48 protein-coding genes and 1 other RNA gene (1 of these 49 running past the window's edge) are annotated in these 57,671 nt (G+C 46.5%); 25 read left to right on the forward strand and 24 right to left on the reverse strand.

The window, feature by feature from the left end; all coding sequences use genetic code 11:
• Nucleotides 1-385 precede the first annotated feature (385 nt).
• Nucleotides 386-1,438: a trypsin-like peptidase domain-containing protein gene (locus tag VNM22_08345; GenBank protein ID HWP47154.1), complete on the forward strand. Its 1,053-nt coding sequence runs from the start codon at nt 386-388 to the stop codon at nt 1,436-1,438.
• A 42-nt stretch (nt 1,439-1,480) separates the two neighbouring features.
• Here VNM22_08345 and VNM22_08350 read toward each other — a convergent pair whose 3' ends face one another.
• The 5 genes from VNM22_08350 to VNM22_08370 all read right to left on the reverse strand — a co-directional run bounded on the left by VNM22_08350 (nt 1,481) and on the right by VNM22_08370 (nt 7,973).
• The gene (locus VNM22_08350; protein ID HWP47155.1) at nt 1,481-2,941 is read right to left on the reverse strand and encodes an oligosaccharide flippase family protein; all 1,461 of its coding nucleotides are present in this window, start codon (nt 2,939-2,941) and stop codon (nt 1,481-1,483) included.
• 98 nt (nt 2,942-3,039) lie between these two features.
• The gene (locus VNM22_08355) at nt 3,040-4,356 is read right to left on the reverse strand and encodes a Glu/Leu/Phe/Val dehydrogenase dimerization domain-containing protein (protein HWP47156.1); all 1,317 of its coding nucleotides are present in this window, start codon (nt 4,354-4,356) and stop codon (nt 3,040-3,042) included.
• Entirely contained in the window at nt 4,353-5,246 is an 894-nt protein-coding gene (locus VNM22_08360) for a class I SAM-dependent methyltransferase (protein HWP47157.1), read from the reverse strand. Before VNM22_08360 ends, VNM22_08355 begins: the two co-directional genes overlap by 4 nt.
• Nucleotides 5,243-6,598 (reverse strand): hypothetical protein, encoded by a 1,356-nt coding sequence (locus VNM22_08365; GenBank protein ID HWP47158.1) that lies wholly within the window; start codon nt 6,596-6,598, stop codon nt 5,243-5,245. The genes VNM22_08360 and VNM22_08365 overlap by 4 nt, the downstream gene beginning before the upstream one ends.
• Complete coding sequence (locus tag VNM22_08370; GenBank protein ID HWP47159.1) at nt 6,573-7,973, reverse strand: hypothetical protein; 1,401 nt, start codon at nt 7,971-7,973, stop codon at nt 6,573-6,575. Before VNM22_08370 ends, VNM22_08365 begins: the two co-directional genes overlap by 26 nt.
• Before the next feature lie 1,144 nt (nt 7,974-9,117).
• On the opposite strand from VNM22_08370, the gene VNM22_08375 reads away from it, so the two are divergent.
• Nucleotides 9,118-10,068 carry a glycosyltransferase gene (locus VNM22_08375; protein ID HWP47160.1) on the forward strand — a complete coding sequence of 317 codons (951 nt, stop codon included), beginning with the start codon at nt 9,118-9,120 and terminating at the stop codon, nt 10,066-10,068.
• A 135-nt stretch (nt 10,069-10,203) separates the two neighbouring features.
• Here VNM22_08375 and VNM22_08380 read toward each other — a convergent pair whose 3' ends face one another.
• From VNM22_08380 to VNM22_08420, 9 genes are all read right to left on the reverse strand, one after another.
• Nucleotides 10,204-11,133 carry a glycosyltransferase gene (locus VNM22_08380; GenBank protein ID HWP47161.1) on the reverse strand — a complete coding sequence of 310 codons (930 nt, stop codon included), beginning with the start codon at nt 11,131-11,133 and terminating at the stop codon, nt 10,204-10,206.
• Between the two features lie 416 nt (nt 11,134-11,549).
• Nucleotides 11,550-13,187 (reverse strand): glycosyltransferase family 39 protein, encoded by a 1,638-nt coding sequence (locus VNM22_08385; protein ID HWP47162.1) that lies wholly within the window; start codon nt 13,185-13,187, stop codon nt 11,550-11,552.
• 319 nt (nt 13,188-13,506) lie between these two features.
• Nucleotides 13,507-15,381: an NAD(P)/FAD-dependent oxidoreductase gene (locus VNM22_08390; protein ID HWP47163.1), complete on the reverse strand. Its 1,875-nt coding sequence runs from the start codon at nt 15,379-15,381 to the stop codon at nt 13,507-13,509.
• 430 nt (nt 15,382-15,811) lie between these two features.
• On the reverse strand, nt 15,812-16,702 hold the full coding sequence (locus tag VNM22_08395; protein ID HWP47164.1) for a DMT family transporter: 891 nt from the start codon (nt 16,700-16,702) through the stop codon (nt 15,812-15,814).
• Between the two features lie 66 nt (nt 16,703-16,768).
• Nucleotides 16,769-17,473 carry an ABC transporter ATP-binding protein gene (locus tag VNM22_08400; protein HWP47165.1) on the reverse strand — a complete coding sequence of 235 codons (705 nt, stop codon included), beginning with the start codon at nt 17,471-17,473 and terminating at the stop codon, nt 16,769-16,771.
• A gap of 15 nt (nt 17,474-17,488) precedes the next feature.
• Nucleotides 17,489-18,205 carry an ABC transporter ATP-binding protein gene (locus VNM22_08405; protein HWP47166.1) on the reverse strand — a complete coding sequence of 239 codons (717 nt, stop codon included), beginning with the start codon at nt 18,203-18,205 and terminating at the stop codon, nt 17,489-17,491.
• Nucleotides 18,202-19,155, reverse strand: a complete 954-nt coding sequence (locus VNM22_08410) for a branched-chain amino acid ABC transporter permease (protein HWP47167.1) — start codon at nt 19,153-19,155, stop codon at nt 18,202-18,204. Before VNM22_08410 ends, VNM22_08405 begins: the two co-directional genes overlap by 4 nt.
• 3 nt (nt 19,156-19,158) lie before the next feature.
• On the reverse strand, nt 19,159-20,019 hold the full coding sequence (locus VNM22_08415) for a branched-chain amino acid ABC transporter permease (protein HWP47168.1): 861 nt from the start codon (nt 20,017-20,019) through the stop codon (nt 19,159-19,161).
• Nucleotides 20,020-20,106: 87 nt separating this feature from the next.
• Nucleotides 20,107-22,659 carry an alginate lyase family protein gene (locus VNM22_08420; GenBank protein HWP47169.1) on the reverse strand — a complete coding sequence of 851 codons (2,553 nt, stop codon included), beginning with the start codon at nt 22,657-22,659 and terminating at the stop codon, nt 20,107-20,109.
• A gap of 161 nt (nt 22,660-22,820) precedes the next feature.
• On the opposite strand from VNM22_08420, the gene VNM22_08425 reads away from it, so the two are divergent.
• Nucleotides 22,821-23,525 carry a HEAT repeat domain-containing protein gene (locus tag VNM22_08425; GenBank protein HWP47170.1) on the forward strand — a complete coding sequence of 235 codons (705 nt, stop codon included), beginning with the start codon at nt 22,821-22,823 and terminating at the stop codon, nt 23,523-23,525.
• Nucleotides 23,526-23,683: 158 nt separating this feature from the next.
• Here the strand turns inward: VNM22_08425 and VNM22_08430 are convergent, their stop codons facing one another.
• Both VNM22_08430 and rnpB read right to left on the reverse strand, forming a co-directional pair.
• Entirely contained in the window at nt 23,684-24,304 is a 621-nt protein-coding gene (locus VNM22_08430; GenBank protein HWP47171.1) for an outer membrane beta-barrel protein, read from the reverse strand.
• A gap of 95 nt (nt 24,305-24,399) precedes the next feature.
• Nucleotides 24,400-24,833, reverse strand: an RNA gene (gene rnpB, locus VNM22_08435) — RNase P RNA component class A.
• Nucleotides 24,834-25,082: 249 nt separating this feature from the next.
• On the opposite strand from rnpB, the gene VNM22_08440 reads away from it, so the two are divergent.
• On the forward strand, nt 25,083-26,918 hold the full coding sequence (locus VNM22_08440; protein HWP47172.1) for a DUF5939 domain-containing protein: 1,836 nt from the start codon (nt 25,083-25,085) through the stop codon (nt 26,916-26,918).
• Between the two features lie 408 nt (nt 26,919-27,326).
• Nucleotides 27,327-27,494: a DUF1328 domain-containing protein gene (locus tag VNM22_08445; GenBank protein ID HWP47173.1), complete on the forward strand. Its 168-nt coding sequence runs from the start codon at nt 27,327-27,329 to the stop codon at nt 27,492-27,494.
• Between the two features lie 345 nt (nt 27,495-27,839).
• Here the strand turns inward: VNM22_08445 and VNM22_08450 are convergent, their stop codons facing one another.
• Entirely contained in the window at nt 27,840-28,442 is a 603-nt protein-coding gene (locus VNM22_08450; protein ID HWP47174.1) for a hypothetical protein, read from the reverse strand.
• 283 nt (nt 28,443-28,725) lie between these two features.
• Here VNM22_08450 and VNM22_08455 point away from each other — a divergent pair, with 283 nt between their 5' ends.
• From VNM22_08455 to VNM22_08485, 7 genes are all read left to right on the forward strand, one after another.
• Complete coding sequence (locus VNM22_08455; GenBank protein ID HWP47175.1) at nt 28,726-29,100, forward strand: hypothetical protein; 375 nt, start codon at nt 28,726-28,728, stop codon at nt 29,098-29,100.
• A 265-nt stretch (nt 29,101-29,365) separates the two neighbouring features.
• Nucleotides 29,366-30,232 (forward strand): RNA polymerase sigma factor RpoD/SigA, encoded by an 867-nt coding sequence (locus VNM22_08460; GenBank protein HWP47176.1) that lies wholly within the window; start codon nt 29,366-29,368, stop codon nt 30,230-30,232.
• 119 nt (nt 30,233-30,351) lie between these two features.
• Entirely contained in the window at nt 30,352-30,954 is a 603-nt protein-coding gene (locus VNM22_08465) for a hypothetical protein (protein ID HWP47177.1), read from the forward strand.
• Between the two features lie 73 nt (nt 30,955-31,027).
• Complete coding sequence (locus tag VNM22_08470) at nt 31,028-32,083, forward strand: aminoglycoside phosphotransferase family protein (protein HWP47178.1); 1,056 nt, start codon at nt 31,028-31,030, stop codon at nt 32,081-32,083.
• A 66-nt stretch (nt 32,084-32,149) separates the two neighbouring features.
• Nucleotides 32,150-32,980, forward strand: coding sequence for a hypothetical protein (locus VNM22_08475; GenBank protein ID HWP47179.1), 831 nt, complete (start codon nt 32,150-32,152; stop codon nt 32,978-32,980).
• Between the two features lie 162 nt (nt 32,981-33,142).
• Nucleotides 33,143-34,885: a DNA polymerase gene (locus VNM22_08480; protein HWP47180.1), complete on the forward strand. Its 1,743-nt coding sequence runs from the start codon at nt 33,143-33,145 to the stop codon at nt 34,883-34,885.
• Nucleotides 34,873-35,856, forward strand: coding sequence for an acetyl-CoA carboxylase carboxyltransferase subunit alpha (locus VNM22_08485; protein HWP47181.1), 984 nt, complete (start codon nt 34,873-34,875; stop codon nt 35,854-35,856). Before VNM22_08480 ends, VNM22_08485 begins: the two co-directional genes overlap by 13 nt.
• A gap of 537 nt (nt 35,857-36,393) precedes the next feature.
• On the opposite strand, the gene VNM22_08490 is transcribed toward VNM22_08485, so the two are convergent.
• The 4 genes from VNM22_08490 to rpiB all read right to left on the reverse strand — a co-directional run bounded on the left by VNM22_08490 (nt 36,394) and on the right by rpiB (nt 41,278).
• Nucleotides 36,394-38,139 carry a bifunctional transaldolase/phosoglucose isomerase gene (locus tag VNM22_08490; protein HWP47182.1) on the reverse strand — a complete coding sequence of 582 codons (1,746 nt, stop codon included), beginning with the start codon at nt 38,137-38,139 and terminating at the stop codon, nt 36,394-36,396.
• Nucleotides 38,140-38,176: 37 nt separating this feature from the next.
• Entirely contained in the window at nt 38,177-39,598 is a 1,422-nt protein-coding gene (gene fumC, locus VNM22_08495) for a class II fumarate hydratase (GenBank protein ID HWP47183.1), read from the reverse strand.
• A 221-nt stretch (nt 39,599-39,819) separates the two neighbouring features.
• Complete coding sequence (gene glk / locus VNM22_08500; protein ID HWP47184.1) at nt 39,820-40,806, reverse strand: glucokinase; 987 nt, start codon at nt 40,804-40,806, stop codon at nt 39,820-39,822.
• 7 nt (nt 40,807-40,813) lie between these two features.
• Nucleotides 40,814-41,278, reverse strand: a complete 465-nt coding sequence (gene rpiB / locus VNM22_08505; protein HWP47185.1) for a ribose 5-phosphate isomerase B — start codon at nt 41,276-41,278, stop codon at nt 40,814-40,816.
• Between the two features lie 264 nt (nt 41,279-41,542).
• Here rpiB and VNM22_08510 point away from each other — a divergent pair, with 264 nt between their 5' ends.
• From VNM22_08510 to VNM22_08540, 7 genes are all read left to right on the forward strand, one after another.
• Complete coding sequence (locus VNM22_08510) at nt 41,543-42,034, forward strand: Hsp20/alpha crystallin family protein (protein ID HWP47186.1); 492 nt, start codon at nt 41,543-41,545, stop codon at nt 42,032-42,034.
• A gap of 418 nt (nt 42,035-42,452) precedes the next feature.
• A complete protein-coding gene (locus VNM22_08515) occupies nt 42,453-43,892 on the forward strand; it encodes a DegQ family serine endoprotease (GenBank protein HWP47187.1) in 1,440 nt (479 codons plus the stop codon).
• Nucleotides 43,893-44,179: 287 nt separating this feature from the next.
• A complete protein-coding gene (arsN2, locus tag VNM22_08520) occupies nt 44,180-44,668 on the forward strand; it encodes an arsenic resistance N-acetyltransferase ArsN2 (GenBank protein HWP47188.1) in 489 nt (162 codons plus the stop codon).
• 38 nt (nt 44,669-44,706) lie between these two features.
• On the forward strand, nt 44,707-45,111 hold the full coding sequence (locus VNM22_08525) for an ester cyclase (GenBank protein ID HWP47189.1): 405 nt from the start codon (nt 44,707-44,709) through the stop codon (nt 45,109-45,111).
• Between the two features lie 184 nt (nt 45,112-45,295).
• Nucleotides 45,296-45,589 (forward strand): PGPGW domain-containing protein, encoded by a 294-nt coding sequence (locus VNM22_08530; protein ID HWP47190.1) that lies wholly within the window; start codon nt 45,296-45,298, stop codon nt 45,587-45,589.
• The gene (gene uvrC / locus VNM22_08535) at nt 45,567-47,480 is read left to right on the forward strand and encodes an excinuclease ABC subunit UvrC (protein HWP47191.1); all 1,914 of its coding nucleotides are present in this window, start codon (nt 45,567-45,569) and stop codon (nt 47,478-47,480) included. The genes VNM22_08530 and uvrC overlap by 23 nt, the downstream gene beginning before the upstream one ends.
• 13 nt (nt 47,481-47,493) lie before the next feature.
• Nucleotides 47,494-47,820: a hypothetical protein gene (locus VNM22_08540; protein HWP47192.1), complete on the forward strand. Its 327-nt coding sequence runs from the start codon at nt 47,494-47,496 to the stop codon at nt 47,818-47,820.
• A gap of 48 nt (nt 47,821-47,868) precedes the next feature.
• Here the strand turns inward: VNM22_08540 and VNM22_08545 are convergent, their stop codons facing one another.
• Together VNM22_08545 and argS are read right to left on the reverse strand one after the other, a co-directional pair.
• Nucleotides 47,869-48,693 (reverse strand): SPOR domain-containing protein, encoded by an 825-nt coding sequence (locus VNM22_08545; GenBank protein ID HWP47193.1) that lies wholly within the window; start codon nt 48,691-48,693, stop codon nt 47,869-47,871.
• A gap of 86 nt (nt 48,694-48,779) precedes the next feature.
• A complete protein-coding gene (gene argS, locus VNM22_08550) occupies nt 48,780-50,465 on the reverse strand; it encodes an arginine--tRNA ligase (protein ID HWP47194.1) in 1,686 nt (561 codons plus the stop codon).
• A gap of 331 nt (nt 50,466-50,796) precedes the next feature.
• Between argS and VNM22_08555 the strand changes: the two genes are divergently transcribed.
• The 4 genes from VNM22_08555 to msrB all read left to right on the forward strand — a co-directional run bounded on the left by VNM22_08555 (nt 50,797) and on the right by msrB (nt 54,167).
• The gene (locus tag VNM22_08555) at nt 50,797-51,075 is read left to right on the forward strand and encodes a hypothetical protein (GenBank protein HWP47195.1); all 279 of its coding nucleotides are present in this window, start codon (nt 50,797-50,799) and stop codon (nt 51,073-51,075) included.
• Nucleotides 51,076-51,267: 192 nt separating this feature from the next.
• A complete protein-coding gene (locus VNM22_08560) occupies nt 51,268-53,271 on the forward strand; it encodes a cation:proton antiporter (protein HWP47196.1) in 2,004 nt (667 codons plus the stop codon).
• Nucleotide 53,272: 1 nt separating this feature from the next.
• The gene (locus tag VNM22_08565; protein HWP47197.1) at nt 53,273-53,440 is read left to right on the forward strand and encodes a hypothetical protein; all 168 of its coding nucleotides are present in this window, start codon (nt 53,273-53,275) and stop codon (nt 53,438-53,440) included.
• Between the two features lie 220 nt (nt 53,441-53,660).
• On the forward strand, nt 53,661-54,167 hold the full coding sequence (msrB, locus tag VNM22_08570; GenBank protein HWP47198.1) for a peptide-methionine (R)-S-oxide reductase MsrB: 507 nt from the start codon (nt 53,661-53,663) through the stop codon (nt 54,165-54,167).
• A 197-nt stretch (nt 54,168-54,364) separates the two neighbouring features.
• Here msrB and VNM22_08575 read toward each other — a convergent pair whose 3' ends face one another.
• Complete coding sequence (locus VNM22_08575) at nt 54,365-54,859, reverse strand: YbaK/EbsC family protein (protein HWP47199.1); 495 nt, start codon at nt 54,857-54,859, stop codon at nt 54,365-54,367.
• A 289-nt stretch (nt 54,860-55,148) separates the two neighbouring features.
• Between VNM22_08575 and VNM22_08580 the strand changes: the two genes are divergently transcribed.
• Nucleotides 55,149-55,811, forward strand: coding sequence for a ThuA domain-containing protein (locus VNM22_08580; protein ID HWP47200.1), 663 nt, complete (start codon nt 55,149-55,151; stop codon nt 55,809-55,811).
• A 35-nt stretch (nt 55,812-55,846) separates the two neighbouring features.
• On the forward strand, nt 55,847-57,671 hold the 5' portion of the coding sequence (locus VNM22_08585; GenBank protein HWP47201.1) for a hydantoinase/oxoprolinase family protein. The gene runs 242 nt beyond the window's last position; the window shows 1,825 of its 2,067 coding nt (coding positions 1-1,825); its start codon is at nt 55,847-55,849; its stop codon lies beyond the right edge, outside the window.

A 57,671-nucleotide genomic window follows, 5' to 3' on the forward strand; every position in this document is an offset into this window, starting at 1 on the left:
AAATCGTAAAAAAATCTGACATTTAAGAGGTAGAATTTATCCCTTAGGAGGGGAGGAATAGGGATTAAAATCCAGAGAAAATAACCGGTTAAGAGAAAATTGCTTAAAATAACAGATTGTAAAATTTTCCGTCACTTTGTACGGAAGAAGGTTTACAGGTTCTTCCAGACCTCCCTTCTCTAAGGTTAGAAACTTACCTTCCCATTTAAGTTTTTAAGGGGGAGCGGACCCGGCGGGGAAAGGGCTTTTATCGCTTTCCCTTGGCAAGAGAGGTGGTTTGTGTTATATTGATATATAACACAATAAAACTAATGTTTAAGACAGAGGTTCTAAGTTTGACGTTCTAACGGCTTCACGTTTTAACGAGGACTTAGAGCTTTGAGTTATGGACTCCTACGCGTATCTTTTTACTTCGGGTAACGGGGAATATTCCCAAGGCAGTGTGGGGACTAAAGAGGAAGCCGAATTCGATGAGGATCTGTTGGATGCCTATTCCCATGCTGTGATCAAGGTAGCCGAGAAACTAAGCCCGGTGGTTGTGAATATCGATGTGACAGTGGAGCGAAAAGGGCGAACCCAGCAAGGTTATCTGGTACCTTTTCAGGCCAGGGGAAGCGGATCCGGGATCATCCTGACTCCAGATGGCTTTATTTTAACCAACAGCCATGTGATTCATGAGGCGAAGAAAATTGAAGTAACGTTGAATGATGGCCGCAAGTATGTGGCCCGGGTCATTGGAGAAGATCCTCAAACGGATCTGGCCGTTATACGCATCGATGATGCTTTCGGTCTTCCCATGGCCGAGTTAGGAGATTCTAAAAAGCTGAAGGTAGGGCAGTTGGTCATTGCTATCGGAAACCCCTATGGTTTTCAGTGTACCGTTACGGCAGGGGTGATTAGTGCTTTAGGACGCTCTTTAAGAACCCAAAGTGGGCGACTTATTGAAGATATCATCCAGACCGATGCCGCCCTCAATCCTGGGAGTTCTGGGGGGGCATTGGTAGATTCCAGGGGTCGGGTCATCGGGGTTAATACCGCCGTTATCATGCCTGCTCAGGGAATTTGCTTTGCCATTCCCATCAATACGGCTAAACATGTGGCGGCCTTACTTATTACCTCAGGAAAGGTGACCCGAGGTTATCTGGGTATTGCAGGGCAATTACGACCTTTACATCGGAGCTGGATACGGACTTTTCATTTGCCCAACGAAACGGGGGTTCTGGTCCTGTCTGTAAATCCAGGAAGCCCCGCCGAACAGGCCGGACTCCGAGAGGGGGATATTATTATCGCTTTAGGAGATATGCCTGTGAGTGGAGTAGATGATATTCACCGTTTCCTGACCGAACATCCAGTCCGGGTGGCCTATCCGATTACTGTTCTCCGGAATCTGGAAAAATTAACCCTTCAGGTTATTCCCATCGAATATGACGGGAAGTAGAAGAAGTTCTTAAATCGGGGCGGATCAGATCTTGAGGGAAGGCTAACTCGGCAGGATTTGCCGATAGAGGAATGCGCGGGCCCAGGCAATCTCTTTGGCACTGAATTCACCCAGTGCTAAAAAAGCCAGGGGAATAAGGAATCCAATAATGGGTAATTTTATTAAAAGCAACAGATTGGGAACAGGCCAGAGAACAGCCAGCAGGTAAGCAAGTCCGCAAACCAGGATGCTTCGCCACAGGGTTCCTGCCGGGGGGAGGATCTGCCAGATATAATAGACGGTTAATACGGCCATCCCCGCGCCCAGGCTGGCCACCAGGGCTGTAACCAGGGAGGCCCCCAGAGCCCCTAACCTGGGAATTAACACCAGATGACCCACGATGGCTAAAAGCGGCAGAGGTCCGGTCAGTGCAAAGGCCCAGGTAGATCTATTAACAGAAATCAGAATGGAGGTGGCCACCGATACCAGGACTAAAATCATGGAACCGAAGTTTAACAGCGCCAAGAGAGGTGCCGCAGGCAAAAAGGTAGGCCCAAAAACCAACTGGACAATATCCGGAGCGGCCCCGGCAACCATGGCCGTAAAGGGTAATAGCCCAATAACCAAACGCATGGCATCACGACCCAACTCCTTAGCCTGATAACTGTTTCCGGTACGTAGCAGACGGCTTAAGGTGGAGAGGAGAAGGGGAGAAAAGGATAGGGCAAAAGTACCTGGAATTACAGCTAAATTTTGTGCTACATTGTAGATCCCTGTTTGTTCTGTAGTAGCTCCCAATCCTTTCAAAATAAAGAGATCTAGCCGGTTATAGAGACTTACACTCAGGGCCGATAGGAACAACGGAATGGCATTTTCCCAAAATTTCCAGGTGGGAAGGTTAGAACGGCCAAACAGGGAAGGTCGAAGATAGAAGTAGCCGATAAGGAATTCCACCAGGGAGGCTCCCATACTGCCTAGAATGGCACCGGGTATGGAAAAGCCTAACTCGACCAGGAGAACGATCAACAAGAGTCTCGCGATATAACGACCTGCACTGATGAGGGCCCGTTGCCTGAAGCTACCCAGACCGATCAGGATATTTCGGTAGGCGTAGGTAATACTGAAGAGCGGAATATCTAAGGCAAACAACCGGATATAAGCAGCAAGTATGGGTTCATGAAGGAGTCGGGCAATGAAAGTACTTAGAAGCCATAACAGGGCAACTATTCCTGTACTTACCAAAAGGTGAAGCCGAATCAGGCTGGCTCCAACAGGTCGCCAATCCTCGGCTTCACTGATATACTTAATGGTGGGACGTGAAAAAAGCGAGGCAATGCCCCATTCAATCCAGGCAATTAAGGTTGCAACCAGGGCATACAAACCATACCCCGAGGACCCCAGCCGATGCGTGAGGAAAACGGTGGTTATCAGGCCCGTTGGTAAAAATAGAGCTTCTGCCAGGAAAACCCGTAGGGTTCCATCAAATATATGACGACGGCTTACTTGGGAAGACGAGGAATCCATTTAATGGCGAACAACCGATAGTAAGGAATAAGATACCCTGGATAATTAATTAGCTTATAGACGGTGGATTGTCAACAACCAACTTGTATCTTCCTATTTTATTGGAGCTTAGCCGCAAAGTAGCGGGAGGCTAATCCCTTTACCCAAAATCCGGGTATGAGGCCCCGCCGGTATAGGACCAGACCTCTTTGGAAGAGTCCTCCCAGGAAGCCGGATTGTTCAGTTTGTCGTTTGATTTTTAAGAATCGTTGCATAGCCTCTTGTTGGGCGATGAGGCTGATCAACGCCCCTCGTTTCTCGGCACTCTGGATCAACGCAGCGATCCGGGGGGCCAGTTTTTCTTCAATTAACTGCTGTATGGTCTTCGAATCCAATCCCGCAAAGGTCATCGTTCCTCCTAATACCCCCCCGGAGTTAGTGACAAAATCAGGCAGGCAAAGAATTCCTCGATTTTGCAAGATTTGTTCGGCTTCCAATGTAACCGGATAATTGGCCCCTGGACTGATGATACCAGCCTGGACCTGTTTGGCATTTCCTGTATGGATACTTTCACTGGTGGCACAAGGGCAGAGAAGATCTACCGGGAGGGTCAGCAAGTCCTCCTTGGGTATAAGTTCGGCTTCTTTATAGACATGTACCAGTTCACTTCCGACCTGTTGGGACAACCTCAAGAGTTCTTTAACGGGTAGACCTTGAGGATGGTAAAGGGCTCCTTGTGAGGTGGAGATGGCCACCATACGGGCCTCTCGTTCTACCAGACCCTGGGCAACGGCTGCCCCGACCTTTCCAAAACCCTGAAGGGCAACCCGAAGTCCGGCCAATTTAAGTTTCCTATGTTGGACGGCAACCTGAGCTCCTGTAATGACTGTCAGCCCGGTGTAAAATCCGGCCAGAAGACGAGAGGGTTCTCTCCGACTTCGCTGGACTCCTACAAAGGTCAACATATCCTCGATTTCAGAATTACCGGTGCCGAGATCATGGGCCGGTTGATAACATCCACTTTGTAAGAGGGGGGCCAGGGTAACTGCAAATCGTCGTAGCAGAGCCTGCCGTTGTTGGGGAGGAGCCTCCGGATCCCCAATAATCCCTGCTTTTGCCCCTCCTCCCGGAAGACCTAAGAACCCAAACTTGAGGGTCATTCGACGGGCTAATATCCTGAGTTCAGCGAGGGAAACATCGGGAGCTATTCGGATTCCCCCATGGGAACGCCCATTGATCATAGTATCAACCACAAGCCAACCCAGGGACATCCCTGTCTCGTCAGTTGCTTCACAACTAAAGGAATCGTATCCTAAAGATGGAACCCCTGATAAAGCCAGATCCTCATAGGAGGATCCGGTGAAGCTCCGGGTTGTATTGCTTCCTGGGGTAGTCTGCCAGGACTCGTCGAGTTTATTTTCTGTTTGATAAGTCATGTTTGCACTCCTTCCTCGGCATAAGATCTCGAGGTACTTTGCATTGCCTCGTCCAATAGAAAAGTTCGTTTCTCAGCAAGACGTGCTTGTTTCTCGGCACGAAGAGCGAGATAGTAACCGGTTTGATACCGGATCGACCAACGTTCCAAACTCTCAAAGCTATCCAATATACGCTCCATGGGGGCTTCTAAAACTTTCCAGCCCAGGCGCTCCAGGAGGGTCAGTAACCAAATGGCCGGGGCCCGGGGGACATGGGAAACTGCCGTGACATGGGTTACAATTAATCCTAAGGCTTCGAGTTGGTGACGGGCTTCTATGAGGTTGTACGTCGCACCTACATAGTAGGGTACAAGGTGCAAACGATTCAACCAGGTAAAAGGCAGGTGATTACGCAACCAGACAATGGGATTGTGGGGATTGTCCAGGGTGATTATTAAAATTCCTCCGGGAGCCAGTATACGGACTAACTCGGCCAGGCTTTTAGCTATATCTGCCTTATCCGGAAAGTGGTCCAGTGAGGATCCGGCCAGGATGTACTTTACGGTTTCTGATTTTAAAGGAATCTGACGTAAATCTCCCACCACGAAAAGGGATCCGCCATCTTTTCCTAAAAGTCGATGCCGGGCAGCCTGAACGATCGCCGAAGAGTGATCGAGACCAACGCTACCCGGTCCCAAATCGGGCAAGAGGTGATGATCACTCACCGCCTCTTCAAACAGATCTGTTTTCAGACCACGCCCCGGGTTACCAATCGGTAACCAATCTTGAAGGAGGCGTTTATAAACCCGCCGCATATAAGCCCGCCATATTTCTATGGGGGAACTACAACGGATTTCTTCCAGGACTTCGTCCCAGTAAATTTGTGTGGTATAATGGTTTTGTTGAATCATTTTTTCACCTTCGCCCCTTCCGGATACGCCATCACCCTCAAAAATTTACCCTGGGGGGTTAGAGGAATATGTTCGACAAACTCAACCGTCACCTGGGTATCCGTACCCAAGACAGAGCGAGCCCGTTCCAACAACTGATTTTGTAATGCCTTTCGATCTGTGCTGGAGAAAGGTACGATCTGCCATTGGATTTGACCGGGTGCAGGTTGAATAACTCGAGATTGTAGGGTGGATTTTAATTCATGTTTGAATAAAGCTTCTAGCATCAGAAAGGAGAGCTCTCGACCATTGGGAAGACGGATGACGTCGGTACAACGCCCGCTCAACTGTTCCAATAGAGGTAAGGATCTACCACATGGACAGGGTTTCTGTGCCAGGATACCTTGATCGCCCTGGCGGTAATTAAGCAGGACCATTCCGAGATTGCGTAGATTGGAAATAACCACCTCACCTGGCTCACCTGGGGGGACGGTCCTTCCCTTTTCATCAACCAATCGTACCGCACAGAGATCTATATTTAGATGAAAACCCTGGCGATATTCGCACTGGAATCCAATTCGTCCGGCTTCTGCAGATAGGTAAGCCGAATAGACCAGACAACCAAACGTTTTTTCAATCAGATCCCGTCCGCCGGGAGAAAGGAGATCCCCCCCATACATCCAAACCCGAGGTAGAGCAATACGCCATTGGCGGTCGGATAGAAATCGAAAAAACTGATCCGCATAAGACCCATAGGAGAATACTACCTGGGGCCGAAAGGTGTTAATCTTCTCAACCACAGCTTCAAAGGGTTCCTCTATGGAAATAAATTGACGATGAGCCAGGCCTCGGGGTGCTAGAGTTTGTGAGCTCCAGAAAGCGCGGATCTTTAAGGTCAATGAGGTAGGGGGAAAGATATAAAGTTGACGTTGTCCATAACTCTGTCCTATCAGATGGTTTAATATACCACGATCTCTTTCGGCATAGGCAAGCTCACGTAAAATAGAAGCGTTATCCCAATAAATGGTACGCTGAGCCCGGGACTGGGATCCACTGCTATACCAAACCTGTCGAGATCCTTCGTCATAGCACGTCGAAGTAAACCGGTCCAGATTGTTTCGTAGGATGAAACTATCGATCAGAGGAAGTTGGGTCAGGTCATCGACGGTTTGGAAATCCTCTGGGCGTAGCCCTCGTTCGTCCATAGCCCTACGATAAAACGGCACCGTACGATAGGCATGTCGGATTATCGAGTGTATACGATGACACTGAAGCCGTTCAATCCATTCCACAGGCCAGAAAGGCAACCTGCGCTCGATACAAGAAAGGGTACCTACATATCCGCTATTAAGAAATCGCTTCATCCAACTCATAGGGTTGGTAACTCCTTATTCCATCAAAAATTGTTTCTCCTTGAGGTTTCTGGCGTAACGAAAGGACAGTACGAACTTTACCTCCAGGTGTTCGTGGAATTTGATCGGTAAAGGTCAGGTTGATGGTGATATCTTCCCCGAGGATACGGTTTAGGTTATGGGTAATGCGTTGAGCCATGGCCTGTCTATTACAGGTTCCAGAAGCTACCAGTGCAATGCGGAAATGGGTACCGCTCTCTTGAACGATCTGGTATTGCCAGAGTTCCTCTTCAACCAGGAAAACGTCCTTTACCCGCATGGGATGTATAAGTCGACCGGAAGTTAATTGAATCCAATCGTCGGAGCGAGCCTGGGGGAGTGAGAGCCTGGGTAATGAACGCCCACAAGGACATGGGCCGGGTAATATACAGGCGATATCACCCAGTCGGTAATTCAGGAGTACCGTCGCCCGATTGACCAGGTTTGAGAGGATCACATCCCCGCTTTCACCATCCGGTAGGGTTTCACCCTTCTCGTTGACAATACGAACCGGATATAGATCGATATTGAGATGCAAACCCATATTGTAGAAGCACTCAAAGCCAATCTTGAATGCTTCGGTAGCCTGATAGGTGCTGAGTAAAGGAAGACCAAAGGTTTCGGTAATCAAACGCCGAACAGGGTTAGAGAGACCATCTGAGCTGTAGGTGACGATTTTAGGACGATGAAAAGGGACTCCTGTGGTATAAAGATACGGGAAGAGAACTTCAAGATAAGATCCGTAGCTGTGAAGTACGTCTGGTTTAAATTCGTTGATTAAGGGAACATTTTTTTCCGGTGGATCTAGCGGCAGATACTGTCGTTGAATGCGGATGCCTTTAGGGAGAAAACCGTGTTTTTGACAAAATTTATGTACCTCTTTGGCTACCCCGGAGGACGTGGCAATGCTGGTCTCGCGGTATCCCAGCGAACGCCCCACCAGTTTCACAATCATCGATCGCTCACGTTCACCGTGTGCAGCGTTCTGAAAAAGTGAAGTCGCATCATGGTAAACGGTCCCATGGGTATGGGTACTCCTTCCGGTTCGCAACTTCAGGTAATAATCCCGGGGTTGGGCAGTAGAGACCAGATCCTCGGGGTTCTGTTGTAAATGCTTACGTTCCAGTATCGGCAGTCGTGAGAGATCCTCAGCGGTTCGAAAATCGCCTGGGCTTAAGCCCAGGTTATCCATCACCCTTCGATAATAGGGTACCCTGTGATAAGCATAGGCTATCATGCTTTGTACGCGCCGTGCCTGGGCACGTTGGATAACCTCCAAGGGTTCAAAGGGGAACCGGGTCTGGCCTCGCAGATGATAAGCCAGATAAATACTCCATTTTAAACGACTCCACCACATGGGATTTCCTCCTGGATCCTGTCTCCTCTTCCAGAAGATTTTCTACGGCATATCCCAAAAACTGATTCCATAAGTATTTTGTTTACTTAGTCTTGCTTAACTTTTAAACGGCCCCTCACCCCCGGCCCCTCTCCTATAGCGTGGGAGAGGGGCGTTGGGAAGTGAAAGCCGTACTATGAGACTGAAATTAAGTAAACAGTGTAGTAAGTCGGTTTTGATGTTTTTGAATAATCCTTCGTCTTCTCCGAAGAGGAGCCGGTACACTTTGCCCGGCCTTGGACCCTAAATAAGATAGAAGTGTTTTTTTACTATCTAAAAGTACTAATAGATAATTTTTAAGCAATATATATACCTAAATAAGTATATCTATACGTTTATAGGTATAATTTAACTATAAATTGAATTAAAATTATTTCAATAGGTAATATGAGGAAAATAAAAAAATTTAAAGGAGAGGACTTTGTTTACTTAGTTTTGCTTAACCTTTAAATGGTCCTCACCCTCTGGCCCCTCTCCCACGCCACAGGAGAGGAGAGTTGGGGCATGGAGTCAAAAGTAAGTAAACAGGGTAGAAGTACCTCATCGAACCATGTCGGCAGGAGGAAGGGAAAGGGATTTTTAGATCTGATCTCTGTTTTTTACCTGGACAAAGAGTAAAAACATATAAATTAAATATATCTCTTACTGGGATTCTTTAATCTGGGCCGGTTCCGGATCGAAGGGGATCGGGGATAAAAAGGGTAAATATTTACGGGCCGTGAACTTATTTAGATTGAATAGAGAAGAACCGACGAGAGTGAAGAAGGAAGCCGGTTCAAGGGATCCTGTTGGGGAAGAGCTTTTATTTTGAGGGAGGTCCTCTACGCATCACGTTAAGGATTAGATGTGGAGTCCAGACACCCCCCTGGTCCCTATAGGCACCAGGTTAAGGCGCCTCCATCCGGTCCCTCCTCCGTTTCACAGAGGAGGGGACTTCACTTCAAAGTTCCTTCCCCTGCAAAGCGGGGGAAGGTTAGGAAGCGGGTGCCCCCATGGATCTTACTCTTATCCTGGTGCCTAGAGAGATGATCTCAGTTTTTGGATGCGTAGGTTGGCAGGGTTAGTTCTTACCTCTCCGATTCCATTTCAAGGGAAGGAGGTATAGATGAACAGATTGGAAAAAGAAAATACAACTCCGGATATTTCCATTTGTATTGCCACCTTTCGTCGACCGCAGGGTCTGACCCGACTACTCGATAGTTTACAGCGACTCTCGGGTACAAAGGATTTCACCTTGGAAATCATCGTGATCGATAACGATGCTGCAGAGACGGCCCGGCCTGTTGTGGAGGAACTGAAGAGTAGGTATACCTGCCTGAGATACGGGGTTGAGCCAAGACAGAATATCTCCCACGCCCGGAACCGGGCTGTAGAGCAGGCCCGAGGGACCTGGATTGCTTTTATTGATGATGATGAAGTAGCCGGAGAAAACTGGCTTGCGGAATATTGGCAGATGATCCGTAAAATCCCCGGAGACGGTTATTTCGGTCCTGTACTACCCCGGCTGGAGAAAGCTGGTCCTTCCTGGCTAGACCCGGAGGTTTTTTTTAGCAGACCCCGCTATCCCAGCGGTACCAGGTTAAAGTTTTATCAAACCCGTACGGGTAATGCTTTCATCCGCCGTTCCCTTTTTAATCGACATAAGTTTGATCCCTTTTACGGTCTTACGGGGGGTGGAGACACCGAACTTTTCTCACGGATGATGGAGAGTGGGGCAAAATTTTTTTGGTGTGATACAGCCCAGGTGTTTGAATATATTCCTTCACATCGTTTAACCTTCAAATGGCTCCTGCAGCGTGCCTTTCGCAAGGGTGTGGCTTATACTTACCTGCAGAGACGACGATCCCCACGCTACTCCCGACAGATGATTGAGCTCCTGAAGGCCCTGGCAGGTATTTTTGTTTTTGCCTCTATTCTGCCGCTGGAAGTATTTCGCGGCCGTACTGCTATCCTCAAGGGGCTCTTACGCCTTTGTGTTCAAGTCGGGCATCTATGGGCCTTCTTGAACCTGACCTACGAAGAATACAAAGTCGAAGGGATGATACCCGGAAATTAAAAAAATTCCCACCCTCTCCCGAATTGGCCGTCCGAAAAATCTACTCAACCTGGGGAGATATCCGGGCTGGGAACCTTTACCAGAGACGACCTGGGCCTCTAAGTGGATCATCCCGGAGATCTTCTATTTTTTAGCCTACCCTCCTTCCGTTGTCATCTTCCGTTTCTTATGCCAATTCCTTCTTAATTTTCTAAGTCGTAAAATCATCCCCCTTTGCTTAAAATTCTGGATAAGGTTTCTACTGCCCAAGACCCAGTATCCAAAACCAACAACCAGGAGACCGAGAAGGACCATGGCTTTCAACCACGAATAGTCTCGATTTCGTACGGTTCTCCAAAAGACTAGAAACCTCTCCCTCTGGGTCAAGGGTCTGGCAGCTACAATCTTACGGTATTTTTGACTGCTCTTTCCGTAAATAAAAACTTTCTGGAAATGTTTACCGACCCCATCGATTTCCAGGTGCCGTACCCGAATTTGGGGAGAATAATGAACCACTTCGCAAGAATACTTGGCCATACATTGGTGAATGAAAATGGTATCAGATCCTCGGATCCTTTCGACAAATGGCCCTATTTCGGCAAATAGTTCCTTTCGAATGGCCATATTTCCTGCATAGCCGTAATAGAGTTCTTTTATTTTACTGGTGAAGACATAGTGGTCTTTTTCATTCTCATAGTCGGCCAGCAGGGAGAGTAAAAAAGAGTCTCTGGCAAATCGGAGACTTCCTATGACGATGCCAACCTCGGGATGGGCCATGGCCTCCTTTATTCCCTGTAACCAGTCCTTGAAGGGGACACAATCGGAGTCGGTAAAGGCAATAATCTTACCCTTTGCCTCCCGGACCCCTCGGTTACGGGCTGCGTAAGCCCCTCGCCTTCCTTCCGAGATCAGCCTGACCCGGGGATATCGTTTCACAATCCTGACTGAGGCGTCGGTGGAATTATTATCAACCATGACAATCTCATACCGTTCCCGGGGATAGTCCTGGGAAAGTAATCCTTCAATACACTCCATAAGATATCGCTCCGAATTGTGGAAGGGTACAACAATGGAAACGTCTATCATAACTATCCTCTTGTGGATATCGGAGAAAAAATTCTCAAACCCTGGCCTTTACACCCACCCGGTAAATGGATTTCAGAATTTTCTACTCCTCAAGTTTTTCCCGGATGCCCTCCTCCAGCTTTTACCTGGTATTGGCTTTAACCAGAATCACAGGGTTTTATTTTTGACCCAAAACCTATAAGAATAGTTTTTATAGATCTAAATTAACTTTATCTAACTAATAAAAATCTAAACTAGTCCAAGAATATTAGTTACCTTTACAAGGTATAAACTTACATAATTTAATTAAAGATATTTACAATTCTTTTTTATTAAGAAGTAGGTTTTCTTACAGATTCAGGTTTTATAATCCTATTTTTTCTCGTCTTCTCCTCCCAACAGATCGGAGGCTCTTCCCCGTCGGACTAAAGCAGGCCCTAAGGGGGATGGAATAAATCATCAAACTGAATTTTAATGGAGTCCCCCATAAGGGGAATATTCATCGTGAGGATTCTTCCCCTGACCGGAGGAACATAGTCTTTGTACTCATAAATGGCCAGCGTAACCCCCTGGAGCGTAGAACGGTTAGAAGAGATGGGGATTCTTTTACGTAACACAAATTTATCCGTTTTAACTTCTTCCCTTAGCCATTCTAAGGGGGAGGATTTAAACGGTTTATCCTCCATGACCACATACCCTACGCCAAAATTCCGAAGGATCTCATAGATCTGATCTCGACGGGTAATCCGTTCTTCAACAATGTAATCCATCCGGGAAGTGACCAGCATCTTATCGGCCCGAAGCACAATCAAATCTCGATAGGGGTCGTGTTTTCTGGTGAAAAATACAAAGTAGCCGGAATCTATATCGGCGCTGAATAAAATGCTTTCTCCCTTTCTATTCTCGGTTACATACTGGGCTGCTGATTCGTACCCTTCGGCATATTCAGGTTGGGATAGAAAAGCAAGGTATGTTTGATAGGCCACAGTGAAAATAAGAAGGGAGGAAAGAAGAATTTTCCAGGAACGATAGGGAAAAAGATGAACGGAGGTGGCCGCAAAAAGACAAAAAGCCGGAATCCAATAAATGCTATAGCGAGCCTCCCTGGCCCCGGTACAGGTAATTTCTACGTAAAAGATCCCGATCCACAGTAAAAATAAGATGGCCCGTTTATCCCTTCGGTATAAGGATCCGCCCAGAGAAACCAGACTAAGGATCAAAACCGGTAAAGTCAGTTGCTCTTGCCAGAGAGCCCGGGGATAATACAGGATAGGGGATAATCCGACTCTGGAAGATAGAGACTTCTGGGCTACCCAGGAGATATTGGTCTGGGAAAATTTAAGGGTTAAGGGAATAAGGGGAAGAAGAAGCAAAAAAGTAAGAATGACGGCCAGAATGACTTCTTTTGCCAGGAGCTTCCGAACCCCCCGGGTCAAAAGGAGATAAAGCAAGAAGATGGGAAGCATGAAGATGGCCAGATGTTTGGCGTAGACGCTTAATGAGAAGCTTATCGCAAAGGCATAGGCATATTTGCTTTTATCTGTTTGAACAAATCTATAAAAGAAATACGCGGTGACCAGGATAAGAGCTAGAGTGGGAATCTCAGATAGAACAACTCTAGAGAAGCCGACGATAAAAGGAGTGGTTGCAAATAAGGCAGACGAAAACAAAGCAATCTTTTCATCGTAGAGGGTTTTTATTAAGAAAAACCAGGCGATAACCGCCCCCAACATAAAGAAGACAATGGCCCACCTTGCGGAAAAGACGGAAACTCCTAAAACTGTATAAAAAGGAACTTCGGCCACACTTAAGAGGAGGGGATGATGTCCCAGGGAAAGGGCCGGGTACCTTGCATAGTATTGGTAGGTATACGCCATGGCATGGGTAAGGGGGAGATCCTTTAGGAGATCATAAAAGTAAACCCCGTTCATGAGATACCGGGGCATATCTCCTTGGAGAGAGACAATCTCCTCGTGGGTTATCCCTTTTGTTGCCAGCAGAAGCACCAGACTACCCAGGAGAAGGAGATATAGAATTGATTGAACCGAACGGTGATAAGAATTCCCTAATTCCATAGAAAAGTCCTACCCAACTTCCTTATATTATTTATAAAATATTACCCCGGTAATTGTAAAGGTAGCCCCATGTAGGGTCCCTCCTTGCTGGGCAACCTCACCGCTATGGGGGACAGTCCTGAGCCCCTACCAGACTGCATCCGGGCCAGGACCTCCGCAGAGGAATCTTGACGATATCCTTGTACGGGCGCAAGGCTTTGCGCCCTTACGGTCTCTTCTCATAGGGACTTTCAGGGATAGATTTTTTCTAACCTGACCCCCTTCCCTCGCAGGGAAGGGGAGTCGGAGGGGTCAGATTCCAAAAATCTACCCCCAAAGGTTACCCGGGGTTCCAAGGTTTGGTTTGATCTTCTTCTTGAACCTGCCGTCGTATCAGAGAAGCATAGGCCCCCATCATCCAGTTTCTGAGCCAGGCACCTCCATATCCCAGTCCGAACCCCACCAATCCCATCTCCACAAGACCCGTGAAGGCACCCTCCCAGGTTACCTTAAATCCCGGTAGATATTGACCCAGCAAGGATAAATTTGGCCTAATCAGAGGACCTCCCTTCAGAAGAAGTATCCCCACGGCCAGAAAGGTTCCTATTCCTCCAACCGAGCCTAAGGCAATTCCCATGGCGAGAGGATCTAGCTTTGCGAAGGCAGCCTCGATGATTTTGTCCGGGGATAGAGGCTGATCAGTTTCCCTTGGGCCTACACAGGTCGGAATCAGACGGTCTCCACCTCCTTTCAAAAAATCTATCTTCTCTGAAAGGATCGACTTCCGGGTCTTGGCTTCCTCTCGGATCTCTTCATGGTACTCCATCTCCGTGTTTACCGACCAGACATCGTGTTTTTCACCCACAATGTTTTGTGCAGCGTAAATTCCCGTTAGCATAGAGTGATCCTGATTATTATAGCGATGAAGTCCATTTCGACCGATGGTTTGAAGATTTGAGAAAGTTTCCAGATAGGTTCTCAGGGTTCTCAAATTTTCGTGATAGTTCTGATCATAGACCGGATAGGCTTTTTTCATACGAACCACGGTTCCATCTTCTACCTCTCCGGGATCCACCAACCCGATCTGTGTGCACTCTTTAATTCCCAATTCTATGAGCTGATCTTGGGACCAATGCCACGGGTCATCCTTATCCCATAGAAAATATTCAAGTCCCAGGGAGGTTCGTGAGGGATCCGGAACCATATCGGGACTCCAGTTCTTGTAATTTTGGATTCGCCCCATCCTGACCTCCGGGGAATGAATATAAATCCAATTATCTGGAAAAACGGATTCCCGTCGAACGATAAGTACGACGGTCAGATAATCCCGGTAACGAAGGTAATTGGCAGCCCTTAAGACTTCCTCCGGTGGCCTGGGATCCAGGGCCTGGATAAGCTCCCGAAGGGGCATGGTAGAGATAAAATGCTCACCGTCAAACTCAACCAACTCACCAGAGTCGGTACGACCATACACGCACTCCACCCGTCCCTGGCGGTGTCGTATTTTCTCAACCTTTACGCCCCGAATCGTCCTGTGACCTTTGGCAGCCAGGAGTTCTTCGCAACGCTCCCACATCATACCGGGTCCGAGCCGGGGATAATTAAAACGCTCGATAAGTGTGGTGATAATTTGTCCGTCCCGGGTTCGCCCGGAACCCAGCAGGGCGTTCCTTATGGCTTCATACAAAGACAGGTTTTTAATGCGTTGTGAAGCCCAATCTGCAGAAATCTCCGTACAGGGGATGCCCCAGACCTTCTCGGTATAAGTTTTAAAGAAGATCTGATATAAGCGATAGCCAAACCGATTGGATACCCACTGCTCAAAGGTGGTCTCTTCTTCACTGGGAAACAGTCTGGCTTTGGTATAGCTTACCCCAACCAGGAAAGCTTCTACGGGCCCTAATCCCGTCAGTGCATTGGCTGCTTTCAAGGGATAATCAAAAAAATGCCCTCTATAGTGGATCCGTGAAAGCCGCGGTCGGACCAGGAAGTCTTCAGAAAGGATTTCCCGCCATATTTCATTGATGAGGGGAATTTTAGAAAAAAATCGATGCCCTCCAATATCAAACCGATAACCTCGATAGTTAACGGTACGCGAGAGGCCCCCCACTTGCTGATCGGCTTCCAGGATCGTAGAAGGTACATTGAGTTTGGATAACTCATAGGCTGCAGTTAATCCGGCAGGTCCTGCTCCAATAATGAGGGTATGTGACATATTTTCTTTTCTCCTAGTTTTTATCAAGTTTTTCATATTCTACAATTTGTATGCCAGTTATATTTTATGCATTAAAATAGAAAAATATAGCTAATATTATCTAATTAAGATATTTTTAGTCTGAAAATTTTAAAATAGGTGAAGGGCTCTGTAGGGAGGAAAAAGCGAAGATGGGAGAAAATCCCGTCATATCCTTATCCCCATGGATTCAGAGTTTCTGACGGTCGGATAGGGAATAATCCAAAATTATTTCGAAAGAAGCAAAAGGAAGGACTTTGAAGGGTTAAACTTCACCCTCTTAGGGGAGGAAGAAAGGAGTTGTTAGGCCACGAAATCCTCTGAATAAATTCCGGTTATCTCTTCGGAATTCCCCCCAGATGACTTGGGGTTTAACTTCACCCTTTTCCCGAGGGGGATAAGGGGTACCCTCCTATCGGCTCAGTCTGGTCAGGTAAATTCCTCCCAAAATGGCGATTCCTCCAAGATCTTGCAAAAGCGTTAAGCGCTCTCCTAAGAAAAGCCAGGCAAAAACTACGGATACGACTGGAGTTAAATTACTATAGACCGCCGTTTTGGCACTCCCTATTTTTTTCAACCCCATATGCCAGATAATATAAGAACCGGCAATGGCTAGACTGAAGGAATACCCAAACCCGAGCCAGCCGTAGAAACTTACCCGGCTCCAGTCCTGATGTGCCAGCTCCTTCACCGAAGCCAGGATCAGGAAAGGAGTTCCACAGGCCATGATACAGGTGGTTACTTTAAGATAGGAATATTTTTGAAGAAGCGGTTTAGAAAAGACGATACGAACAGACCAGAAAAAAGCTGCTGCCAGCGTCAGCAAATCTCCTTGCAAATACTCCTTAGAAAAACTTAAACCTTTTCCCTGGGCTCCACCCAGGATGATAAGAAAAACCCCTAGAAAGGAAAGTAAAATTCCGTACCAATTAAAAAGAGAAACCTTTTCCAATCGAAAAATTACGTTTAATAGGGCCACAAAGACAGGCCCTATGGACAGGATAAGGGCCGAATTACTGGCCGTGGTAAGATAAATTCCCTTGATAAAAAAAATCTGATGCAGGGTATTCCCTATAAAACCCAGGAATAAAAACTTGGGCCAATCCCTTCGATCCACGGTCAGATCTTTCTCCGTCAGCCGAAGAATACTAAACACTAACGTTACAGCCAGTGCAAATCGTAAACTGTTAAAACTCAGGGGGGACATCTCCCGCAGGGTTGTTTTAACAATGGAAAAATTAATTCCCCAAATGAATACAACTCCTAACAACCAGAGATCAACAGAAGAGAAATGCTTTCCCATCAAAGTATAGAGTACAGAGGTACAGGGTTAAACTTTATCTCCCCGTATCGGTACCCATCAGCCACTTTACAATCCCAGATATGCCTTCTGCACATGGATATTCTGGAGCAGTTCTGCCCCGGTTCCCTCGAGGACTATGCGCCCGTTTTGCAGAACATACCCGCGGGTGGAGATTCCCAGGGCATGAAAGATATTCTGTTCTACAAGTAGAATGGTAGTTCCGGATCGATTCACTTCTTTAATCACTTCAAACATATTTTTAACCACCTGAGGAGCGAGACCTAAAGAAGGCTCATCCAGCAGGAGCAATTGGGGTAAAGACATTAATCCTCGTCCGATAGCCAGCATCTGTTGTTCACCTCCACTTAAGGTACCGGCAATCTGATATTTTCGTTCCTCTAAAATAGGAAAGAGCCGAAATATCCGGGCAAGGGTTTCTTTCCTCTTTTGTCGGGCCCTGGGTACATAAGCGCCTAATTCCAGATTTTCTAATACTGTCAGTGTGGTAAAGAGCTTTCGTCCTTCTGGAATATGACTGATACCGGCTTCTACAATTTGAGCCGGTGATTTATTTTCAATGGGTTCACCCCGAAATCTTAGCCTTCCAGATCGGGGATGTAGAAGTCCGGAGATGGTCTTCAAAAGCGTTGTTTTTCCGGCTCCATTCGCGCCAACGATGGATACAATTTCCCCTGAATCGATCTTTAACGAGACATCCCATAGGACTTGTAGATCTCCGTAGTAAACCTGTATACACTCGATCTCCAGCATATTCCTCTTCTTCTCTCAGAGGACCTCTCCCAAATAAGCTTCGACAACCCTTTTATCCCTGGAAACCATCTCCGGGCTCCCATCGGCAATTTTCTCTCCGTGGTGGAGGACTACGATTCGATCGGAGAGGGACATAACCGCCTTCAAGACATGTTCGATGATCAGAATGGTGATGCCCTGCTCTCGGATTTTACGGATAAGCTGGATCATCCGGTCCACTTCCGTAGGATTAAGTCCTGCCAGGACCTCATCCAAAAGGAGCAGGTCTGGCTGCGTAGCCAGGGCCCGGGCCATCTCTAAACGCTTCCGGTCTGAAATCGTCAGGGTTTTCGCAAGAAATCCCCTTTTCTCAAAGAGTCCTAGGGATTTAAGGATCTCTGAGGCCCGAAGACGGGCTTCTGGAACTCCCCGGGTTCGATTGAAAGCCCCTATCAGGACATTTTCAAAGGTAGTCAGGTTGGGAAAGGGTTGTACGATCTGAAAAGTTCGGGCGAGGCCCAGTTGACAAATTTCATGGGGGGTTCGTCCTATAAGGGATAGACCTTTGAAGAAGATTTCTCCTTCATCAGGTTTCAGATACCCCGAAATGAGACTGAACAGCGTGGTCTTTCCGGCCCCATTGGGTCCGATGACCCCGACGATCTCCCCTTTATCTACCTGGAGATCGACCCCGGCCACGGCTTTCAATCCTCCGAAGGATTTGGTTAATCTGTGAACTTCCAACAGGCTCATCGGTTTTTGTATCTGGCCATTTTCTCCCTCATCCAGGTAGCAACCCCTTGAGGCAGAAAAAGGACGATAAAGATGAGCACGGCCCCGTAGATAATCAAGGGGAGCCCCTCCAGTCCCCCCTTTGTAAAGTAGGTTCGGGAAAGCTCCGAGAGAGGGGTTAAAATAAAAGAACCAATAAGCGGTCCAAAGAGAGTTCCGCTTCCACCCACCAGAGCCCGGATCATAATTTCTATGGAAAGGGATACTCCCAGGGTAGTTTCAGGATCAATGTACTTTAAATACTGGGCATAAAAGGTACCCCCCAGGGCAGTCAGAAAAGCACTGAGGGCCAGAGCTAAGAGTTTATAACGGGCTGTAGCCACCCCGCTCCCCTCGGCGGCCAACTCATTTTCTCGGATGGCCTTGAAATAGAAGCCGGATTTGGAAGCTTCCAGTTTATGGGAAATAATCAATATAAAAATCGTTAATCCGAGGATAATGTAATAGTACGGTCCCCGGCTGGAAAACTGAAATTGCCAGGGAGAGATATGCGCCGAAAGGTAAATCCCGGTCGGACCTCCCAGGATGTCTAAACTTAATGTAATCAACCGAAGAAGCTCTGCAAAGGCCCAGGTAATCAGTACGAAATAAAATCCCCTCAAACCAAACCGAAAGCTTAAACTTCCCATAAAAAGCGCAAAAACTGTCGCCAGCAAAGCCCCTATCCACATACCCAGCCAGGGCGTTAGGTGCCATTTCATAAAGAGCAGGGAAGAGGTATAAGCTCCGATTCCAAAAAAAGCGGCATGCCCTAAAGAAAGCTGACCCGCATACCCTCCCAGAATATTCCAACAACTACTCAGGTAAGCATAATAAAAAACCGAAATGAGGATCGTGAGGAAATAAGAATCCACCACTAAAGGGAGAATGAGAAAAATAGCTAATCCGAGTAATGCCGGCAGGTATTTCACAGATTAATTTCCAAACAATCCCCTGGGTTTAAAAAGTAAGACCAACACCAGAAGGGTGGTACTCACCACAGATTTGAGAGAACTGGATAACAGAATCGCTCCCACCGATTCCGCTACACCTACCAGGAGTCCTCCAATCAACGCACCGGACAAACTCCCCATTCCGCCCAAAATGATGATGGTAAAAGCCACCATTGTAAACGGGGGACCAACATGGGGCGTCAGATCATAAAAGGGAATAATTAGCGAGCCGGCGGCTCCTACGCAGGCAGCTCCAATTCCAAAGGAGATAGGATAAATTCTATTAATTTCAATTCCCACCAACAAAGCGGCTTCCGGGTCATCTGCAGAGGCCCGGATAGCTCTACCCAACTCCGTTTTCTTCAAGAGTAAATAGAGGAGGAAAGTAAAGAAAAGCGCAGATAAAAAGGCCACCACCCGGGGAAGGTCCAGAACAATCTCCCCTATCCACAAGGTTTCCAGGGAATAGCCGGTGATGACCGATCGGACATTAGGTCCCCAGAGTAGTAACGCGCTATTTGTCAGGATGAGGGATACCCCCAGAGTAACCAGAATCTGCATATGTTCTGAGGCGTGCAAAATGGGATTGATCAAAAATCGTTGGATGAGAAATCCAAGCAAAAAAAGTAAGAAGACGCTGACCGGGATTGAAAGATAAGGATCTATTCCGGCCAAAGTAAACAGCCAATAGCTGATGGCCATTCCCAGCATCATCATGTCTCCATGGGCCAGGTTAACCACCTTCATCACCCCAAAGATAAGGGTAAGCCCGGTGGCCATCAAGCCATAAACGCCACCCATCAGAAAACCACTCGCGATAGCCTGTAAGAGCAGGGAAGTCATGGAGTTTTATTTGTAAAGAACTGTGAGATCGTAATGACGGAAACCACAGCTAATCCCGAAAAGCCATATCGGAACTTCAGGTTCGGATCAGACTTTTGGAACTTCTACCGTGAGATATCCCTTTACTTTTTTCAACTGTCCTTTTCGGCCATTGATAAAGACCTGTTGCACCTGGGGAGCCAGAAAGGTTACCGACGCGATACTTTTTGTAGTCCAGAGTTCCAGTCTATCTTCCTGAAATACGAAACTTAAGTCCCACACCGGTTGCGGAGCTTGAAAGAGGACCAGGTCGTCTATAGAAATGTGGGATCCATTGTGAACACAAACCTCGACCAGATGATTCTGGGTATCTTTTCGGATAAAGAAGAGCTCTCCCTCAACGGTAAACTCTTTAAAGGATAACTTCTGAGAACCCTGGTGGGAGAAAACAAAGTAATCGGTTCCTGTCGTCATCTGCAACTCCAATCCGATGGCATTATCTACGGAAACTAAAAACTCTCCTTGACGGACTTCACCTTCCCGACCCAGGATGGCCACCTCGGTGGCCGGCGGCTGGGGATAGAGAATGGTGTTAAAACTGGTAGGTAAAGAAGAGCTACGGCTGTACTTAACCAGCGGAGCTTCCACGGTACTTTTATATCCATTTGTGATCCAGCCATCACCCGGGTTTTCTCCCCCTGCCTGGAACGTTACATCCATTTTATCTGCGTGAAGGGGAATAATGGCCAGGGTTGGATCATAGAGTTGACCTAACTGAACTTTCTTTTGGGCGAAATCTACACCCAGTTTTGTAGGTGAAAAATGAAAATACTGTTCAAAAAGGTGGGTTCCTTCACCGGTCAGGAGATCATGAAGAATCCAGTACTCGGGCTTTTTAAAAAAGACCATCCGGTGATGTAAAACAGGAGATGAAAGCTTCTGGTAGCCGGTATGAAACCCTCGAACAAAATCAAATCGGCAGGTAGATACCCAGCGATCCAGCTCAGCCTGGAACCGAACTTTGGAGGATCCTTCAATATCCAGTTCTTTTAAACCCCGGTTGTCGATGAGGATACTGTTATGGGCCATATAATGTCGGAAATAACTATTCCATTTACAAAGGGTTTCTTCTGAATAGGGACCGGCATCTACGACATAGGGGATTCCAAAGCTGGACACTTCAAAACTCAAGGCATCGGCATGGGTAAGTTGCCGAACTTCCGAGATCGATCCAGAATGGGAACCCCGCATCAGGAAAAAATAGTGACCTTCTCGTCCCCACTCATTCCTCATGACGGCGTAGCCTGCTTCCATAAGGCCCTTTGAAGTAAAGCCCGGAGTTTTAGCAGGTAATTCCTTGTAGGCCATAGCCCCTTCCTTTCCCAAAAACCAAAGGGCATCTTCTTGAAAGCCGGCTGCCACAACTTTAAAATCTCCTCGATTTAAAAGAACTGCCCCCACAGCAAGTAGATGGCTAAAGCCGGTTTCCGGCGAAGAGGTGGAGCGAAATAGGCAGGTTAACTGCTCATCCCCAATCCTGGGAAGTGTACCACAGGGTTTAATTAAAGCCATGAGCCGTTCCAAAGCCCGTTCGGTTAAGCCGGTTAGTTGAGGAAGTAAATAGAGTCGGTTAGCTTTTCGTGTAACCAACAGAATCAAATAAAGTTCTATGAAGAGAAGAAGTCCACCTAAAGAACTATCTAAAATCGAGGTTGTAGGAGGAAAATAGGGAGTAAACTCCCCCTGAAGGATTTTGATATTCTCATCCCGCCATTCTTTACTTTTTTTGAATTCGGGAAAAAGGGCCCCGATTAAGTACAGAACGGTCGTGGCAGCAATAAGTTCTTGTAATTTAGAAGGCGGGGCATATTTCAGATGGGCCTCCAGGGCACAGGCATGAAAATAGATATATTGAAGCCAATTCAGATGGAATAAAGGATCCAGATGCTTAAAAGCCACAAAGAAGAAATAACCAAATAACCAGAACAGACAGCGAAGAGAAATTTCGAGAAGGTTGGCCCAATTAATTCCCCTGGGAAAAGGATTTTGATGCATCCAACCGACTAGGTGATAAAGAAAGGTTTGAACGTACTTTTCATTATCGGTCAGCCAATAGGCTCTCCCTAAATCTAGAAAATGGCGATGTCGGTTGAGTTCCCAGATAAAACGGATATCATCTCCCTGGGCTAAAGCCTCAAAGGTGTGTAGATCAGGGCAGGAGCCCACATCCCAGACCCTCTGGGATATGGGACTTTGATTCCATTGAATATCTCCTTCAAATTCAATGGGATAATGTTGAAATAAAATAAATTGATTGTTGCAAAGCTTCTCGGCAGTATCTAGAGTTCTTTCATAGGCTTCTGGATATTTCTCTTTAATTTCTTCGGCTATTTTATTTTTTTCCCACCCCTTAAGGAAGAAACAGGGAGATCGCCGCGCTTGCATGTGGTGGAGAAGACTCTTTAGGGCCTTTTCAAGGTCATTTTTCTCCAGGCCTTTTTGAACCTCTCTAAGTTCAAGTCTGAGGAAATCAAAGCACTTCAGAAAGTTTGGGATGTCCATTTGGGCAAGGCGATTCAATTCGAATTGGAGAAGGTCGGGCTGGGTCCCCCGAAATTTTTTGATAGCACCGGAAAGGAAAGATTGTAATATTTTCTTCATGAAACCTCAGGGAATGCTTTAATTTAAAAAGAATTTTGTTGACTTTTTCCTTTAAGCTCAACTTAATTAAGGTATTAAAAAAAGTCAACCCTTTTCCATTGACCGTTTTTCATTTGTTGGATCAGGCTGTGAAGGGCAAATAGGAAAAGGTTTATCCTCCCATGGTTTATAACAAAGGGTGTATAAGGATAGGGCTAACCTTCTTGATCAGTCTGTGGGGATTCCTGTTTTATTATGGAGAAATTTTAAAGGCTCAAGGGGATGAAGTGGAGCAGAAGATTGCGCAATTGAATTCTCCGGAGAAGACCCTTCGTAAAGATGCGGCCAATCAACTGGGTTTTTTAAAAGATCCGCGGGGGGTAGATCCCCTCATTCAGGTCTTAGAAAAGGATCCAGATAGTGACGTACGTCGCAATGCGGCCAATGCCCTGGGGGCCTTAGGAGATAAAAGGGCTGTGCAACCCTTGATCCAGGCCCTTACGGACAAAAGTAAAGATGTTTGCCGGGAGGCCGCCCTGGCCCTGGGTAAGTTAAATGATCCTCAAGCCGTCGAGCCTTTAATAAAGACTTTAAAAAATTCAGATCATTTTATTCGCCTGGCCGCCGTCACGTCTTTAGGCCGTTTAAAGGATGAGAGGGCTATAGAACCTCTGATTGGTATGCTCAGCGATAAGGATCCTTTTATTCGGGAGAAGGCGGCTCTGGCTTTAGGGGAGTTTGGAGATGAGAGGGCCCTGGATTCACTAGACCGATTGGTTCAAAACGATCCCGAAAAATCTGTCCGGCAGGTGGCCGGTAAAGCACTTGAAAAGATTAAAAAACGGGTTCCATCTCCACAACTCAAAAAGCAACAAACCTCGCCATAAAGATTTATGGCGACCTCTTCCACCAAACTGGGAGCAGATATCGGAAGTGTTCAAAGGAATGGGCTTTTTCCCTCTTTATAAACCTTTGAGGCAGGCCAAGGAGTATTTTTAAAAATTCATCAAGGAGTGGGTTTCTCCCTTTTGCCTTTTTATAAATCCTATTTCCCAGAAATGGGGATATATCTTAACCCTCCTGTAATATCGAGAATTTCCTCATCAATATCCCCCTGGATAGAATGGAGAAGGACTTCCAGGGTCAAGGAGACATTTTTGTTTAAAAAGTATTCAAAGCCTCCCCCCACATTAAATCCAAAATCGTTACTCTGAATAGTTCTGGTTGTATCTGCGATTCCAGGGGTAATGAGTGTTACAATTTCTTTATGTCCGTTGTAGACTCCTGCACCTCCCAGGATATAAGGAACAAAACCTCCTATGGAAACCAACCGGGCTCGAATTCCTCCGGTTACATAGGCCTCATCAAATCGGGTTGGTTCGGTAGTGGAGAAAGTCCCACTTCCTAAGGTGATATTTTCATCGAATTGGATATATCCTCCGAAGAGGGTGAGGGATAAGTGAGGTGCAAAGGTATACTCTCCGTAAGCCCGAAGGCTGAATCCCGTTCCCAGGCCGTTATCATTGTTTGTAAATCTGGCAAACCCCACATCGACTCCACCGGATAAATGATTTCCAAAAAGATTTTGAGCGTAAATTGAGGTGGGAAAGAAAAAGAATAAAATAAAAATCGGGAGGGCTTTGGGTAAGTAGTTAAGTTTTATCATGGCAAGTTCTCCTGTAGGTAAAGGGGTGACGCGACTGACTCCCCACGACGGCTACCCACTACATACTTCCTGTGCGATAAGGGGAGATTGGAAGAGCTTTAAGTAGGCCTGTAAGCCGGGTTCTGTTCCCTTGCGGGCGATAATCATTCATCTAGGATGCCAGTTACCTGGCACCTCCAGCGGCCTACCCGGGAGTTTAGGACGGGACTCTCCTGATACACTCCCCTATTTGGCCTTGCTCCAGGTGGTGTTTGCCTAGCCATCTGTGTCACCACAGATGCTGGTGGGCTCTTACATTAAGGGCTTGCGCCCCCCACCGTTTCACCCATCACCGGCGAGAACCTCCCCTCTGAAGTCCCTCTCCCAGGAGGAAAAGGGCTGGAAGTGAGGTTATCGCTTAGGCTGGTCTGCTCTCTGTTGCACTTGACGTCGGATCACTCCGCCTGGGTGTTACCCAGCACCTTGTCCCTGAGGAGCCCGGACTTTCCTCTCGTGCCTCGAAGGCACCAGCGATTATCCGGCCTGCTTAAAGCTCTCCAAAACTAATCCCCGTTTTCAATCTAGCCGTTAACCCTGAATTTGTCAAGAGAAAAACCGCACATAGAAAGGGTTTACAGAAATCTTCGTAAATTTTATGCCTCCCCTGAAATTTTCCTTATTTTTGTTTACGCATGAATAAAAAAACCGTAAAATAATAAGATTAGAAACGACTTTAACGAATCTCGAAAAATCTCAACCTGACGAAATCTTTTTAGAAAAATAAAGCGGAGGACCTTCCTTGATCTTTTCTCCCCGGTATTTTTCCGTTGAAAAAGAATTCCCTTTGGCTATGGAACAGGTCTGGGATCTTTTGAGCAACACCGAACACCTCAACCGGACCCTCGGTCTACCTGCCATAAATTATAGTCCCCCCACCGGAGCAAAGGAAGGCTTTTATCGAAAGGCCTCAACTCAACTCCTCAAGACCTTTTCCCTTACCTGGAAAGAGTATCCCTTTGAGTGGATTTATCCGGAGCGGTATACCGTATTACGCCTTTTTGAGGGAGGGTTTCTGGAGCGATTTTTTGGTGGTATCGAACTTCAGAGGAAAACCTGGGGAACCCGGGTACGGATTTTCACCCATTTAACTCCTCGAAACCTTTTAGGATGGCTACTTGTTCCTTTAATAGGTCGCAAAGGAGTCCGCGATACCCTGAATTACTGTCAGACCTTCCTCCCACTCACTCCATCTAAGGCCGGGGATCCTTTTCCTCGACCTAAGAGGCGGAATCCGATTCCTTCCAACTCTTTTAATAATTTGTTTACCAAATTAGCCAACTTGCCTGTAGATAAATCCCTCATTCCTCGATTAAGATACCTTCTCCTCCAAGGGAGTGAGGAGGAAATCGTTCACATGAAACCTTTTGCCCTCGCCAAGGCTTGGAAAGCAGATCGCTACGAAGTTCTCCGTCTTTTCCTTTATGCCACAAAAATAGGCCTTCTGAACCTGAGCTGGGAGCTTATGTGCCCGTATTGCCGGGTCATCAAAGCAGAATATGAAACCCTGACAGAACTGTCCAGTCGATTCCACTGTGATGCCTGTGGGATTGACTATGAAGCTAATTTTGACCAATACGTCGAACTCAGGTTTTCGGTCCATCCCCGGGTTCGTAGGGCGGACTATCAAATCCACTGTATCGGAGGACCCGCCCATACCCCCCACGTCCTTGCCCAACAATATCTTCCACCGGATACAGGGCGTGAGCTTTTCTTGACCCTTGGTGAAGAAGATCTTCGGGTCCGGGCATTCCGATATAATCAAATCGTTATGCTGAAGCCATCTCCAGAAAAAATTGAAACGCTAGATCTCCTCTATGGCGAAGAGGGTTGGCAGACCTCTTCTTTAACTTATCGCCCAGGTCCTGTCCGAATACGCCTCTGGAACAAAAGCTCAAAGGTTCTTCTGGCCCTTTTAGAAAAAGTACAATGGGATCCCTATGCCGTCCCGGCGGCTTATGTGACCACACTTCAAGAATTCCGAAGTCTTTTTAGCTCGGAAGTGCTTGCCCCGGATCAACAAATCGGTATTGAGAACCTTTCTGTCTTCTTTACCGATCTAAAAGGTTCCACGTCCCTCTATGAAGAGGTTGGAGAAACTTCTGCCTTCAATCGGGTTCGTACCCATTTTCAATTCCTTACCCAACGGATTAAGCGCCATGAGGGAGCTATTGTAAAAACCATTGGGGATGCGGTAATGGCTGTTTTTTCTTTACCTGAACGGGCCGTCCAGGCGGCCTTAGAAATTCAATCGGAAATTGAAGAATTTAACCGATCCTTGGCCCTTGATCCGCCACTGATTATTAAAATTGGAATCCACCACGGTCCTGCTATCGCAGTCAATGCAAACGATCGCCTGGATTACTTCGGCAGAACCGTAAATATCGCAGCACGAGTTCAACGGGAAAGTCGGGGAGGGGATGTCGTTCTGACCCAAGAACTCTTCCAGGACCCCCGGGTTCAGAAAGTCTTAAAAGATTTTCAAATTAAAGTCGATCCCTTCCAAACTGCGTTGAAAGGGATTGAAGGTACCTTTACCCTTTACCGTCTCTATTTATCTCGCCCGCAGGTCCTATAAGTTTTTTAATTCAGGGGTTTTATTTAACCCTTCTCTGTCTTCCCTTAAAAACTTATCGGCAAGGTCTCTTTTAACCCTCTATGGGGGATTTTTCTTTTTACCTGAATTGGATAGCCTCTGTTGTGTCCTGACCTTCCAAAACGTATCGTCCTCCTCTTTATGATTAAACCAATAGGTCCCATAAGACCGAAATCCCATTTAGTGAAAACAACCCGTATTATTGGAGAATCAAGGGTTGGCATGGTAAATGCTTACTCAAGTAATGAATTCATTAACCTGGAAGAATCCCTGTTTAGGTTATTCTTTTCCACTGGTTGATAGGAGTATTAGGTAATAGAGGGAATAAATCAAGTACCCTGCTGGAATAGATTTACAACAAGATAAAAGAGAGAGAGGAGGTGAGGGGAGATGTTATCATGGGCACTTACTTTCTTAATTATAGCCATTATTGCCGGGGTCCTGGGTTTTGGTGGGATTGCAGGCACCGCGACAGAGATTGCAAAGGTACTGTTTTTCGTCTTTCTAATTTTATTTATTATATCCCTGATCACGGGCCGAAGAACTCCAGGTGTTTAACCGAATCGGAACCCAAACTCTGTACTTTTACGTTTTTTCCATAAATCAGGGATTTTGTTTATCCATGAAAAGTGTAGAAGTAGGGGGTGTGGGATGTGGGGGTATGGGGGTATGGAGGTATGGGAGTGGGGGATATGTACATGTAGAGTAGAAGTGTGAAGGCAGGATTTTTTTGTAGTTAACGTCGCGTTAGCTGTTTATGAGATAAAAGAAGATAGGGAGGTAATGAGTACATTTATACTCTTACACTTCCACTCCCATACTCCCATACCCCCATACTCCCATATTCCCATACCCCCATACTCCCATACCCCCATACTTTCCCACTTCTGCGGGGTCAGAGTCCTATTCCTGCTTGAGAATTCTTCCATCTCTCAGGATAATCCCTTCAACGGTATTTCCTTTTCCGGTTCCATCCTGGGTATGAAAAATCACATCGTATACTTCTGCAATTCGAAGTTCACCGTAGAAAAAGATGACCCCGACCCGAACACTGAACTGGATGGCTTCACCTTCTTTAAAGAAAGGGGAAGGAATTGAACTCTGAACAAAGAAAATATAGGGACTTGAAATCTCACACAGGTGAGGCATTGAATCCACACGATCAGAGGTATAGGTTTTGAAGTGTTCTCGCCAGGCCTCCGAAGTGATATTTTTTGTACTTCGGAATTCCTGGGTATAAAGGGTCAATTTTTCATAGACTGGAGGACCGATCTCAGGATTTACAGTTCGAAGATCCGCATATCTGAAAGTAATACGATCCTTTCTGGCTATCTCTCCAAGGAAGGAAGCGGCCCCTCTTACCAGAACTTGATCCCCTGCCCTCGTTCCCTGAACCGGGCTGGGAAGTACAACTTCACATGTGGGTTCACCCCTTACCGTTAAGGAACTTCCCATGATTAATGAAAAAAACATGTAAACCATTCCAAGGATACTTTTTTTTATCATAATCTATTTCCTCTCCAGAGAACAAAGGCGGATCAAGGCATCTTACCCGTATCCTGGAGCACAGATCTCTGACCCCTTATATTTGCAGGGGAAACGTTTGCACTCCCAAAAGTCGGAATTCCCTCATAGCTTTAACGATAGGCGTTATTTTTAACGTGAATAAAAGTTAACAGAATTTATAGATTTTGCAAGCCTTGTTTTCAAAACAAGGACTTTGTAAAATTAAATTATCAGGGGTGTTTAATAAAGAACTTTTTTTGATTTTTAAAAGAGGAATCTCAAATTGAAAGTCAGGCCGTTAGTATGGATTATCAGCAATCAACATTGGCCACGGGTATACTTACGAGCTGAGTTGATTGAGCGTGGATTCGATGCAATTGGGTATGAGGAGATTTCTACCGCGCTTCGATGGCTTCGCTATCCAAGGACTCCAAAACCTCAGATTATCGTCTTGGAGTTACGTGGGCAGTCCCTGACTCCCAGGGAGTTAGAAAGACTTAAACAGTTGGGTATTCCAGTTATTGCCCTGGGTGGTGCTCTGGAGTTGAACGCGCCTTTAATTAAAGGATTTGAATGGGCCGCCATCCTGAAACGTCCTTTCAGGATCGGGGATGTGGTGGATTTGATTGAGCGGTTGATAGAAAAAGTTGAAGATTAAACTTTGGAATAAAAAGAAAAGTGTCCCTTTAACGGCCAGGTTTGATAATATCTTATGCTAAAGTATTATTTATTGATATTATTTAGAATGGGTATTGACAAAATAATTTATATTCCATATATTAATATTCTACATCCCTAGATTTTAAAGGGCGAGGATTCTAATTCCTCGCCTTCATTTTGTGCCACATATCTATCACATATTTAACCAAATCATCAGGAAAGGAGGCGTAGGATACAAAATATCCTTAAAGGAAAGGAGAGTTATGAAAACTTTAAAAATCAAAACCATGGCAGGGGTTTCCCAGGATAAAAGCTTGTGGTTTTATCTCCAGGATATTGGGAAAATCCCTACCACTACCAGAAAGGAGGAGCAGGAGTTAGCCGAGAGAATTCAGAAAGGGGATTCAGAAGCCATGCGTCGCCTGGTAGAAGGAAACTTAAAATTTGTAGTGAAGGTGGCTCAGAGTTACCAGGGATGCGGTTTACCTTTGATTGATTTAATCAATGAAGGAAATTTGGGGCTTATAGAAGCGGCGAAACGATTCGATCCTTCAAAAAAGGTTAAGTTTATCTCCTATGCGGTGTGGTGGATTCGACAGTCTATTTTACGGGCTTTACCTGAACAAGGTCGTACCATTCGATTACCTTTAAAGCAAGCAGGGCTTTTATTAAAACTGGATAAGGCTTATAACGAGTTGTCTCAGCAAAAAGAGGGAAGGGAACCGACTCCGAAGGAGATTGCCGAGCGAATGGATATTTCAGAGGAAGAGGTCCGGGATATCCTGGAATTCTCGAAACGACCTTTATCTCTTGATGCCCCAACGCTGGAAGATGAAAATATTAGTCTGATGAACCTTGTGGCCAGTAAAGATAGTCTGGCACCTGATGAGGCCGTGGTCAACCAGACCCTCATCGAGGAACTTCGGAAACTCCTAGACGAGCTAGAGCCTCGAGAGGCGACTATCCTGCGATTACGATTTGGGCTAGATGGAGAAGGGCCTTTAACCCTGGAAGAAATCGGGGGAAGGTTACATCTGAGCCGTGAAAGGGTTCGACAGTTGGAGAAGCGGGCCAAAGAAAGATTAAAAAAGCGGGCAGATGCTAAGAGTTTAGGGGATTATCTGAATTAGATATAGGTTTATCCGCTATTCTTTTCCCTGGAAAGGTCTGAACCCCTACCCTCCCCAGGGATAAGGAAGGTAGGGTAGGGGTTCAGACCTTAGTTTTTTTATTTGGAACTCCCCCTCCTATGAATACCCAGAGTCATGCCATTCTTAATCTCTTTTTATTAAGAAAAACCCTTGAAAAAAAGCCTATTCCTGTAGATCATCTCAATTCTGTCATTGTAGGCGGATCTATTTTGCCAGATATTCCCATCTTATTCTTTACCTTTTGGTATCGATGGATAGTTCCTACCCCTCACCGGATCATCTGGAAGACCCTTTACTTTCGGGAAGACTGGCAGACGCTTTTCAATCTTTTTCACTCCTTTCCTATTTTTTTAATTCTGACCGGACTGGCGTATTATTTTTCTAAGCCCCGCCTATGGATTTTTTTTATGGCCAGCCTCTTGCACTTTTCCGAAGATTTTTTTGTCCATCAAGAAGATGGCCATGCCCATTTCTTTCCCTTGAGTTCGTATAAATTTATCTCTCCCATCTCTTATTGGGACCCGGGGAGTTTTGGTCAATATTTTTACATTTTTGAGTCTTTCCTCATGTTGGTCATCTCTTTTCCTGTGTTCAGATATATAAAGACCGGATGGGGCAAGGTCTTATTAGTTTTAGCCAATGCTTCCTTATGGGGAGGTCCTGTTTTTTGGCGTTTTGTATTTTCTCATTCTCTTCCTTAGAGAAACCCATTTATCCTAATAACCTTTTTAAAAAAGTTGTAAGCTTTCTCAAACAGGAGCAACTTTATAATATATGGAGGTATATCAACTGGCCCATCAGTTTCAACCTTTACTTGCCCGATATGTAGCGGAAAATCAATCGCTTCGAGAGATATTGGATTTGAAGGCAAAGCCTGTATCCCTGACCTTTTTGGCGGCCGGGGAAAACAATCTGGCTTTTAAGCTTTCTTCTCCGTCTGAATCAGCTTCGCCTGCCTGGGTCCTTCGATTTTGTTTGATTCCTTCTCGATGGAAATCCAACGTGGAACAGATTGCCTATGAATATAAAACCTTAGAATACCTTAAAGGTTCGGGTATTACAGCAGAACCCTGTTATCTGGATCTCTCCTGCCAGAGATTTCCTTACCCTTTGATGGGGATGACCTTCCTTCCCGGACGTATCTTGAATTATGATAACGATCTGGCCAGGTGTGCCAGGATCTATGCCCAACTCCATGCCGTAACCATATCCGATGAAAAAAATCACCTGTTAAAGAATACCCATCCCCTTACTTTGTACTACCGGGAAAGCCTGAGGTTTGCTCAGAAATATTTGGGTTGTATGAAGGGAGATCCTCTGGTTAAGAGGATTCTGGAATTCTTTATTCGAAAGGCGGAAATCAAAAAGGACCAGGAACCTTATTTGCTGAGCCAACCGGTTAACGGAATTAATCACATTGATGCCACCTTTAATAACTGGCTCATCGATGAATCCCAGGATCGGGCTTATCTGGTGGATTGGGAGTGGGCTGAGTACGGAACCGTAGCCGGAGACTTATCGCACTTTCTCTGTCCGACTTTGGTATATCGGCATAACCGTTATATCCTCAGTGAAGAGCAGCGAATCTTTTTCCTGAAAACCTATTTTGATCATTGTCCGGACAAATCGAGGGAAGCTATTATTCGGGAGCATCTTCGGCTGGTCCTTCCATTTATTGTGTTACGCTCTACTACCTGGGCAGCTTCAGTGATGGTGGATTATCTGGAAGGTACCAAGGTCATCGAGCGACCAGAGTCGTTAAGGAAAGTTAAGGCCCATCTGGAACTGGACTTTCTGGAATGGTTAAAGAAACAGTATTTTGAAGATTAACTCATGGTCCGTTGCCGGTCAAAGGAGGAAAAGCAATAGACAACGGATATCGACAGAAGATGTATTATGATTTTTAAACAACGTGTATCCCGTGAAAGAGGTCTTATTGAAGGAGATAGGCTCATAGAACTTCATCTTTATCCTGGAAATCTCTGTAACCGGGAGTGTTCGTTCTGTACCGTCTTAGGAAACCCCAGGGGCTGGTACAAAAACTATACTTCAGAACATTTGGAAGGAGCGCTTCAGGCGGTTTGTACCCACGAAGGGGCTACCATTAAATTTTACGGCGGTGAACCGACGCTGGATTTTGAGAACGTTATCTGGGCCATGGGGTATCTCAGAGAGAAAGGATTCCGGGGATCTTTTGTGATCTATTCCAATGGAATCCAGGCCACCCGATTGATTCAAATGATAGAATCCGATCCCTTAAAACGGACCACCGCTTCCTTAAACTATTCCATTACCACGGGAGATGGTGCCCCCCCCATGCCTGAGAAGGCCCTTAAAATACTGGAAGAATATGAATCCAAGCATCCGGGAACTATTGCCATTGGGCATCCTGCCATTTTGGATATGGGAAGGGGTTTTGAATCCTTCCGAGGGGATTCAACCCGACCCAAGCAGAGTAGCCAGTGCCCCCATTGCTATCCCGTATTAACCACCCGGGGCCGTTTCCATGCCTGTCCTTTTGCCGTTGAAATCGAGGCTCCCCATTTTCAACTGGGTACCTTACACTCTTCCCCTGGGCAAATCTCCAGGAACTTTAAAATATTTCTAAACTGGTTGGATACCGTCCATGAACCCTATGCCGTAAAACATCATTTACCGGCCTGTACCGTTTGCCATAAACATCTGAAGGATCTTCCGATCCCTTCGTTCCTTCCCGAAAAGGCTTAAGATTCTGAATCGGCACTTTCAGGAAGTAAATACCCACCAAAAATTCTTGACTATCTCCTTGAAAATAGTTATAGTGCATCATCAAAGCTGGTCAACAAAGGAAAAAAAAGAAAAGGAGTTCTGAATATTTCTCTCATCTGAACTTTTAAGACATTTCCAGGTATGGGTATGCTTATTACAAGGACAGAGGATCTTTACCGCATACTTCCCGAGTTGGAAAAAATGGATCTGGTTGCCGTAGATACCGAGACAACGGGACTGGATCCCCATCTGAATCAGGTCATCTTGTTCCAGATCGGAACGCCAACAAAACAATTTCTCATTGATACCCGAAAGGCTTCTCTAGAACCCTTGAGATCTTTTCTGGAGGGTCCCAAGCCCAAAGTTTTACATAATGCCAAATTTGATTACAAAATGATTCGTGGCACGTTTGGAATTAAAATGGAGAATCTGATCGATACGATGATTCTGGAGCAGGTACTGACCAGTGGCGCGCAGGAAAGGGGTTTTGGACTCAAAGATTTGGCCGCCCAGTATTTGAATATTGACATGGATAAGTCGGAACGAAGCAGTTTCATGGCCCACACCGGAGATTTTACAGAAGCTCAGCTGGATTATGCCATTCGGGATATCATCCATACGTATCAAATCCTTCTAAAACAGGTACCCAAGATCGTTCAACAGGGTCTTGAACACACGGCCAAACTGGAGTGTTTGGTTATTCCAGCATTTGGAGATATGGAGTTCGATGGGTTTTTCCTGGATACGGAAAAGTGGAATCAGTTGATCAAAATTTCTGAGATAGAGCGAGATAAGGCTAAAGCGGAGTTGGACCGGATCTTTAAAGCGACCCGGAAAAGTGATAATTTATTTGGATGGGTAGATATCAATTATGATAGTGACGAGCAGCTCAAGAAAGCCCTGGCCGATCTTGGGATCCATGTGGAAGATACCAGCCGGGAAACCTTAATGGGTATCAAGCATGAAGTTAAAGATTGGCTCCTGATCTACCGGGAGCATCAAAAAGTCCTCAGTACCTATGGAGAAAGTTTCCTCAAGCATATCCATCCCAAAACAGGTCGCATCCACTGTGACTTTAAACAGCTTGGAGCAGAAAGTGGCCGTGTTTCCTGTACCAACCCAAACCTTCAAAATATCAAGGCAGAATCTGAGTTCCGAAGCGCGTTTGTAGCCCCCCCGGGACGAAAGATCATCACCTGCGATTATAGCGGTTGTGAATTACGAATTATTGCAGAATTGAGTGAGGATCCTGTTTTCTTGAAAACCTTCCATGAAGGGGGAGATTTACATGCCATTGTAGCGTCTACCATGTTTAACAAACCGGTCAGTAAGACTGAGAACCCTGAGTTACGGAAACAGGCTAAATTTATTAATTTTGGTCTGGCCTACGGGATGGGTGCGCAAGGTTTAGCCACTCTGGTCGGCTGCTCCGAGAAAGAAGCTGAAAAACTCCTCAATCAATACTTTAAAACCTATCCTAAAATTAAAAAGTTTTTAGATAATGCAGCGAAAAAAGCCTTAAAAGAAGGTTATTCGGAAACCATCGGAGGACGAAAACGGTATTACGATATTTCCCAGATTCATTCCAATCCCAGGGAGCGTGCGGCCATTGAACGTAAAGCAAAGAATGCACCTATTCAGGGTACCAATGCAGATATGACCAAACTGGCCCTGGTCTATATACGAGAAGAGTTTAAAAAACGTAATCTGGATGCTTTACTGGTGAACACCGTTCATGATGAGATTGTGGTGGAAAGTGCAGAGGAGATTGCCGAAGAAGTTGGAAAACTCGTGCATGATTGTATGGTTAAGGCTGGGAAATATTATCTGACCAAGGTTCCCGTTGAAGTCGAGTACGAGGTGGCCGAATTTTGGAAGAAATAGGTGAAGCCATGGGCGCAACCTACGAATTAAGTTTCGAGAAGAAGATCATCGAAATTGAAAATAAGATCGCGGAACTTAAACGGCTTTCTATCGGGGAAGAGGTAGATTTTTCTGAAGAGATTCGAAAATTAGAAAAGAAAGCCAGCGTCTTAACCCAGGAGATTTTCTCTAAACTTACCGATTGGGAAAGAACGCAGGTAGCCCGACATCCCAATCGGCCTTATTTTTTAGATTATATAAGCCGGATAACAACGGATTTTATAGAACTTCATGGAGATCGTCACTTTGGCGATGATAAGGCCATCGTGGGAGGATTGGCCAAGCTAGATGGACGATCCGTTGTGTTTATCGGGCACCAGAAGGGACGAACAACCAAGGAAAATATTGTTCGCAACTTTGGTATGCCTCACCCGGAGGGGTATCGAAAAGCTTTGCGGTTAATGAAACTGGCCGAAAAATTTAAGAAACCCATCATTACCATGATCGATACCCCGGGAGCTTATCCGGGTATCGGTGCCGAGGAACGAGGGCAGGCCGAGGCCATTGCGGTTAATCTTCTGGAGATGTCGAAGCTTCAGGTTCCTATCCTCGTGGTCATCATCGGTGAAGGGGGAAGTGGAGGGGCTTTAGCTTTAGGAGTCGGTAATCGGGTACTCATGCTTGAAAATTCCATTTACTCGGTTATTTCCCCGGAAGGCTGTGCTGCGATACTCTGGGAAGATCAAACCAAAGCCCCCGAAGCGGCTGAAAGGCTCTGCCTTACCGCCAACCACCTGATGGCTTTAGGAGTTATCGATGAGATTGTAAAGGAACCCCTGGGAGGAGCCCATAAAAACCACGATGAGATGGCCTCTATCCTTCGAGAAGCCCTTAAACGGCATCTCAAAGAGCTGGACCTGTTCACCCCGGAAGAACTGGTCGAGCAGCGATATCAAAAATTCCGTGCCATGGGTGTATTTGAGGAAGGATAATGGCCCGGGACTCTCAACCGGGATAATATCCGGCCCCCCTCCCTTTCAAGGGTATTTTTTTACTAACCTAACCCCTTCCCGACCCAGGAAGGGGGAGCGTGGGAATGGCCTATGAACCGACTCTCCCCTTACCCCCATACGGGCCAGGTTAAGCTGAAAAGCCCCGTTGGGGGCGAATTGTCGGTAGCCCCCCAACGCAAGTCGGGGGTTTCAGTCATTCAGAATTTTTTCAAGCTCCAGAGGAGCGGCCTGTTAAACAGGTGGCCCCGCCGGGGCTAACCTTCTTATCCCGGCCCCTATGGGAGTCGGAAGGGGTTAAGCCCAAAAATACCCTTGAAAGCCTCCCTCCAGGGCTTTGAAGAGAGGTAGAATTCTGTACTCTAAACAGCGAAGGATCTTTCAAGATCCTTCTTTCTACCAGAAATCTCCCCTTGATGGGAGGTTTCTTAACGGACCGTTCCCAGAGAACTTTAGCCCTTAATCTAATCCCCTGCCTTCAGGGATCTTTTTAAATTCAACGGGATCGACTTACAAAGCTTAAACTAAGGCTTGCCGAATAGCGGTCTCCAGTTTTACCAGATCGGTCCTTACCTCTTTACCCAGATGGACCCGCAACGCCCGTCGATCCCGTTCCGTCAATACCTGGAAATCACCCCGTGCCTGGGCTGCTTTTACCACTCCAAAGGTATATTTCTGTCCGGGTACCGGCAAGTCTATGGCATCTTCACAGGTAATTTGTAAAAAGACCCCCCGGTTCGGTCCCCCTTTATAAACCTGACCGGTAGAGTGTAAGAAACGAGGCCCAAAGCCCAGGCAGGTGGCTACCTGTTTGGCGTCCCGCACGGCATGTCGCAGAGCTTGCAGGAGTTTCTCGTGAGCCTCATTCATTTCCACGTAGGCCAGAACTGCAAAATAGTCGTTCGCCTGGAGTCGATTTAAGTGGGCTTTAAGATAAGTTACCAATGATGGGTCCGACTCTACGGCTTCTTTCAGCGCTCTGGCGTTCTTCTCATCGGTAAAGAGCTGGAGACTACCCTCTTCCAGAATCGGAATTTCCGGCGGAAGTGCACCGGTTCGTTCATATTCGCTTGTTAGTTTCCGCGTTTCCTCTTTACTGGCTTCCACATCCGGCTGGTCAAAGGGATTAATTCCTAAGATGGAGCCGGCAACGGCCGTTGCCATCTCCCAACGAAAGAACTCTTCCCCTAAATCGTAGATCTCATTTACAGAGATACGGACTACTGGCTGTCCGGCCTGTTCGAGACGGTCTATGGCCTTATCTTGAGACTCATCCGGCTCAGACTCCAACCTGATATAAATAAAGATCCGATCCTGTCCATACACGTCGGGAGAACCCAAAGATTCACGATCCACAGGAATCAACCCCTTCCCTTCTTTGCCGGTTGATTCCGCAAGCAATTGCTCTAACCAGGCCCCCAGGTCATAAATGCCCGGTGAAGTGATGAGGGTAACCTTATCATAACCCCGATTGGCCAGGACTCCCAGGATAGTCCCCAACACAACCCCGGGGTTTTCTTCGATGGGCATGGAAGGCTTACAAGCCCGGACCATGTCTTCGGTGTGGCTCAAGAACCTCTCTACGTCTACTCCCATGATGGCAGAGGGAATCATTCCAAAATCCGAAAGGGCGGAGTACCGACCTCCGATACTGGGTACCCCGAAGAAAATATGACGGAAACCATCCTTTTCAGCCATCTGCTGCAGCTTCGAGCCCGGATCCGTGATGGCAATAAAACGGTTGCCGACTTCTTTTTCGCCGACCACTCGTTTAACCTGCTCGAAGAAATACTGCTTAAAGATGTTGGGTTCGAGAGTACTTCCCGACTTACTGGATACGATAAACAGGGTGCTGGCCAGATCGATTTTGCTTTCGAAGGTGTGAATTTGAGCCGGATCTGTGGAATCCAGAACCAACAGTTCGGGATAACCGGCCTGTTTACCGAACGTCATCTTCATGACTTCAGGACAGAGACTGGATCCCCCCATTCCTAAAAGCAAGGCGTGGGAGAATCTGGCATTTTTCACCTCTTCGGCAATACTTTTAAAGCGTTGGAGGTGTGCCAGTTGATCTGCCGTAATCTCTAACCATCCCAGCCAGTTTCCCTCTTCGGTTCCCGTCCAGAGAGAGGCATCCCGTGCCCACAACCGCCTGACCTTATCCTCTCTCTGCCAGGCTTCGAGGGATGTCTTAACAGCAGCGGTGAGGTCCTCGGATAGTTTGAAAGTTTGACGGTTGATGCGATAGGTAGAAACGGCTTCCATATTTTTCATCTCCTGGGATTCCAGAGGGCTTTTCGGTTTAGGCCCGAGGCCCGATCATTTCTTCCGGGCGAACGAGTCGATCAAACTCTTCGCCGGATAGATACCCCAATTCAATACAGGCTTCCCGTAAGGTTTTACCCTCTTTGTAGGCCTTATGGGCGACCTGGGCAGCTTTATCATAACCGATATACGGACTCAAGGCGGTCACCAACATCAGGGAATTATGGACATATTTCTGAATTTGCGGCAGGTTCGGTTGAATACCGACCACACAGTATTTGGTAAACAGAAGACAGGCATCGGATAAGAGGGTGACCGAGTGGAGAAAGTTGTAAATGATAAGTGGTTTAAATACGTTTAATTCAAAATTACCCTGTGAGCCGGCAAAGGTAATGGCTGCATCGTTACCCATTACCTGAACGGCGACCATGGTCAGGGCTTCACTTTGGGTGGGATTTACCTTGCCGGGCATAATCGATGAGCCCGGTTCATTCTCCGGTAGGATAAGCTCACTGATTCCACATCGGGGACCCGAGGCGAGCCAGCGGATATCGTTGGCGATCTTCATCAACGAACAGGCCAGGGTTTTCAAAGCACCCGAAGCCATTACCAAAGGATCGTGGGCGGCAAGATAGGCAAATTTGTTAGGTGCCGAGACAAAGGGAAGGCCTGTAAGTTCCGCGATCCTGGCAGCTCCTCGCTCGGCAAACTCAGGATGGGTACTAAATCCTGTCCCTACGGCGGTACCTCCCAAAGCCAGTTTGTAGAGGTCTGGCAGCACATTTTCCAGACGGTTTAAATTCTCCTCCAGTTGGGCCACATAGCCAGAAAACTCCTGTCCCAGGGTGAGAGGAATAGCATCCTGAAGGTGGGTACGACCGATCTTGATAATCGAAGCAAATTCCTTGGCTTTATCTGCCAGAGCGTCCTTCAGTCCGGTAACTGCTGGAATTAATCGCCGTTTTAACTCCGTAGCAGCCGCAATGTGCATGGCGGTGGGGAAGGTATCGTTGGACGATTGGGACATGTTGACATGATCATTGGGATGGATGGGATATTTGCTTCCCATTTTCCCACCGGCCAATTCAATGGCCCGGTTGGCAATGACTTCGTTGACGTTCATGTTGGTTTGCGTACCACTTCCTGTCTGCCAAACCCGTAAAGGGAAATGGTCATCGAGCTTGCCTTCAATGACTTCTTCGGCCGCCTGAATAATGAGTCTGGCTTTGTCCGGAGGGAGTTTACCCAGATCTCGATTTACCTCTGCGGCAGCTTTTTTGAGAATCCCAAAAGCCCAAATAATTGGCCTAGGCATGGTATCCTGGCCGATGGCAAAATGAATCAATGAACGCGCAGTTTGTGCTCCGTAATAACGATCTGCGGGTACTTCAATCGCACCCATACTATCGGTTTCAATACGTATGGCCATCTTTGATGAGGAAGCTTGATCTGACATCATTCTCCATCTCCTGAAGGGTCCAGGGTCAGGAGTCAGAACTCAGAACAAAATTCCTCACAGGGGGAAAACCTTTCCTTATGTTTAGATTTTTAACCTGTAGCCAATTGTGAAGGGGAAGTGGAACCCATTCGCCGTTCACTAGGGACTCCTTTCTGATTTCTCAGATCTTAATTTTTGACTTCTGACTTCGGACTCCTGACTTCTGACCTCTGGCTTCTAAACTACAACCCTGAAGCCTGTAAGGCCGCATAACGGGCTGCACCCCATAGGGCCGTCTTATCGTTCAGAATAACCCGTACCGGAATGGCTTCGAGCAGGGGACTGAGTCGGCCTTTTGCAGTAAATGCCTTCCTGAACAGAGGGCCTTTTAACTTCGATAGGATCTTGGGTGCAATCCCACCTCCGAGAAAGATACCGGCGGTTGCCATGATTTTCAGGGCGAGGTTACCGGCTTCTGCCCCATAAATGGTTACAAAGAGATCCAAGGCCTGGATGCATAATCGGCATTTACCGGTCAGGGCAGCCTGTGAGATAACGGTAGAAGGATCCTGCTGGCGCATGGCCTCGGCAATCCAGGCAATTTCTTGACCACGTCCCGTATCCCGCAAGAATTGGTAAATATTGTACAGGCCGGGCCCTGAGAGGACCCGTTCATAACTGACATGCTCAAATTTTGTCAGCAGATAACGCAGGAGTTCTATTTCCAGATCATTTTGAGGTGCGAAATCGGTATGACCTCCTTCACAGGCAAAGGGGCGATGTTGTTTGCCATCCCAGTACAATCCGGCTTCACCGAGTCCGGTTCCGGCAGAGATAACGGCAGCGTTTCCTGTGGCTTCTGGAACCCCTGGGTTGAGAACGACAAAATCCTGGGGCTTAAGGACGGCGATACCATAGGCATGGGCTTCTAAATCATTGATAAGGTTTACGGTCTCCAAACCCAATGCATGGGCCAGATCCTCGGCTTCCACCACCCAGGCCAGATTTGGGGTTTCTACACGCCCCTGCCGAACAGGCCCTGCAATGCCAAAGCAGGCCAGGTCAATGGGGAGTTTATGGTCGGAGATAAACGTGGTTACAATTTCGGTAAGACCTGCATATTCCGGACTGGGATACGTTTTTTCTAGGACCATCTCCAGGCGTCTGTTTCTGACCTTGAAGAAAGCCAGCCGTGTGGAAGTCCCTCCAATATCCCCTGCAAGAATCATAATTTCCTCAAGATTTTGCCTGATCGGCGTAACGCTTTTCCAAGGCACTTACCTTAGCCAATCGCCGGCAATGCCGTTCCTCTCCACTAAAACTGGCTTTTACATAGGCACAGACTAACTCCCGGGCCATCTCTACCCCGATCACCCGCGCACCCAGCACCAATACATTCATATTATCGTGTTCCACGCCCTGATGAGCCGAGTAGGTATCATGACAAAGACCTGCACGAATACCGGGAATCTTGTTGGCTGCCACCGATGCCCCTACACCGCTACCACAAATTACAATACCACGATCTGCCTGGCCTTCGAGGAGGGCACGTCCAACCGCCTCGGCATAGTCTGGATAATCAACGGGATCTGAGCTATAAGTTCCTAGATCGATCACCTGATAGCTCAATTGAGTCAGAAAAGCTTTTATATTCTCTTTTAGTTCGAACCCTGCATGATCAGCACCTATGGCAATTCGCATAGATGTCCTTCATTCCTTCTTCAAAAGGTTAATATCTCCTCCACGGAGATTCCTTGGGTTGCGATTTTTATCCTCTTTCTGAGGATAATATAGTGACGAATCCAGTCAAGTGAAAAGTGCCAAGACATTTCTGCCGGATTTCTTCCAAACTTAAAAAATTTTATGAAAATAACTTGATAAAGATAGACTCAAGTTTTATATTACTAGTAGAATCGAGTTTGAAAGAATAAAAAACTTACCTTTTAAGTGAAGGAGGTAGTAAAGATGGCAATTCAAAGATGGCGTCCATTTTCCGCTTTAGAATCTTGGGGTTCTTTAGAAAGAGGTTGGGATCCCTTTCGATGGCTTTCTAATGTACAGCGTGAAATGAACCGAATATTTGAGGAAGCTTTTGGAGATACCGGGTTAGAATCCCTTAGCACCCGGGAATGGAGTCCTGCCGTAGAAGTATACGAAACGAAGGATGAGCTGGTCGTCAGAGCGGAACTTCCTGGAATGAAGCAGTCAGATATTGACGTATCGGTAAGTGATGGCAACCTCATCATTCGCGGAGAACGTAAACGGGAAAGTGAGATAAAAGAAGAGAATTACTACCGAAGCGAATGGACCTATGGAGCCTTCAGACGATCCATTCCACTTCCGGCAGGGACGGATCCCAATAAGATCAAAGCGACTTATCAGAATGGGGTTTTGGAGGTAAAGTTGCCAAAGCCCGAAGAAGCCAAACCCAAGCAAATCAAAATCAACGTCCAGTAAACCAAAAGCCCCGCTTCCAGCGGGGTTTTTATTTGCATACGCCCTAAAAGTCTCTGGAACTTTTTAACAGAGAACCACTCTAATTTTACAAAATCCTCTGATTAAACATAACCTGTACCAGTTTCTTGTGAAAGGATACCTAAACGATCTGGTTCTTTCCTCGTTTATCCTGAACTGTCAAGGGCGAACGGACTACGACAGCTTTATGAAACCTTTCCCTATGAAATTGGTATTACATCTCTTTGTTGTATAACAGAGTCTTCAAGGATCTCTCTGGTACAATTCTGAACGATGGCAATGAACCTTAAAAGGATAAGATTCCTTGCTATCGTTCAGAAGTACAGGATGAGAAGCTTACGGGTAACTCTGTTATACAACCTGCTGGGTTTTTTACCTTTTTAAAAGGAGGCTATAGACCATGTTTAAATCAAAAGCCACCTGGGTAGTCCTAGGACTCATTTTATTATTTCTGGTGGGGATTCTGGATGTAAAGGTAAAGCCATCCTTACCCTCTTTTGCCGATGAAAGGCAAATCCAGGATCTCCAGAAAATGAGTTTTTCTTTTAGAACGGTAGCCAAGAAGGTTACCCCAACGGTTGTTAATATCAGTGTTGTTCAAACTATCAGACCCTCTCAGTTTGGATTTCGTAACGATCCCTTCCGGGATTTCTTCGGAGATGACTTTTTTGAACGGTTCTTTGGGATTCCCAGAGAATTTAAAAATCGAGGTCTGGGTTCCGGGGTCATTGTCAGCGAGAAGGGATATATTCTGACCAATAATCACGTAGTCGGCAAGGCTGACGAGATTAAAGTAACCTTAGCCGACAAGCGAGAATTCACGGCCAAGGTCGTTGGGACCGATCCTAAATCCGATGTAGCCGTCATCCAAATTAAGGCCAGAGACCTTCCAGTGGCCAGACTGGGAAACTCCGATGATATCGAGGTGGGAGATTGGGTCGTTGCCATTGGTAATCCTTTTGGATTGAATCAGACGGTAACTGTTGGAGTCATCAGCGCTAAGGGTCGGGCGAACATGGGTATTGCCGATTATGAAGATTTTATCCAGACAGATGCCGCCATCAACCCCGGAAACAGTGGAGGTCCCCTGGTAAACCTGGATGGGGAGGTTATCGGTATCAATACCGCTATTTTCAGTCGAAGTGGAGGTTATCAGGGAATCGGTTTTGCGATCCCCATTAATATGGCCAAGAGCATCATGCAAAGTCTGATCGAAAATGGTAAAATTGTCCGGGGCTGGCTGGGAGTCCAGATTCAACCCGTTACCGAAGATGTGGCCAGGAGTTTCGGTTTAAGTAAAGCAGAAGGAGTTCTGGTCGGGGATGTAACCAAAGGAAGTCCGGCAGAAAGAGCCGGTTTTAAACGAGGAGATATCATCATCCGGTATGGGAATCGAGATGTCAACGATCCCAATCAACTCCGGAACATGGTAGCCTCAACTCCCGTTGGAGAGAAAGTCCCCATTGAAATCATTCGGGATGGTCATCACCAGACATTAACCGTGGAGATCGCCGAACTTCCTGCAGAGATAGCTTCGGCCGGGACTCCAGGAAAAGAAGTCTCCGAACTTGGAATCCAGGTACAGAACTTAACGCCAGACCTGGCTTCCAGACTGGGTTATGAAGGAGATCATGGCGTGGTGGTAGTTGAGGTAGAACCCGGTAGCCTGGCCGATGAATCCGGAATTCAACGAGGAGATCTCATTAAAGAGGTTAACCGTCAAGAAGTCAGAAACCTCAGCGATTATAACCGGGCCATAGCCAAAGCAGGCAAAAGCGATCAAATTCTGTTTTTGATTCGTCGAGGGGACAGCACCTTCTATCTGATCCTGAAGCGCTAACTAAACCCCCTTCCTCAGAGTATGGGGATATTATCCCCATACTCCCTTGTCCCCCTATCTCTACTTTACACCCCATTTCAATACCGACCAGGTAGTAGCTCGTCCAGCAGTTTTTGCTTGACCATTGGACCTTCTTTTGCTATTCTATTTATAACTCTTCATTAACCGGAAATGATCCTTAGAATCATCCTTAAACAGGACAGCTACAGGAGGTCGTCCCTACAGTTTAAGGGGTGTTTCAAAGGAGAGAGGATAGGGAAGGGACTAAGAATCACCTTTTTACGACGATGGAATGGTCAAGAATCCGGTTTGTTGATAAAGAAGGACGGGAGGTAGAGGTGAAGATCCGGGCGAGTCCGCCCGAATCAGCGGTAAAACACCTGCTATTGGAGGCAGAGTTACCGACCCTGGATATTACGCCTGAAAAGCTGAAAACCTTCTTTGCCTGTGAGGTGGATGGTAAGGTTGAAGGGGTTGTCGGTCTCGAATTAGAGGGCCCGGTCGGTTTACTTCGATCACTGGTTGTTTCCCCGCGAAATCGGTCGAGGGGACTGGGTTCAGCTCTTGTAACCTACGCTGAAGAGGTTGCACGGGTTAGGGGTGTCACTTGGCTGTATCTCCTGACCACCACGGCGGAACGCTTCTTTAAACGGTTGGGTTATAAGGTAATCCCGAGGGAAATGGCCCCTCCAGAGATTCAACGTACCTCGGAGTTTTCGACCCTCTGCCCGGCCAGTTCAGTGCTCATGGTGAAGCCGTTGTCTGAGGTTGTTTAGCTTTACCGTCGGTCGGGTACCCGCAAAGGGGTGCAAGGATGAGGAACAGAAACCGTGACTTAATTCGACGGTTCTACGAGGAGTTATGGAATAGCTTCAATAAGCGCAAGATTCCTGAGTTACTTACAGATAATATCAAGTTTCGAGGCTCCCTCGGTGAGGAGAAGTTCGGCCACTCCGGATTTGCAGAGTACCTGGATAAAATACAGGCGGCCTTCCCTGATTTTACCAACCACGTGGAAGAGATCATTTCGGAAGACGATGGGGCTTTTGCCAGGCTTACCTACCTGGGTACGATCTTGGGTATTCCCCCGACGGGATATCGCGTGGAATATGCCGGTGCGGCAGTCTTCCACTTTTATGGCGAAAAAATAGCAGAAGTATGGGTCCTGGGGGACATCCATGGGCTACTTCAACAACTTCGAGGATTGGGTTATGTTTGAGAAAGCAGGCGAGGCGCCTGTGTACCTGCCCGACTAACTTGTTTCCTTGACATACCTTGTAAAAGGACCAATATTAATGGAGTAGATGGAACTGGATCTATTAGAGTATGTGCTTTATAGTAGCTTAAGCTTATTATTTACCTGGTTGCTTTTCCGAAGAGGACCCAGACTTAGAAGTTCAAACGTGAAATTTATCTATTGGACCCCGGTTGTAAGGCGAATTGTTATCCTGGTAGTGGGTTGGTTTTTTTTGATTTTGGGAGTAGTAGGGTTATTTCTTCCTATACTGCAAGGTTTTCTATTCCTGGCCATTGGGTTAGCGATTCTTTCTAAGGAAAGCGAAACGGCTAACCGAATTCTAAAATGGCTGAAAAGAAAATATCCCCAACCTTACGCCCGATTTACGCTTCTTAAAAGAAAGATTCTTAAAAGATTCTCCAGGAATTCAATTTCCCATGACCGAGAGCAAGATAACTAAATCGGATAATTTATTCCGGAAGCTTCAACATCTGCCGGATGATCCCGGGGTTTATTTAATGAAGGACGTAGAAGGGCGGATCATCTATGTAGGAAAGGCGAGGTCTTTAAAAAATCGAGTACGTTCCTATTTTCAAGAATCCCGTTCCCTCTCTCCGAAAATCGATACCCTGGTCTCTCAAATTGCAGACCTGGAGTATATTGTCACAGACTCTGAATTGGAAGCTCTCATTCTGGAAGGGACCCTCATCAAGAAACACAAGCCCAAATTTAATGTGGTTCTCAAAGATGACAAGAATTTTCCCTACCTCAAATTAACTCTGCAGGAGGAGTTTCCTCGAGTTATTGCAGTTCGGAAAATCAAAAAAGATGGAGCCCTTTACTTTGGCCCTTATATTCCCTCCAATGCCCTGTGGAAGACCTTGAAACTTATCCATAAAATCTTTCCCATCCGCCAATGTACCTATACTATCAGTTTCAATTGCATGGAACGGCCCTGCCTGGACTATCAGATTGGGCAATGTATCGGACCTTGTGCGGCCATGTGTACGAAAGAAGAATACGATAGACTGGTTCAAGAGGTTCGGCTCTTTTTGGAAGGTAAGAAAGAAGATCTGGTTAAAAGTCTTCAGGCCAAGATGGAAGAGAAAGCCGCCAACCTGGAATTTGAACAGGCTGCTAAAATTCGGGATCAGATCACGGCTATCCAAAGGGTCATGGAACGTCAGAAGGTCATTTCCATGGGATTTGAAAATCAAGATATCCTGGCCTATGCCGTACAGGGAGATCTGGTGAACGTTCAGATGTTTTTCATCCGAAACGGGGTAATGGTCGGGCGAAGCGACTTTAACTTAACCCGCTCCGACGAGCTTGAAAAGGCAGAGATATTAACCTCTTTCATCAAGCAGTTTTATGCCCGGGAGGTATTCATTCCTGAGGAAATCGTTCTCCCCGAGCCGATTGGTGAGGAGGAAATTCTTTCCGAGTGGTTATCGCGTCGTAAAGGAAAAAAAGTTAACTTGATAGTCCCTCAACGGGGAAAAAAGAAACGACTTGTCGACATGGCCTTTAAAAATGCGGAACTTGCCCTGAGGGAAGAAATCGAAATCGGATCCGGAGAAGGTCCCGAGGTTTTAGAGCAACTCCAGAAAAGCCTGGGTCTCAGGAATCTTCCTGTCCGCATTGAGGCCTTTGATATGTCCAACATTCAGGGGGGCTATGCCGTAGGGTCCATGGTGGTGTGGAAAGATGGAAAAGCTGCCAGATCGGAATACAAAAAGTTTAAAATTAAATATACCCCCGGACCGGATGATTTTGGAATGATGCGGGAAGTGCTCCGAAGGAGGTATAGTCGGGTTTTAAAGGAGGGTCTTGAACTCCCGGATCTTATTGTCATCGATGGAGGAAAAGGTCAATTGAGTGCCGCTTTGGAAGTTTTAGAAGAACTTCGTGTACGCCATCCCGACGTAATCGGTCTTGCTAAGGCCAAAGGTGTCAAATATTCTGAAACAGATAAGGAAAAAATCTTTCTAAAGCCTGAAGGGGATCCTTTGATTCTGCCCAGGGAATCCAAAGAATTACAGCTTCTTCAAAGAATTCGAGATGAAGCCCATCGGTTTGCAGTAACGTATCATAGAACGGTGCGGAAAAAGGCAACACTCCATTCGATTCTGGATGAGATTCCAGGAGTAGGACCTCAGAGGAAGAAAGCCCTTCTGAAGCATTTTGGAAATATTCAAAAGATTCGAGAAGCTTCTGTAGAGGAACTTCTGAAAGTACCTCTCATCAACAGAAAACTGGCCGAAACCATCTGGCAGTTCCTTACTTCTACCCCAACCCTCCCCATGGATAGGATAAGAGGGTCCATCCCTCTACCTATAGAGGGAAGATAGGAGGTCTACCTTGTTGCCTTATGATAGAAGGAAACAGAATGATTTAAGGAAAAAGGTTGAGATTAAAAGGGACGATATTGAAGTAGATTTACAGGTTATCGATGGAAACATAAGACAACTCATCAAATTGTACGAGGATTTCTTTGCCCGTAAAATCTACAAAGAACCGAAAGAGCTGAGAACCCAAACCGAGTTTTTGATCCAAAAATGGAAATCTAAAGTCATTCCCAGGACCCTGCATCGTTTTAAGTTTGAGAATCTTACCCAGAAATATTCTATCTTTAAAGAAAAATGGGATCGACAGATGAGGATCCGGGAAAAAGAAGAGCGGGAGTTGTGAATTGTGGCCAGGAACCTGCTTCCACGAGCCTCTAGACCCCTACACTTCTTATTGTTCACTCCCCTTTACAATCAGTGGATTCCTGGCTAAAACAGAAAACCTTTCCTGGAGTTCCTTTTTTAAGCGCTCGGCTTCCATTCGATCTTTCAGATTTCCAACCCGAACTCGATACCAAATCCCCTGGGGTCCCAGATTAACGGAGATAAGGGTTGCATCATAGCCTTTTTCTCGAAGTTGGTTTCGGAGTAATTCAGATTCTTCCCGATTTTGGCTGGAAGCAACCTGAACGGTATAAATTGCAGATTCAGACTCAAAATTATTTTTCACAGGTCCTTCCGGCTTTTTAGAAGGTACTTCCGGTAAATTGTCCGTTCTCCGAGGTTCCAATCCGGCTTCTGTACCGGACCCTTCTTTGGAAACCTCTTCCTTTTTCGAGTCCTCGGTTGTTTGGCCTGAGTTCAATTCTTTAGAATCTGATTTGACAACCGACATCCCGGGGCTAGCTTCTGACTGTTTGATACTCTGATCTTTAGGCTGTTCGGCATCTTGGAGGACGGTATAGTAACTCAACTTTAAATCCCGTTTAGGTTCTCCCGGTTGTGAAGAAGAAGCATGCTTGGACTCCTCCTCCTTTAGTTTTCCTTGAGCTTGCTGGGTTGAAGAAGGATTATCCAATGAGGATGATGGGGATAAGGTAATGGGAGGGTTCTCTTCCAGTTTGGTCATCTCTTGAGCTTGATTTCCCTTACCGATTAAAATACCTAACCAAAGAACCAAAAAGATTAAAAGGGTCGAACAGATTCCTAAAGCGATAAGCTCTTTATCATCAAAATGAAATTCTCTCTTGCCTCTAATCTTGTTAAGATTTTTCATACCTAACAGATCCAGGAGCCAGAAGTCAGCAGCCAGAATTTTTGGATTCTGGTTCCTGACCTTTGACTCCTGACTTCTGGATTTTGCTACATCACTTCTGGAGCCGATACGCCTAACAGATCCAGGGCATTTTTTAAAACGATCTGAACTCCTTTGGCCAGGGTAAGTCTTGCTCCGGTTAGGGCCGGGTCATCGCCGATAAAGCGGTATTTATTATAATAGCTGTGAAAAATACTCGCCAGGTTCTGAAGATAGAAAGTGATACGATGCGGTTCCAGAGAAAGAGCACTCTCGATGACCACTTTAGGAAAATGATATAGTTCTTTAATTAAAGCAAGTTCCTCTTCAGAGTTTAATCGGTTTAGATCTACTTCCGGGGGAGATGGTAGAGCTATACTAAGTTTCTTGGCTTCTCGAAAAAGGCTACAGATTCTGGCATGAACGTATTGGACATAATAGACCGGGTTATCCTTAGATTGGCTTTTGGCCAATTCTAAATCAAAGTCCAGGTGACTGTCTGTACGTCGCATGGTAAAGAAAAACCGGGCCGCATCCACACCTACCTCTTCAACAAGATCGGAGAGTAAAATAAGTTTTCCCGACCGTTTAGATATTTTAACTTCCATGCCTTCTCGCATTAACCGAACCAGTTGAATGAGAACGACCGATAGGATATCCTCCGGGTAGCCCAGGGCCTTTATAATTCCTTTTACACGAGGAACATAACCTCCATGATCGGCTCCCCAAACATTGATCAGCTTTGAAAAACCCCGTTGAAGCTTATTTTGATGATAGGCTATATCCGAGGCCAGGTAAGTAGGACGTCCATCTGAGCGAATAACCACCCGATCTTTATCGTCCCCAAACTGAGTAGAACGAAACCAAAGAGCGCCCTCTTGCTCATAAATGAAGCCCTTTGATTTAAGGATCTCCAGTACCTGAGCTACGGATCCGTTCTGGTATAAGCTTTTCTCGCTGAACCAGCTATCAAAGGTGACGCGAAATGCCTCTAAATCGGCTTTAATTCGTTCCAACATAGCCTGAGAGGCGAATTCTGCAAAAAAGGAAAGCACCTCTGCTGGATCTTTCTCTACAAACTCGGTCCCCTTCCTGGCTATGATTTCTCTGGCTATATCATAAACATAATCTCCGTGATATCCATTTTCCGGGAACGGTACAGGCTTCCCATTCAACTCCATGTATCGACTCCACACGGACTGTCCCAGAAGCTCGATTTGATTGCCGAAATCATTGATATAAAACTCCTTTTCTACCTGATACCCACTGAAGGTTAAGATCCGTGCCAATACATCTCCTACCGCGGCATTTCGCCCGTGTCCCACATGAAGGGGCCCGGTCGGATTTGCGCTCACAAACTCTACCTGAACCCGCATTCCCTTTCCATAATCCGAAGACCCAAATCGATCTCCCCGGTTTAAAATGAACAGGAGTTGGTTATGCCAGAAAGATGGGGACAGGTAAAAGTTTATAAAACCGGGTCCTGCAATCTCCCGTCTTTCAATCCAGGAAGGCAACGGACTCATATGTTTTAGGATAATATCTGCAATAACCCGGGGAGGTTTTCGTTCCAGGGAAGCCAGGGTCATGGCCACGGTGGTTGTAATATCTCCATAACTTTTCTCGGCAGGTCGTTCGAGAATGATTTCCGGAAGTTGAGAATACCTCAACTCCCCTGCTTCTTTGGCCCGTACAAGGGCTTCCACAATGAGTTCTTTTAAATTACCTTCCATCATATGGCTTTTTACTAGCACACCCCAAGGGTTCTGTCAAGAAGGAAACAGAACATTTGTGAATTTACACGTAACTGTAACCATTTAGGAGGTGTCACTTTTTCTGTCTGAACACCCCCCTGGCCCCCTCCAGGGAGGACTTCATCAGCAGCAACCCTATGTCAGTCTCCCCCTGGAGGGGGCCAGGGGGGTGTTTCTTTTTCTACCTGCTAAATTGATACAGATACAATTTACACAACCTCTGTTGACATCCTCTCAAATCTGTTTTAGGATATGTTACAGACATAATCGTTTCACCGGCTAATTGAATTCAAGCCTCTTTTTACTTATTTTTTTAAAATCGAAAGGTCGTATGAGGGTACTCAAAAAGGAGGAAGTCTTAAAAGATCTGGCCATTCTCAACTTCCATGGAATTTTCGACGGAAGTAACGAAGTCTATGTGGTCGATACAGAGGGAAATCCAGATGCAAAGAGCTGTATCAAGGCCGTTTTGGAAAGTTATCCGGAGTTAAATAACGGTATCTATGAAGTGTTAGTGGACTTTCCTTTCCTGCAATTATCTGAAAGCTATCGGCTGTTGGAAGGAAAAATTTATACCGTTGATCAACTCCGGCAGATCCTTTCAGAATAGGGGGGGAATCCTATTCCGCTTTCACAATCCCGATCAAGTTCTCTCTAACCCTTTAAACACCCCCATCGGGGGAATGATTTAATAAAAAATTTAACTCATCCTACTCTAAGTCCCTTGATTCAGATCATGGGCCTATAGCCTGGAGGAGATAACTCTAACGGAAGATTTATCCCATAGAGATCCTAAAACCCAATGCCTGAGCTAACTTTTCTTCAAGATCTTTTGGCCTTATTTGGCCTCAGTGCCCTGACGGTGGTAGCCTTTCATCGGGCTAATCTCCCTCCCATTGTAGGATTCTTAATTACAGGGACCATCTGTGGACCTTATGGGCTTAGACTCATCCAGGGGATTCATCAGGTTGAAGCTATGGCCGAAATCGGGGTTATTCTTCTCCTCTTCACGGTAGGGGTCGAGTTTTCCATCCAGCAATTGGTGCGCCTGCGGACATTCCTTCTTTTTGGAGGAGGGCTTCAAGTTTCCCTTACCGTCGCATTGATTATGATCTTTGCACCGACCCTTCATATCTCCTGGGCGACGGCGACGTTTCTTGGTATGTTGGTTTCTCTCAGTAGTACAGCGATTGTCCTGCGTCTTCTATCCGATCACGGTGAACTAGACAGTCCGCACGGCAAAGCCTCTTTGGGTATTCTTATTTTTCAAGATCTTTGTATTGTTCCCATGATGTTACTGACTCCCTTTCTCGGCGGGCAGGGAGGAGATATAATGACCATTCCCTGGGTTATAGGAAAAGCACTTCTGTTTATCGGGGTCACCATCCTGGCAGCCAGGTACCTGATCCCCTGGCTTTTGCACCAGGCCGTTAACACCCGGAAACGAGAGATTTTTCTTTTAACCATCATTTTCCTTTGCTTGGGTACCGCCTGGGCAACCGCAAAGGTTGGGCTTTCTCTGGCTCTGGGGGCCTTCATTGCCGGACTTGTCATCTCTGAATCCGAGTACAGCCATCAGGCCCTTGCCGAGGTACTTCCTTTCCGTGAAGTTTTTAACAGTCTATTTTTTATCTCCATTGGCATGCTCTTTGACGTTCGAACTCTCCTCTCAGCCCCCTTTCTTTTCCTGGCAGATCTGTTGATCGTTATGGCTGTAAAAATGGTGGTAACAGGTGGAGTGGCCTTTCTTTTGGGACAATCTTTAAGAGTTGCGGTCATAACAGGTTTCTTGCTTGCGCAAATCGGGGAGTTCTCCTTCGTCCTATCCCGAATAGGTGCTCAAGCAGGTCTTCTTGATGCCCGTTTGAACCAACTCTTTCTGGCCGTTGCAGTAGGAACCATGGCCATGACCCCGGGACTCTATAAACTCGGATTCCGACTGGCGATCTGGCTAGAAAATCGGGTTCCAAAGCCCTGGCTTGTCAATCGAGAGATAGCAACGGCGGATGGGAGTATCCACCAGCCGCTGGAGGATCATGTCATTATCATCGGTTATGGTGTAAACGGTCGTAACCTGGCCCGGGTTCTAAAATACGCCGGAATTCCCTATACGGTTATCGAGATGAACCCGGAAATTGTGAGAGTCGAACGTAAAAAAGGAGTTCCCATCCTATTCGGGGACGCTACGAACCCGGAAATTCTTCAACAGGCCGGAATCGAGAAAGCCAGGGTTGTTGTAATCGCAATCTCCGATGCTTCGGCCACCCGACGGAGTACCGACCTGGCCAGACGGCTTAATCCCGGGGTGCATATCATTGTACGAAGCCGATATTTACAGGAGATGGAACCTTTGTTTGCCCTTGGTGCCCAGGAAGTCATCCCGGAAGAGTTTGAAACCTCCGTCGAAATTTTCACCCGGGTCTTGCAAAAATACCTGGTACCCCGGGACGTCATCGAGCATTGTATCCAGGAAATCCGTCGGGATGGCTACGAAATGTTCCGATCCCTCTACGAAGCTCACCGGCCAGGTGAAGGATTACATCGCTTCTTGAGTGATCTATCTCTGGAGGTTTACCGGGTTAAGCCCGGAAGTCCTTTAATCGGTAAACGACTTAAAGATTCCGGACTCAGAGAAAAAACCGGAACAACCGTCATAGCCATTCAGCACCAGAATGAAGATATCCTTGTAAACCCAACTTCCAGGGATATCTTCCAGGAAGGAGATCTGGTTCTGCTTCTGGGACGCCCCGATCAGCTCACCGCTGCAGCCAATTTTTTTCAGGAAGGTTCAAATCAAGGAGGATAATATGAATCCCTTATTTCAATGGATTATAGCCCATACCACCGCCAAAGCACAAACCCGACGATGTCCCAAGTGCCATCGTACTCAAACTGTTCCAAAAAGCAAAATCCAGGACACAATTCCCTGCGAATCTTGTGGAACGCCTATTACCCCTAAGTATATCGTTAAGTAAACTTTGTTAAGCAGGAAACTGGAATGGGATTTATAAAAGGCCTAACACCTTGCTAACGCCCTAAAAAATAAAAAAATAATACACAAATTCCAAACTTGAGTGTAATATGATTTTTGAAGGCCTTAGGCCCAAGAATGATAACGGTTTATAAACCGGGTACAGAAAATCCTGCGCTTCGCCTCGAGCGGCCAAGCTGTAGGAAGAGTAAAAATCTCGATCCATGAATCGACGCCATTTTATCATCGGTTTTCTGAGTCTTGCAACCTCCCCTTTGATTCTCTTAAACCTGGTTGGAGATCGTAGAGTTATGGCTGATAAAATCGAAAAAATTCAAAAATCCAATGCAGAATGGAGAAAAATTCTAACACCGGAACAATATCATATTTTGCGTGAAGAAGGAACCGAGCGCCCCTTTTCTAGCCCTCTTAATAACGAGAAAAGAAAGGGCTTGTATGTTTGTGCAGGATGCGGACTTCCTTTGTTCACCTCGGAGATGAAATTTGATAGTGGTACAGGTTGGCCGAGTTTCTTTACTTCTATAGAAGGCCACCTGGAAACTAAAAGAGATTTTAAGCTGATTTTCCCCCGTACGGAGTATCATTGTGCTCGATGTGGAGGTCATCAAGGCCATGTCTTTGATGACGGTCCTCCACCGACCGGCCAGCGATGGTGTAATAACGGGGTGGCTCTCAAATTTATTCCCGATCAAACAGAAGGAAATAATTAAGAGGGTAAAATCTTACAGGGCGAAGCAAGATTTCGCCCTACCCCTGCAATTTACCGATATAGCCTGGTAGAAGATCTTTCCAGGTATATCATGAGGTCGCCGGAGGAGCAGGTTTCAAACCTGCTCCTATACAGCCAGTTGAACCCGGGAAATTTTACGTTCTTCTGAATGGGAATTCAGGTATGGAAAAAATCCTTCTAGGTCTCTTTTCCTTCTAAGGCCAGGCCTGAAATAATCTCGGCTCCTAATTCTGTAAAAACCCTGGGCGAGATTTTGATCTTCAACGAACGACCCCCACCCCCTAAAATGATCCAATCCAGACCCATGATTCGTTCATCGACATAAAGCGGTAAATCCTTAGGCAGTGAAAAAGGGGTTACGCCACCTACCTGCATACCGGTAAGAGTTATCATCTCCTCGGGAGAAGCAAACGAAGCTTTGGAAACGCCCATAAGACTCTTAACCCGATTATTTACATCCAACCGGGTGTTGGCTAAAACCACACAGGCTACATATTTCTTGGGTCCTCTCTTAGAAGTGACGATGAGGGTGTTGCAGGAGCGCTCAACGGGATAACCGTATTTTTTGCAAAAGGCTGCCGTATCGGCAAATTCCGGATCAATCTGAATCGTTTCGTAAGGAATTCCAATTTTATTTAAAGCCTCGATAACCTTCTGTTCTGGTTCTGTCATTTCGTACAGGCCTCCTTTCTGGATATTTCCAGATCGACTTAAAAAATTTTAAAAAAGAATAGATCAAAGCATTGACCTCAGGTTATATCAATGTACTTATCCTCTGATTCAGAAGAAAGAAAATTTTCACATAACTCTTCTTCAAGATAGGAAGTTTTCCGGGTAGATTTTTTTATTGCTTCGGCCGATTTTGATGAATATAATCTCTTTGAGAGGCTCAAGACAGGAGTTATTTAATACCCTGGTTTATGACCGGGGTAGCTTTTTCAAACCTTATCATGAGGTCAGGATGAGGAAGATCTTAATTTTTACTAGAACAAGGGGATTTCGCCACGAATCGATTCCTGATGGGATTGCTGCGATTCGGTCTTTAGGTAACCGGCATCAGTTTCAGGTCGAAGCCACGGAGGATGCAGGGGTTTTTACCGATGATAATTTAGCAGGATACCAGGCGGTTATATTTTTAAATACAACGGGGGATGTTCTAAATCCAGAACAGCAGGCGGCTTTTGAGAAGTTTATTCAGAAGGGAAAGGGTTTTGTTGGGATCCACTCGGCGACGGATACGGAATATGATTGGCCCTGGTATGGCCGGCTTGTCGGGACTTACTTTAAAAATCATCCGGCCGTCCAACCGGCGACTCTTAAGGTGGTGGATTCAACCCATATCTCTACCCGGCAATTACCCTCTGAGTGGATCCGAAGCGATGAGTGGTACAATTTTCGCCATGATCCCAGTCCTCAGGTTAAAGTACTTATCCAGATAGATGAAACGACCTATTCCGGGGGTAATATGGGAGAGAGCCATCCTATTTCCTGGTATCACGAGTATGATGGAGGGCGAGCCTGGTATACCGCCATGGGACATACCCGGGAAACCTACAAAGAACCGCTGTTTTTAAGCCATATAGGGGGGGGTATTTGTTGGGCGATGGGTAAGGAGATGGAATAAAGGGGGTATGGGACAAAGGAGGCCCGGATTATTTTATGGCAAAGCTGGTAGGAATAGATATTGGTGGGACTTTCACGGATATGATGGTTCTGGATGAAAATCTTCATACCCTACAGATCGGCAAAATCTCTTCCACTCCCAAGGATCCTTCTCTGGGTTTGATGGCAGGTCTCGATATGCTTGAGATCGATTACAGGGCTATCGAGCTGGTCATTCACGGTACCACGGTCGCTACCAATGCGATCCTGGAGCGGAGAGGTGCGCGTTGTGGGCTTATAGCGACCCATGGGTTTCGGGATATCCTGGAACTTAGGCGTCGGGACCGGCCTCATCTCTATGGCCTTACCGGATCTTATGAGCCTTTAATTCCGAGGGATCGGCGTAGGGAAGTTTCTGAACGGATCTCTGCCGAAGGAGAAATTCTTATTCCTCTGGCCGAGGTGGAAGTCCTGGCAGAAGCAGAAAAACTTGTGGACGCCGGTGTAGAAGCCATTGTAATTAGCTTCTTAAACGCCTATATCAACCCTGTTCATGAGCGAAAAGCCAAAGCCCTTCTTGAAGCCCGCTGGCCCCATCTCTTTATCGTAGCTTCGGCAGACATTCTTCCCCTTATCCGTGAGTTCGAGCGAACCAGTACGGCTGTCGTAAATGCTTATGTTCAGCCTATTGTCAGTCGCTACCTGACTAAACTCCAACAACGCCTGGAAGAGCGGGGATATAAAGGAAGTCTCCTTATTATGCAGTCCAACGGAGGGATGATGTCGGTGGAAGCGGCTCGAACCCTTTCTGTAAATACCATTCTCTCCGGCCCGGCAGCCGGAGTTATTGCCGCTACCCGGATCGCCGGAGAAAGTGGATTTCAAAACCTGATCGGCTATGATATGGGCGGTACCAGCCTTGATGTATCCCTGGTGGTTGGAGGAAAACCAACCGTCTCAAACGGAACAGAACTCGAATTCGGTATTCCCATCATGGTTTCTATGATCGATATTCACTCCATCGGAGCGGGAGGAGGGAGCATTGCCCGGATCGATCCGGGGGGAGTTCTTCAGGTAGGGCCTCAGAGTGCAGGAGCAGAGCCAGGACCGGTGTGTTATGGGATGGGAGGGACCCAACCAACAGTTACCGATGCCCATCTGATCTTGGGAAGGATCAATCCCGATTACCCCATCGCCCGAAGGAAAGGGTTCTCGTTGGATGTTATACGGACTCGATCCATTATCGCCGAAAAAATTGGAAAGCCCCTGGGTCTCTCTCCAGAGGAAGCCGCTCTGGCCATCATTACCGTCGCTAATAATCGTATCTCCGGAAGTATCCGGCGTATCTCCATAGACCGCGGTTACGACCCCCGGGACTTTGTTCTCTTCTCCTTCGGAGGAGGTGGCCCTCTGTTGGTCAGCTTTCTTCTTCGGGAGTTGGGAGTTGCCAGGGCTATGGTCCCCTATTATCCCGGAATCACCTCGGCCTGGGGATGTGTCATTGCCAATCTTCAACACGACTTTGTAACCACCGTTAACCGTCGCCTTTCAGAGCTGGATCCGACAGAAATAGAACGAATCTTTACCGAACACCTGGACCGGGGAGAAAAATTAATCCGACAAGAAAAAATTCCCCTGGTTCACCTGAATATCCTCCGTGAGACCGACATTTCCTATGAAGGGCAAACCCACGTCATCCGTATGTCTTTACCTGCAGGACCCCTTTCCCCCTCCTTGATCGCAGAGAATTTCCGCCATGCCTACCTCCGCCAATATGGACAGGTAGAGGAAGCTTTTGGCGGACTGGAAACGCTCCTGGAACGTCTCCCTGTTCGTTTACTCAATCTCCGGACCTCGATCATAGGCATTCGCCCGAATCTGT

The sequence above is a fragment of the Candidatus Limnocylindrales bacterium genome (assembly GCA_035559535.1).
Lineage (GTDB): Bacteria > Moduliflexota > Moduliflexia > Moduliflexales > JAUQPW01 > JAUQPW01.

Excerpts from the sequence above, each read along its gene's own strand:
- msrB (HWP47198.1), top strand. The coding sequence starts at position 53,661 with ATGAATCGACGCCATTTTATCATCGGTTTTCTGAGTCTTGCAACCTCC.
- VNM22_08475 (HWP47179.1), top strand. The coding sequence starts at position 32,150 with ATGATTTTTAAACAACGTGTATCCCGTGAAAGAGGTCTTATTGAAGGA.
- VNM22_08480 (HWP47180.1), top strand. The coding sequence starts at position 33,143 with ATGGGTATGCTTATTACAAGGACAGAGGATCTTTACCGCATACTTCCC.
- VNM22_08445 (HWP47173.1), top strand. The coding sequence starts at position 27,327 with ATGTTATCATGGGCACTTACTTTCTTAATTATAGCCATTATTGCCGGG.
- VNM22_08490 (HWP47182.1), bottom strand. The coding sequence starts at position 38,139 with ATGGAAGCCGTTTCTACCTATCGCATCAACCGTCAAACTTTCAAACTA.
- VNM22_08345 (HWP47154.1), top strand. The coding sequence starts at position 386 with ATGGACTCCTACGCGTATCTTTTTACTTCGGGTAACGGGGAATATTCC.
- VNM22_08390 (HWP47163.1), bottom strand. The coding sequence starts at position 15,381 with ATGTCACATACCCTCATTATTGGAGCAGGACCTGCCGGATTAACTGCA.
- VNM22_08470 (HWP47178.1), top strand. The coding sequence starts at position 31,028 with ATGGAGGTATATCAACTGGCCCATCAGTTTCAACCTTTACTTGCCCGA.
- VNM22_08375 (HWP47160.1), top strand. The coding sequence starts at position 9,118 with ATGAACAGATTGGAAAAAGAAAATACAACTCCGGATATTTCCATTTGT.
- VNM22_08575 (HWP47199.1), bottom strand. The coding sequence starts at position 54,859 with ATGACAGAACCAGAACAGAAGGTTATCGAGGCTTTAAATAAAATTGGA.
- VNM22_08380 (HWP47161.1), bottom strand. The coding sequence starts at position 11,133 with ATGATAGACGTTTCCATTGTTGTACCCTTCCACAATTCGGAGCGATAT.
- arsN2 (HWP47188.1), top strand. The coding sequence starts at position 44,180 with ATGGAATGGTCAAGAATCCGGTTTGTTGATAAAGAAGGACGGGAGGTA.
- VNM22_08510 (HWP47186.1), top strand. The coding sequence starts at position 41,543 with ATGGCAATTCAAAGATGGCGTCCATTTTCCGCTTTAGAATCTTGGGGT.
- VNM22_08545 (HWP47193.1), bottom strand. The coding sequence starts at position 48,693 with ATGAAAAATCTTAACAAGATTAGAGGCAAGAGAGAATTTCATTTTGAT.
- VNM22_08515 (HWP47187.1), top strand. The coding sequence starts at position 42,453 with ATGTTTAAATCAAAAGCCACCTGGGTAGTCCTAGGACTCATTTTATTA.
- VNM22_08465 (HWP47177.1), top strand. The coding sequence starts at position 30,352 with ATGAATACCCAGAGTCATGCCATTCTTAATCTCTTTTTATTAAGAAAA.
- VNM22_08525 (HWP47189.1), top strand. The coding sequence starts at position 44,707 with ATGAGGAACAGAAACCGTGACTTAATTCGACGGTTCTACGAGGAGTTA.
- VNM22_08555 (HWP47195.1), top strand. The coding sequence starts at position 50,797 with ATGAGGGTACTCAAAAAGGAGGAAGTCTTAAAAGATCTGGCCATTCTC.
- VNM22_08420 (HWP47169.1), bottom strand. The coding sequence starts at position 22,659 with ATGAAGAAAATATTACAATCTTTCCTTTCCGGTGCTATCAAAAAATTT.
- VNM22_08400 (HWP47165.1), bottom strand. The coding sequence starts at position 17,473 with ATGCTGGAGATCGAGTGTATACAGGTTTACTACGGAGATCTACAAGTC.
- VNM22_08405 (HWP47166.1), bottom strand. The coding sequence starts at position 18,205 with ATGAGCCTGTTGGAAGTTCACAGATTAACCAAATCCTTCGGAGGATTG.
- VNM22_08430 (HWP47171.1), bottom strand. The coding sequence starts at position 24,304 with ATGATAAAACTTAACTACTTACCCAAAGCCCTCCCGATTTTTATTTTA.
- VNM22_08365 (HWP47158.1), bottom strand. The coding sequence starts at position 6,598 with ATGAGTTGGATGAAGCGATTTCTTAATAGCGGATATGTAGGTACCCTT.
- VNM22_08450 (HWP47174.1), bottom strand. The coding sequence starts at position 28,442 with ATGATAAAAAAAAGTATCCTTGGAATGGTTTACATGTTTTTTTCATTA.
- VNM22_08355 (HWP47156.1), bottom strand. The coding sequence starts at position 4,356 with ATGACTTATCAAACAGAAAATAAACTCGACGAGTCCTGGCAGACTACC.
- VNM22_08565 (HWP47197.1), top strand. The coding sequence starts at position 53,273 with ATGAATCCCTTATTTCAATGGATTATAGCCCATACCACCGCCAAAGCA.
- glk (HWP47184.1), bottom strand. The coding sequence starts at position 40,806 with ATGATTCTTGCAGGGGATATTGGAGGGACTTCCACACGGCTGGCTTTC.
- VNM22_08350 (HWP47155.1), bottom strand. The coding sequence starts at position 2,941 with ATGGATTCCTCGTCTTCCCAAGTAAGCCGTCGTCATATATTTGATGGA.
- VNM22_08360 (HWP47157.1), bottom strand. The coding sequence starts at position 5,246 with ATGATTCAACAAAACCATTATACCACACAAATTTACTGGGACGAAGTC.
- fumC (HWP47183.1), bottom strand. The coding sequence starts at position 39,598 with ATGATGTCAGATCAAGCTTCCTCATCAAAGATGGCCATACGTATTGAA.
- uvrC (HWP47191.1), top strand. The coding sequence starts at position 45,567 with ATGACCGAGAGCAAGATAACTAAATCGGATAATTTATTCCGGAAGCTT.
- VNM22_08395 (HWP47164.1), bottom strand. The coding sequence starts at position 16,702 with ATGGGAAAGCATTTCTCTTCTGTTGATCTCTGGTTGTTAGGAGTTGTA.
- rpiB (HWP47185.1), bottom strand. The coding sequence starts at position 41,278 with ATGCGAATTGCCATAGGTGCTGATCATGCAGGGTTCGAACTAAAAGAG.
- VNM22_08560 (HWP47196.1), top strand. The coding sequence starts at position 51,268 with ATGCCTGAGCTAACTTTTCTTCAAGATCTTTTGGCCTTATTTGGCCTC.
- VNM22_08385 (HWP47162.1), bottom strand. The coding sequence starts at position 13,187 with ATGGAATTAGGGAATTCTTATCACCGTTCGGTTCAATCAATTCTATAT.
- VNM22_08460 (HWP47176.1), top strand. The coding sequence starts at position 29,366 with ATGAAAACTTTAAAAATCAAAACCATGGCAGGGGTTTCCCAGGATAAA.
- VNM22_08415 (HWP47168.1), bottom strand. The coding sequence starts at position 20,019 with ATGACTTCCCTGCTCTTACAGGCTATCGCGAGTGGTTTTCTGATGGGT.
- VNM22_08425 (HWP47170.1), top strand. The coding sequence starts at position 22,821 with ATGGTTTATAACAAAGGGTGTATAAGGATAGGGCTAACCTTCTTGATC.
- VNM22_08580 (HWP47200.1), top strand. The coding sequence starts at position 55,149 with ATGAGGAAGATCTTAATTTTTACTAGAACAAGGGGATTTCGCCACGAA.
- VNM22_08370 (HWP47159.1), bottom strand. The coding sequence starts at position 7,973 with ATGTGGTGGAGTCGTTTAAAATGGAGTATTTATCTGGCTTATCATCTG.